General features: G+C 53.0%; 62 protein-coding genes and 1 tRNA gene (2 of these 63 only partly in view). 28 read left to right on the top strand and 35 right to left on the bottom strand.

Going from position 1 to position 56,516, the window contains the following annotated elements; all coding sequences use genetic code 11:
• Positions 1–148, bottom strand: partial view of a UDP-glucose/GDP-mannose dehydrogenase family protein gene (locus H6868_03670; protein MCB9988416.1) — the 5' portion only. The gene continues 1,202 nt to the left of window position 1, outside the view; 148 of the gene's 1,350 nt are visible here — the first part of the coding sequence; it begins with the start codon at positions 146–148; its stop codon lies beyond the left edge, outside the window.
• A gap of 244 nt (positions 149–392) precedes the next feature.
• Between H6868_03670 and H6868_03665 the strand changes: the two genes are divergently transcribed.
• From H6868_03665 to H6868_03655, 3 genes are all read left to right on the top strand, one after another.
• The gene (locus H6868_03665; protein MCB9988415.1) at positions 393–1,175 is read left to right on the top strand and encodes a SapC family protein; all 783 of its coding nucleotides are present in this window, start codon (positions 393–395) and stop codon (positions 1,173–1,175) included.
• 34 nt (positions 1,176–1,209) lie between these two features.
• A complete protein-coding gene (locus H6868_03660; protein ID MCB9988414.1) occupies positions 1,210–1,800 on the top strand; it encodes an entry exclusion 1 domain-containing protein in 591 nt (196 codons plus the stop codon).
• 98 nt (positions 1,801–1,898) lie between these two features.
• Positions 1,899–2,432, top strand: a complete 534-nt coding sequence (locus tag H6868_03655; GenBank protein ID MCB9988413.1) for a hypothetical protein — start codon at positions 1,899–1,901, stop codon at positions 2,430–2,432.
• Here the strand turns inward: H6868_03655 and H6868_03650 are convergent.
• Positions 2,424–4,136 carry an acyl-CoA dehydrogenase gene (locus H6868_03650; protein MCB9988412.1) on the bottom strand — a complete coding sequence of 571 codons (1,713 nt, stop codon included), beginning with the start codon at positions 4,134–4,136 and terminating at the stop codon, positions 2,424–2,426. The genes H6868_03655 and H6868_03650 overlap by 9 nt on opposite strands.
• Positions 4,137–4,229: 93 nt before the next feature.
• On the opposite strand from H6868_03650, the gene H6868_03645 reads away from it, so the two are divergent.
• Both H6868_03645 and H6868_03640 read left to right on the top strand, forming a co-directional pair.
• On the top strand, positions 4,230–5,180 hold the full coding sequence (locus tag H6868_03645; protein MCB9988411.1) for a flagellar biosynthesis protein FlgJ: 951 nt from the start codon (positions 4,230–4,232) through the stop codon (positions 5,178–5,180).
• Positions 5,181–5,256: 76 nt separating this feature from the next.
• The gene (locus tag H6868_03640; protein MCB9988410.1) at positions 5,257–5,463 is read left to right on the top strand and encodes a hypothetical protein; all 207 of its coding nucleotides are present in this window, start codon (positions 5,257–5,259) and stop codon (positions 5,461–5,463) included.
• Here the strand turns inward: H6868_03640 and H6868_03635 are convergent, their stop codons facing one another.
• Together H6868_03635 and H6868_03630 are read right to left on the bottom strand one after the other, a co-directional pair.
• Positions 5,464–6,453 carry a threonylcarbamoyl-AMP synthase gene (locus H6868_03635; protein ID MCB9988409.1) on the bottom strand — a complete coding sequence of 330 codons (990 nt, stop codon included), beginning with the start codon at positions 6,451–6,453 and terminating at the stop codon, positions 5,464–5,466. It lies immediately after the preceding gene.
• A 74-nt stretch (positions 6,454–6,527) separates the two neighbouring features.
• Positions 6,528–7,622, bottom strand: a complete 1,095-nt coding sequence (locus H6868_03630) for an anhydro-N-acetylmuramic acid kinase (GenBank protein MCB9988408.1) — start codon at positions 7,620–7,622, stop codon at positions 6,528–6,530.
• 18 nt (positions 7,623–7,640) lie between these two features.
• On the opposite strand from H6868_03630, the gene H6868_03625 reads away from it, so the two are divergent.
• Entirely contained in the window at positions 7,641–8,921 is a 1,281-nt protein-coding gene (locus tag H6868_03625; protein ID MCB9988407.1) for a tyrosine--tRNA ligase, read from the top strand.
• Positions 8,922–8,994: 73 nt separating this feature from the next.
• On the opposite strand, the gene H6868_03620 is transcribed toward H6868_03625, so the two are convergent.
• Positions 8,995–12,159, bottom strand: coding sequence for a hypothetical protein (locus H6868_03620; protein MCB9988406.1), 3,165 nt, complete (start codon positions 12,157–12,159; stop codon positions 8,995–8,997).
• A gap of 87 nt (positions 12,160–12,246) precedes the next feature.
• On the opposite strand from H6868_03620, the gene bcp reads away from it, so the two are divergent.
• Entirely contained in the window at positions 12,247–12,705 is a 459-nt protein-coding gene (gene bcp / locus H6868_03615) for a thioredoxin-dependent thiol peroxidase (protein ID MCB9988405.1), read from the top strand.
• Between the two features lie 52 nt (positions 12,706–12,757).
• Here the strand turns inward: bcp and H6868_03610 are convergent, their stop codons facing one another.
• The gene (locus H6868_03610) at positions 12,758–13,447 is read right to left on the bottom strand and encodes an alpha/beta hydrolase (protein ID MCB9988404.1); all 690 of its coding nucleotides are present in this window, start codon (positions 13,445–13,447) and stop codon (positions 12,758–12,760) included.
• 153 nt (positions 13,448–13,600) lie between these two features.
• Between H6868_03610 and H6868_03605 the strand changes: the two genes are divergently transcribed.
• From H6868_03605 to H6868_03540, 14 genes are all read left to right on the top strand, one after another.
• Positions 13,601–14,737, top strand: a complete 1,137-nt coding sequence (locus H6868_03605; protein MCB9988403.1) for a cysteine desulfurase — start codon at positions 13,601–13,603, stop codon at positions 14,735–14,737.
• A complete protein-coding gene (locus H6868_03600; GenBank protein MCB9988402.1) occupies positions 14,730–15,071 on the top strand; it encodes a 2Fe-2S iron-sulfur cluster binding domain-containing protein in 342 nt (113 codons plus the stop codon). Before H6868_03605 ends, H6868_03600 begins: the two co-directional genes overlap by 8 nt.
• A 96-nt stretch (positions 15,072–15,167) precedes the next feature.
• Entirely contained in the window at positions 15,168–15,674 is a 507-nt protein-coding gene (locus tag H6868_03595; GenBank protein MCB9988401.1) for a DNA-deoxyinosine glycosylase, read from the top strand.
• Positions 15,650–16,819, top strand: coding sequence for a tRNA 2-thiouridine(34) synthase MnmA (gene mnmA, locus H6868_03590; GenBank protein MCB9988400.1), 1,170 nt, complete (start codon positions 15,650–15,652; stop codon positions 16,817–16,819). Before H6868_03595 ends, mnmA begins: the two co-directional genes overlap by 25 nt.
• Positions 16,820–16,910: 91 nt before the next feature.
• Positions 16,911–17,123, top strand: coding sequence for a hypothetical protein (locus tag H6868_03585; protein MCB9988399.1), 213 nt, complete (start codon positions 16,911–16,913; stop codon positions 17,121–17,123).
• Between the two features lie 39 nt (positions 17,124–17,162).
• The gene (locus H6868_03580; GenBank protein MCB9988398.1) at positions 17,163–17,372 is read left to right on the top strand and encodes a hypothetical protein; all 210 of its coding nucleotides are present in this window, start codon (positions 17,163–17,165) and stop codon (positions 17,370–17,372) included.
• Positions 17,373–17,426: 54 nt separating this feature from the next.
• Positions 17,427–17,502 (top strand) — tRNA-Met (locus tag H6868_03575).
• 368 nt (positions 17,503–17,870) lie between these two features.
• On the top strand, positions 17,871–19,181 hold the full coding sequence (locus H6868_03570) for a peptidoglycan-binding protein (protein ID MCB9988397.1): 1,311 nt from the start codon (positions 17,871–17,873) through the stop codon (positions 19,179–19,181).
• 1,260 nt (positions 19,182–20,441) lie between these two features.
• The gene (locus H6868_03565; protein ID MCB9988396.1) at positions 20,442–21,335 is read left to right on the top strand and encodes a mechanosensitive ion channel family protein; all 894 of its coding nucleotides are present in this window, start codon (positions 20,442–20,444) and stop codon (positions 21,333–21,335) included.
• A gap of 57 nt (positions 21,336–21,392) precedes the next feature.
• On the top strand, positions 21,393–22,322 hold the full coding sequence (locus tag H6868_03560) for a bifunctional riboflavin kinase/FAD synthetase (GenBank protein ID MCB9988395.1): 930 nt from the start codon (positions 21,393–21,395) through the stop codon (positions 22,320–22,322).
• On the top strand, positions 22,319–23,251 hold the full coding sequence (locus tag H6868_03555; GenBank protein ID MCB9988394.1) for an AEC family transporter: 933 nt from the start codon (positions 22,319–22,321) through the stop codon (positions 23,249–23,251). The genes H6868_03560 and H6868_03555 overlap by 4 nt, the downstream gene beginning before the upstream one ends.
• Before the next feature lie 171 nt (positions 23,252–23,422).
• Positions 23,423–26,269, top strand: coding sequence for an isoleucine--tRNA ligase (locus H6868_03550; GenBank protein ID MCB9988393.1), 2,847 nt, complete (start codon positions 23,423–23,425; stop codon positions 26,267–26,269).
• Positions 26,266–26,766: a signal peptidase II gene (gene lspA, locus H6868_03545; GenBank protein MCB9988392.1), complete on the top strand. Its 501-nt coding sequence runs from the start codon at positions 26,266–26,268 to the stop codon at positions 26,764–26,766. The genes H6868_03550 and lspA overlap by 4 nt, the downstream gene beginning before the upstream one ends.
• On the top strand, positions 26,750–27,283 hold the full coding sequence (locus H6868_03540; protein MCB9988391.1) for a DUF3035 domain-containing protein: 534 nt from the start codon (positions 26,750–26,752) through the stop codon (positions 27,281–27,283). The genes lspA and H6868_03540 overlap by 17 nt, the downstream gene beginning before the upstream one ends.
• A gap of 4 nt (positions 27,284–27,287) precedes the next feature.
• Here the strand turns inward: H6868_03540 and H6868_03535 are convergent, their stop codons facing one another.
• The gene (locus tag H6868_03535; GenBank protein ID MCB9988390.1) at positions 27,288–27,749 is read right to left on the bottom strand and encodes a hypothetical protein; all 462 of its coding nucleotides are present in this window, start codon (positions 27,747–27,749) and stop codon (positions 27,288–27,290) included.
• 104 nt (positions 27,750–27,853) lie between these two features.
• On the opposite strand from H6868_03535, the gene H6868_03530 reads away from it, so the two are divergent.
• The 6 genes from H6868_03530 (at position 27,854) to H6868_03505 (ending at position 35,952) form a co-directional block, all read left to right on the top strand.
• Complete coding sequence (locus H6868_03530) at positions 27,854–29,203, top strand: insulinase family protein (GenBank protein MCB9988389.1); 1,350 nt, start codon at positions 27,854–27,856, stop codon at positions 29,201–29,203.
• On the top strand, positions 29,203–30,561 hold the full coding sequence (locus H6868_03525; protein MCB9988388.1) for an insulinase family protein: 1,359 nt from the start codon (positions 29,203–29,205) through the stop codon (positions 30,559–30,561). The genes H6868_03530 and H6868_03525 overlap by 1 nt, the downstream gene beginning before the upstream one ends.
• Entirely contained in the window at positions 30,551–32,140 is a 1,590-nt protein-coding gene (gene pgi, locus H6868_03520; protein MCB9988387.1) for a glucose-6-phosphate isomerase, read from the top strand. The genes H6868_03525 and pgi overlap by 11 nt, the downstream gene beginning before the upstream one ends.
• Before the next feature lie 113 nt (positions 32,141–32,253).
• A complete protein-coding gene (locus tag H6868_03515) occupies positions 32,254–33,570 on the top strand; it encodes a pentapeptide repeat-containing protein (protein ID MCB9988386.1) in 1,317 nt (438 codons plus the stop codon).
• Between the two features lie 32 nt (positions 33,571–33,602).
• Complete coding sequence (mutL, locus tag H6868_03510) at positions 33,603–35,408, top strand: DNA mismatch repair endonuclease MutL (GenBank protein ID MCB9988385.1); 1,806 nt, start codon at positions 33,603–33,605, stop codon at positions 35,406–35,408.
• Between the two features lies 1 nt (position 35,409).
• The gene (locus H6868_03505) at positions 35,410–35,952 is read left to right on the top strand and encodes a hypothetical protein (protein MCB9988384.1); all 543 of its coding nucleotides are present in this window, start codon (positions 35,410–35,412) and stop codon (positions 35,950–35,952) included.
• Here H6868_03505 and H6868_03500 read toward each other — a convergent pair.
• From H6868_03500 to H6868_03475, 6 genes are read right to left on the bottom strand one after another with little or no spacing between them, the layout of a single operon-like run.
• Positions 35,949–36,653 (bottom strand): ATP12 chaperone family protein, encoded by a 705-nt coding sequence (locus H6868_03500; protein ID MCB9988383.1) that lies wholly within the window; start codon positions 36,651–36,653, stop codon positions 35,949–35,951. The genes H6868_03505 and H6868_03500 overlap by 4 nt on opposite strands.
• Complete coding sequence (locus H6868_03495) at positions 36,650–38,512, bottom strand: AsmA family protein (protein ID MCB9988382.1); 1,863 nt, start codon at positions 38,510–38,512, stop codon at positions 36,650–36,652. Before H6868_03495 ends, H6868_03500 begins: the two co-directional genes overlap by 4 nt.
• A gap of 18 nt (positions 38,513–38,530) precedes the next feature.
• A complete protein-coding gene (locus tag H6868_03490; protein MCB9988381.1) occupies positions 38,531–39,499 on the bottom strand; it encodes an RluA family pseudouridine synthase in 969 nt (322 codons plus the stop codon).
• The gene (gene crcB, locus H6868_03485; GenBank protein ID MCB9988380.1) at positions 39,496–39,876 is read right to left on the bottom strand and encodes a fluoride efflux transporter CrcB; all 381 of its coding nucleotides are present in this window, start codon (positions 39,874–39,876) and stop codon (positions 39,496–39,498) included. Before crcB ends, H6868_03490 begins: the two co-directional genes overlap by 4 nt.
• Positions 39,877–39,880: 4 nt before the next feature.
• Positions 39,881–40,435 carry an NUDIX hydrolase gene (locus H6868_03480; protein ID MCB9988379.1) on the bottom strand — a complete coding sequence of 185 codons (555 nt, stop codon included), beginning with the start codon at positions 40,433–40,435 and terminating at the stop codon, positions 39,881–39,883.
• Positions 40,428–41,732 (bottom strand): replication-associated recombination protein A, encoded by a 1,305-nt coding sequence (locus H6868_03475; protein ID MCB9988378.1) that lies wholly within the window; start codon positions 41,730–41,732, stop codon positions 40,428–40,430. The genes H6868_03480 and H6868_03475 overlap by 8 nt, the downstream gene beginning before the upstream one ends.
• Positions 41,733–41,840: 108 nt before the next feature.
• Between H6868_03475 and H6868_03470 the strand changes: the two genes are divergently transcribed.
• Positions 41,841–42,257 carry a hypothetical protein gene (locus H6868_03470; protein ID MCB9988377.1) on the top strand — a complete coding sequence of 139 codons (417 nt, stop codon included), beginning with the start codon at positions 41,841–41,843 and terminating at the stop codon, positions 42,255–42,257.
• Positions 42,258–42,265: 8 nt separating this feature from the next.
• Here H6868_03470 and H6868_03465 read toward each other — a convergent pair whose 3' ends face one another.
• The 22 genes from H6868_03465 to rpsC all read right to left on the bottom strand — a co-directional run.
• The gene (locus H6868_03465; GenBank protein MCB9988376.1) at positions 42,266–43,732 is read right to left on the bottom strand and encodes a DUF853 family protein; all 1,467 of its coding nucleotides are present in this window, start codon (positions 43,730–43,732) and stop codon (positions 42,266–42,268) included.
• A gap of 27 nt (positions 43,733–43,759) precedes the next feature.
• Positions 43,760–45,163: a Do family serine endopeptidase gene (locus H6868_03460; protein ID MCB9988375.1), complete on the bottom strand. Its 1,404-nt coding sequence runs from the start codon at positions 45,161–45,163 to the stop codon at positions 43,760–43,762.
• A gap of 118 nt (positions 45,164–45,281) precedes the next feature.
• The gene (gene rplQ / locus H6868_03455) at positions 45,282–45,743 is read right to left on the bottom strand and encodes a 50S ribosomal protein L17 (protein MCB9988374.1); all 462 of its coding nucleotides are present in this window, start codon (positions 45,741–45,743) and stop codon (positions 45,282–45,284) included.
• Between the two features lie 146 nt (positions 45,744–45,889).
• On the bottom strand, positions 45,890–46,909 hold the full coding sequence (locus H6868_03450; GenBank protein ID MCB9988373.1) for a DNA-directed RNA polymerase subunit alpha: 1,020 nt from the start codon (positions 46,907–46,909) through the stop codon (positions 45,890–45,892).
• 107 nt (positions 46,910–47,016) lie between these two features.
• Complete coding sequence (gene rpsK, locus H6868_03445) at positions 47,017–47,406, bottom strand: 30S ribosomal protein S11 (GenBank protein ID MCB9988372.1); 390 nt, start codon at positions 47,404–47,406, stop codon at positions 47,017–47,019.
• Between the two features lie 21 nt (positions 47,407–47,427).
• Entirely contained in the window at positions 47,428–47,802 is a 375-nt protein-coding gene (gene rpsM, locus H6868_03440) for a 30S ribosomal protein S13 (protein ID MCB9988371.1), read from the bottom strand.
• A 225-nt stretch (positions 47,803–48,027) separates the two neighbouring features.
• A complete protein-coding gene (locus H6868_03435; protein ID MCB9988370.1) occupies positions 48,028–48,621 on the bottom strand; it encodes an adenylate kinase in 594 nt (197 codons plus the stop codon).
• Positions 48,618–49,979, bottom strand: coding sequence for a preprotein translocase subunit SecY (gene secY, locus H6868_03430; protein MCB9988369.1), 1,362 nt, complete (start codon positions 49,977–49,979; stop codon positions 48,618–48,620). The genes H6868_03435 and secY overlap by 4 nt, the downstream gene beginning before the upstream one ends.
• Positions 49,980–50,080: 101 nt before the next feature.
• Positions 50,081–50,584 carry a 50S ribosomal protein L15 gene (locus tag H6868_03425; GenBank protein ID MCB9988368.1) on the bottom strand — a complete coding sequence of 168 codons (504 nt, stop codon included), beginning with the start codon at positions 50,582–50,584 and terminating at the stop codon, positions 50,081–50,083.
• 33 nt (positions 50,585–50,617) lie between these two features.
• A complete protein-coding gene (rpmD, locus tag H6868_03420; GenBank protein MCB9988367.1) occupies positions 50,618–51,004 on the bottom strand; it encodes a 50S ribosomal protein L30 in 387 nt (128 codons plus the stop codon).
• Positions 51,005–51,043: 39 nt separating this feature from the next.
• On the bottom strand, positions 51,044–51,610 hold the full coding sequence (gene rpsE / locus H6868_03415) for a 30S ribosomal protein S5 (protein ID MCB9988366.1): 567 nt from the start codon (positions 51,608–51,610) through the stop codon (positions 51,044–51,046).
• A gap of 17 nt (positions 51,611–51,627) precedes the next feature.
• Positions 51,628–52,005, bottom strand: coding sequence for a 50S ribosomal protein L18 (gene rplR / locus H6868_03410; GenBank protein ID MCB9988365.1), 378 nt, complete (start codon positions 52,003–52,005; stop codon positions 51,628–51,630).
• 11 nt (positions 52,006–52,016) lie between these two features.
• Positions 52,017–52,565: a 50S ribosomal protein L6 gene (gene rplF / locus H6868_03405; protein ID MCB9988364.1), complete on the bottom strand. Its 549-nt coding sequence runs from the start codon at positions 52,563–52,565 to the stop codon at positions 52,017–52,019.
• Between the two features lie 47 nt (positions 52,566–52,612).
• On the bottom strand, positions 52,613–53,008 hold the full coding sequence (gene rpsH, locus H6868_03400; protein MCB9988363.1) for a 30S ribosomal protein S8: 396 nt from the start codon (positions 53,006–53,008) through the stop codon (positions 52,613–52,615).
• A 40-nt stretch (positions 53,009–53,048) separates the two neighbouring features.
• On the bottom strand, positions 53,049–53,354 hold the full coding sequence (gene rpsN, locus H6868_03395) for a 30S ribosomal protein S14 (protein MCB9988362.1): 306 nt from the start codon (positions 53,352–53,354) through the stop codon (positions 53,049–53,051).
• A gap of 28 nt (positions 53,355–53,382) precedes the next feature.
• Positions 53,383–53,925, bottom strand: a complete 543-nt coding sequence (gene rplE, locus H6868_03390) for a 50S ribosomal protein L5 (GenBank protein ID MCB9988361.1) — start codon at positions 53,923–53,925, stop codon at positions 53,383–53,385.
• Positions 53,926–53,942: 17 nt separating this feature from the next.
• Positions 53,943–54,251: a 50S ribosomal protein L24 gene (gene rplX / locus H6868_03385; protein ID MCB9988360.1), complete on the bottom strand. Its 309-nt coding sequence runs from the start codon at positions 54,249–54,251 to the stop codon at positions 53,943–53,945.
• Between the two features lie 17 nt (positions 54,252–54,268).
• Positions 54,269–54,637, bottom strand: coding sequence for a 50S ribosomal protein L14 (rplN, locus tag H6868_03380; GenBank protein MCB9988359.1), 369 nt, complete (start codon positions 54,635–54,637; stop codon positions 54,269–54,271).
• A 3-nt stretch (positions 54,638–54,640) separates the two neighbouring features.
• Positions 54,641–55,036, bottom strand: a complete 396-nt coding sequence (gene rpsQ, locus H6868_03375; protein MCB9988358.1) for a 30S ribosomal protein S17 — start codon at positions 55,034–55,036, stop codon at positions 54,641–54,643.
• Positions 55,037–55,069: 33 nt separating this feature from the next.
• Positions 55,070–55,279, bottom strand: coding sequence for a 50S ribosomal protein L29 (gene rpmC, locus H6868_03370; GenBank protein MCB9988357.1), 210 nt, complete (start codon positions 55,277–55,279; stop codon positions 55,070–55,072).
• Between the two features lie 26 nt (positions 55,280–55,305).
• Entirely contained in the window at positions 55,306–55,719 is a 414-nt protein-coding gene (gene rplP / locus H6868_03365; GenBank protein ID MCB9988356.1) for a 50S ribosomal protein L16, read from the bottom strand.
• Between the two features lie 176 nt (positions 55,720–55,895).
• Positions 55,896–56,516, bottom strand: the 3' portion of a protein-coding gene (gene rpsC, locus H6868_03360) for a 30S ribosomal protein S3 (protein MCB9988355.1). 66 nt of this gene lie beyond the right edge of the window; 621 of the gene's 687 nt are visible here — the last part of the coding sequence; its start codon lies off the right edge, out of view — the gene reads right to left on this strand; it ends in the stop codon at positions 55,896–55,898.

Raw genomic sequence — 56,516 nt, 5'->3', positions numbered from 1 at the left:
CGGGCTCGTAAATTGGTATTTCTCCGTTCTTCAGACGCTCAATCTTGCCCGCGTCTTTATCGACACAAATAACCGTATGACCGAACTCGGCAAAACATGTCCCGGAAACGAGACCAACATAGCCGGTTCCTACCATGACAATACGCATTTTCAACCTCCACAGCCTGTATTTTCTGCTTTTCCCGCGGACCCTACCTTATTTTTTATCCGCAAGAAAGACCGGATTATGCTTTCTTTTATTTTTTCTTGAAAAGCAATATGTCAACATGATAGATGTCTGTACAACAAAATACACAAATGGATCCGCAAGTTTTCTTGAGTTTAGCTGTAAAATTGTATAAACACTTAGGCTCGGGATTTTTACTGGAACTATTTTTTGCGAGGAAGAGACAATGGCAAAGAAACAAGAAACAACACAAGAAAACCAAGGCGGAGCCGCGGCGACCCTGCCATTGTTTTACACTTCTCCGACACCGCTGGATGCTAAAAAACATGCCGATATGGGGCTGAAAAAGGATTTCGGCTTCGGGTTCACACGCGGCGTTAATGCCGTCCCGGTCAACATGATCGAAATGCCGCAGATTTGCCATTTCTATCCCATCGCTTTTTCTCCGGACCAAAATGCTACGCCGGTGGCTTTGCTCGGCCTGAGAGACAACGAAAACCTGTTTTTGAACGATAAAGACCAATGGCTGGAACATTCCTATATTCCGGCTTACATCCGTCGTTATCCCTTTATTTTTTCCGAAATGCCGGACAGCGAACAGCTCACGCTCTGCATTGATATGAACGACAGCGTTGTCGACAGCGCCAGCGACCAAAAGTTTTTTGATGCTGAAGGCAAGGCCAGCGCACTGTCACAAAATGCGCTGGAGTTTTGTAAATCCTATCACGCGGCCGCCCAGCAAACGCAAGAGTTCTCAAAAGCTCTGGCCAATAGCGGCCTGCTGGTAGAACGCAGCGCAGAGATCAATGTCGGTGGCGACAAGAAAATCAGCTTTTCAGGATTCCGGATCATCGACGAGCAAAAACTGGCTGAGCTGTCTGATGAAGACTTTATGGAATGGCGCCGCAAAGGGTGGCTGCCCTTTATTTACGCGCACCTGTTTTCCGGTTCACAGTGGCAACGCCTGACGGTTCTTCTGCGGGAGCGTATGGCGAACGAAAGCAAATAGCTTACAATTTCATCCTTAAAGGAGGATTACAATCATGGCTAAAGTCGGCGCGCAGCGTGCTGCAGAATTAACAGGCAAATCAAAGTCCACTATTCAGCGGGCAATGAAAAGCGGTAAGATTTCCTACGAAGTCGATAATAATGGTCGCCGCCTGATTGATGTGTCGGAACTGGATCGCGCTTTTGGTCTAACCTCCCAGGCAAGCAGCCCGGCCGAAGACAAAACGGTCGAAAATGAAATTGAAAAAGCCTCCCAGATCCTCGAGATGGAACGCATGAAAATGCGCATCCGGATGCTGGAAGACCAGATCGAAGCCAGCAAGGATACGATTGAAGACCTGAAAGAACAGCGCGATCAGTGGCAAAAACAGGCCCAGCAAGTTCTGCTGACCAGCCAGTACAGCCAAAAACAGGCTGAAGAGCTAAAAGAAGAGCTGAAGGAACGGGAGCGCCGTTCGCAAATCCGTCGCCAGCAAAAAATGGAACAAAGCCGGGTGGGCAACGAAAACCGGAAAACCGGTCCCATCGAAAAACAACGGCAGGCTGATAAGAAATCCTCTTTCAGCGGATTGTGGCAAAAAATCCGGGGTCCGGAAACAAACAGCAAACAAAAAGCCGCCAGCTAGTTTGCCTTTCATATATTTTTCTCAAAAGCCGCATTCGAACAAATGTGGCTTTTTTGTTTTTTATTCTCAGGGGTTCCTTATGCTATGATAAAAGGGATATGAGCACACAATCCAGATGGAGTATCTGTCTTTTATTCGTTCTGGCCGGTTACATTATGCTGGCGGGGGGCGTTGTTATGGCGCAGACAGAACAACAATCCGAACAAGTCATGGCCCTGTTTAATCAACTGCCTGAGGACGTCCAGAATAATATTCTGGATGAAAGCCGGGAGTTTGAGACTTATTGTCTGGGGATCGATACATATTCCGAATACCACGATTGCGAATGTCTGGCTCACCGTTTTTTTGAAGAACGCGTTAAAAGAGGTCCGCGCCAGCATATGTACTCCCTGTTTGGCGACCTGAAAAGGGAATGCCCGGATATTGCCGGAATGGCGGGTAAATCTTATGATTCCTGCATGCGTATTATGGTTTCGCAGCCGGAAAACATCGAAAAAGTCTGTACATGCTATGCCAACAATCTGGCCCGTGCCTATGCCGAACATCCCAACCCGGATTACCGCTATGTCATGGATTTAGGGTCCAATGTTATGGTGAAGTGCCGCATGAAAGTCCGGCAGGGATTAGAGTAAATCCCCGGACAAAAAATCGTCTGCCGCCAGAACCACCGCAGACAAGGCCTTATGACGCGGTAAAATATGATCCCTGTAAAATCCCGCCCGTTCCCGGTCAGCTTTATCCCCCACCGCTGCGCGCCGGGCCATCATAACAGCGCCGCAAACAACGCCAAACGCATTCAGATAGGATGTTGCCCGGCTGGCAATGGCGTCCATCTGGCCACTCCCGGCCAGATGGAGCATGTGGGCCGTCGCCTCTTTCACCGCCTCCAACGCCTCCAGAACCGGCTTGCAAAGAGCCGATAGCTCCCGGTCCTGTGCGGCTATCTCGGCAAGCACAGATGTTAATTCCGCCTGATAGGCTTTCACCGCTTCGCCTTTGTCCATCAGCAGCTTACGAAAGGCCAGATCAAGCGCCTGAATCCCGTTAGTGCCTTCGTAGATCGGTAAAATACGGGCATCCCGGTAGAATTGCGCCGCGCCGGTTTCCTCTATGAAGCCCATACCGCCATGGACTTGCACCCCCAGAGACGCAACCTCGACAGCGTTATCGGTACACCATGATTTGACGATCGGAGTCAGGATATCCACGCGGGATTGCGCCGTCGCATCCCCGCCGCGCGCCTTGTCCAGATTAAGCGCTGCTTCATAGGCCAGCGCCCGTCCGGCTTGTGTTAGAACTTTCATGGTCAAGAGCATGCGGCGCACATCCGGGTGTTCGATAATTGCGGCTTTCGCCCCGCTCTTGTCACCAATTTTGGCACTTTGCACACGCTCGCCCGCGTAGGCCAGCGCTGCCTGATACGCTGCCTCACCAATCGCCACGCCCTGCAGCCCCACCGACAGCCGGGCATTGTTCATCATGGTGAACATGTACTTCAAACCTTGGTTCTCTTCTCCCACCAGATAGCCGGTCGCACCGCCGTTATCGCCGAAGCTCATCGTACAGGTCGGGGACGCATGGATACCGAGTTTATGTTCCAGACCTGCGCAAATCAGGTCGTTGCGGGTGCCGTCTTCAAGGAATTTGGGAACGATAAACAGGGAAATACCTTTTACCCCTTCCGGCGCCCCGGTCACACGGGCCAGAACAAGGTGAATGATATTGTCCGTCAGGTCGTGCTCCCCATAGGTAATGAAGATTTTCTGGCCGGTAATTTTATAGGTGCCATCGGCCTGTTTTTCCGCCTTTGACCGGATTGCGCCCAGATCGGAACCGGCCTGCGGCTCCGTCAAATTCATCGTTCCGGCCCATTCACCGGAAACAAGTTTGGGAAGGTAAAAGGATTTTTGCTCATCGGAGCCATGGGATTCAATGGCTTCGACCGCGCCCTGATTGAGGAGTGGACACAGGCCAAAGGACATATTCGCACCTTGCCACATTTCCTGTACCGGGAACGCCAATACCCACGGCAATCCCTGGCCGCCATATTCCGGGTCGAACGGCACGCCGTTCCAGCCCATTTCGCAATACTGGCGATAAGCGTCCTTCCAGCCCGCCGCCGTGGTGACGCTTCCCTCTTTCAGGATACAGCCCCCGGCCTTATCTGCCTGATGGTTCAGGGGTGCCAACACGCCGGAGGCCAGTTTCCCGGCTTCCTCCAAAATGGCCGTCACCGTTTCGGTATCCAGTTCAGCGGCCTGCGGCAAAGCGCTGATGTCCAGCACATCACGCAGCAAAAACACCATATCGTGGGTGGGGGCTTTATAATCGGGCATGAAACACCTTTTTCGTTCAATTCGGTTTTCATTTTACACGATATTTTGAAACTGGCACGCCCCTTGCGATGTTATTTCATGGAAAAGAAACCGATGGAATTTGAATACGCCATGTCTTTGAGTGAAAACATAATAAATAACAATGCGTTAGCGGCTCTAACCCGGCAAGCCGCCCCGCAAGTGATTAGCGCTATCAAAACCGCCAGCGCCAAAACAGGGGTCGATTTTGCCTATCTGGTGGAACAGGCTGCCGCCGAAAGCGGTTTCAAGGCGGGGATTAAATCCACAACCAGCAGTGCAACGGGATTGTACCAGTTCATCGAAAGTACATGGCTGAACATGGTTGAAAAATACGGCGACAAATACGGGCTGGGTGATCTGGCCTCCCGAATCAAAGGCGGGGAACACAAACAAAATGCCGCCCTGAAGCAGGAAATTCTGGATTTACGCAAAGACCCGAAAACCGCTTCGGTCATGGCCGCCGAATTTGCCGCTGAAAACCAGCGCTACATGGAATCGCAAGGGGTCAAGGATATCGGATCGGTCGAGCTGTATCTGGCGCATTTCATGGGAGCCGGCAGTGCCACGGCCTTTTTGAAAGCCAATGAAGACGCGCCGCTACAAACCGCCGCTGACCTGTTCCCCAAGGCGGCGCGCGCCAATCGCAACGTGTTTTACGATTCAAAAACCGGACAGGCCCGGACACTGGCGGGCGTTTATGATTTCTTTGCCAAAAAATTCGAGGCCAGCACCGGAAACGGCACCATGATGGCCGATAATGCCCCCTCAGCCGTGCCGCCGCACGCCGGCGCTATTAAAGCCACAAACCGGCCGACAAGCACCGCTTTTCCAAAATTTGCCGGTTTTTCATCCAAGGATGCCGTTTTGTCGTTTATCTCCCATCCGGCCCTGAAATATTTATCCGCTGACGGCAGCGATAGCTGGGTCCGCCGGCCCTTGATGCCGCAAGCATCCCTGATCGCCAGCCCGGTTGAGCTTATGATGCTGGCACGTCTGGAAACGCCGGAACGCACCCGTCCCTAGCGGATTTCCCCTGCATTTTCTTGCTTTTTCAACTGTTTTCATATAGGATAAGGGCATAGTTGAAAGGGAGAAAATTATGGCTAACGCCTCAGATGAAAAAGAAAACAGCAAACCACAAGATGCTTTTGGTTATGCCGCTTTTTACAAAATCCATACGCAGGATCTGATTAAAAACTCCGCGCGGTTTGTCGTTGACGCGGCCCGTGCCTTTAACGAGCAGGCCAAAAAGCTGAAAGAAAAACTTTTCTTTATAGACCAGCCGCCAACGCCCGACCCGTCGTAATTAACGCCGGGAACCCGCCGCGGCGCGGCGCAGGCGATCATTAATCGCCAGACCTAATCCGTTATCAGGGATCGCCATCACAGCGATCCCTTTGTTATTGGGGCTATCAAGTTCATTGAGCATCCGAAACAGGTTGGCGGCAGCCTCGTGCAGATCGCCCGCTTCGCTTAAATTTCGAAACTGATGTTCCGGCAGATCTTTCGCAGCGCCACCGCCTTTGATACCCATAAATTTAATTGAACCAAAGGCCAGAAGCGCTTCGCCCGGTTCCAGATCAACCGCATTCAGGCGCACAGGGATCGACGGCGCATAGTGGCGTAGAAGCTGGCCAGGTGATTTTGGCTTATCGTGATCGCCGAGATCCACCGTTACTTCACAATCCAGCACTTCGGCGATCTGTTCTGCCGTAATCGCGCCGGGACGCAAGACAACGGGCTGCTCACCGCTTAAATCCAGAACCGTCGACTCAAGGCCCACATCACAGGGGCCGGCGGCGAGGATCATATCAACGGAATCGCCGAGGCTTTCCGCCACCAGAAGCGGCGTGGTCGGTGATACGCTGCCAGATTTATTGGCGCTCGGCGCCGCCAGCGGTACACCTGCCGCTTTGATAAGTGCCAGTGCGGTTTTATGGGCCGGCACCCGCACAGCCTGCGTCGGCAGACCTGCGCCGCAGAGTTCAGAGACTTTGCAATCGGCCCGGCGCGGCAGGACCAAGGTCAACGGCCCCGGCCAGAATGCCTGTGCCGCCGCATAAGCCCGGTCATCCATTTCGACGATCTGCGCGGCGGCTTCGGCGCTTTCGATATGGGCGATCAGGGGATTAAAGGCCGGACGGCCTTTGGCCTCGAAAATTCCCGCTACCGCTTCGCCATTGGTCGCATCGGCGGCAAGGCCATATACCGTTTCCGTCGGCATGGCCACTAACCCGCCGTCTCGCAGTATGGCGGCGGCTTCCTGTATCGTTTTTGCATTTGCGGTTTTTATCATGGACAAGATATTGTCATCGCGAGCACAGCGAAGCAATCCAGAATCTTTAACAAAACCGGATTGCCGCGTCGGGCTTACCGCCCTCCTCGCAATGGCGTTTTGCAGGAATGAAGCTCTCCCCCGGTTTGCGGCTGCGGCACGCCAGTTGTTTCCGGCAGGGACAACGGCAGGCCCAGCAGCGACCGTACGGCCAGATAGGCGAAGCATTCGGCTTCGATGGCGTCGCCGTTATACCCCGCGCCCTCAATTGGTTTTACCGGAACGTCCAAACATTTTTGCAGACTTTCGATCAGATGGGCGTTTTTTCGTCCCCCACCGCAGGTAAACCAAGCCATGGGCGACGACGGGAAATGATCGCAAGCCTTGGCAATAGCCTCGACCGTGAAGGCGCTTAATGTGGCCAGCGCATCTTCCGGTTTTTCCGGCAAAGGCGGCAGGGATGTTTCAAAAGTATTTCGATCAAGGGATTTGGGTGGGGACGCTAAAAAATACGGGTGTTGTAAAAAAGATATGATGGCCTCTGCGTCTACCTTCCCGGATGCGGCTAATTCTCCGTTTACATCAAATTCACGGCCCAGATGACGCGATACATAATCATCCATCAGGGCGTTGGCCGGACCGGTATCAAACGCGATAAGCTTCCCATCCTTACTCACATAGGTCACATTCGCCACGCCACCAAGATTGAGAACCGCGACCGGTTTATCCTGCGCCTCCATAATCGCCCTGTGGTAGAGTGGTGCCAGCGGCGCGCCCTGCCCGCCGGCCTTTACATCGGCGGTGCGGAAGTCGTTAATAACATCCATGCCGGTTTCGGCCGCCATACGCGCGCCATCACCGAGTTGCCATGTGAAATTATTTTCCGGGTAGTGGCTAATCGTCTGGCCGTGGAAACCAATGATATCGGCTTTGAAGCCCGATGCTTTCACCGCCGCGATATGAATGTCCGTCACCAGTTTTTCGGCAATTTCTGTTTCGTTATCCTTTTCGGTTTTACCAAAACAGGCCCGAACCTGATCCCGGATATTGATATCATAAGGGTGCGCATAGAAGGCCAGCGGCTTCACAAAGTCGTGACCGTCGGTTTCGATCAGGGCCACGTCGATTTCGCCGTCCAGTGACGTACCCGACATTAGCCCCATTGCGGTATAGACTTTTTTCTCGCTCATGCGTATAGAGATAACATCATGAGCAAAACATATAAATCAGAATTTCTGAACACAATGGAAGAGCGCGGGTTTATCAACCAGTGCTCGAATTTTGATGAGCTGGATAAAAAACTGTGCGAAGGGGTGCAGAGCGCCTATATCGGATTTGATGCGACGGCGCAGTCCCTGCATATCGGGAACCTGACCGGGATTATGATGCTGCACTGGTTCCAGAAGTGCGGACACAAGCCGATTACGCTGATGGGCGGCGGCACATCGAAAATCGGCGACCCGTCGTTCAAGGACGAACAGCGCAAATTGCTGGACGATGCAGCGATCGAAGAGAACATGGAAGCGATCCGTCGGACCTGTTTTACCCAGTTCCTGACCTATGGCGACGGCGAAACCGACGCGCTGATGGTCAATAACAATGACTGGCTGGATGGCCTGAAATACCTTGAGTTCCTGCGCGATTACGGGAAGCATTTCACCGTTAACCGGATGCTGAGCTTTGAGAGTGTCAAGCAACGCCTTGAGCGCGAAAGCCCGCTGTCGCTGCTGGAATTCAACTATATGGTGATGCAAGGCTACGATTTTGTCGAGCTGCACAGACGCTATGGCACGGTCTTGCAAATGGGCGGATCGGACCAGTGGGGCAATATTATTAACGGGGTGGAGCTGGGCCATAAAGCCCACCGCTACGACCTGTTTGCCCTGACGGCGCCGCTGCTGACGACGCCGGACGGCAAGAAAATGGGGAAAACCGAAAGCGGCGCGGTATGGCTGAATGCCGAAATTCTGCCGCCTTACGATTATTACCAGTACTGGCGCAATGTCGATGACGTGATGGTCGGGACGCTGCTGCGGCGCTTTACGCTGCTGCCGATTGACGAGATTGAAAAACTGGAAGCCCTGGAAGGGCAAGAGATTAACGAAGCCAAGAAAGTGCTGGCGTTTGAAGCGACCAAGCTTTGTCATGGTGCCAATGCAGCACAAGAGGCAGCAAAAACGGCAAAAAATGTTTTTGAACGTGGTAGCGTCGGTAGTGAACTACCTAGCTTTTTTGTAACACACGCTCGCCTTGAAGAAGGCGTTTCTATTTTGGATCTCATCTGCGAAACCGAGTTGGCCAAATCAAAGGGGGAAGCACGGAAGCTTATCCAGCAAGGGGGAATTCGCATTGACGATCAACAAGTTACTAACGAAAAACATATTGTAACCGCCAATGACATGGCTTTGGATTATGATCGTGAACAAGACGGCAACTGGATCAAGCTGTCAGCCGGGAAGAAAAAGCACGTTCTGGTGCGGGTGAAGTAATTTCGTCATTGCGAGCGTAGCGAAGCAATCCCCAGAGATTGCCGCGTCGCTGCGCTCCTCGCAATGACGTTTTTTAGCTGCCGTTATCGCCTTCGAACAGGATTTTACGCAGGATCCCCGGTGCCAAGGCAGCCAGCGGGTTGACACTGACGGTTGGGTTGTCGGACGGCCCCTTGATCGTATAGGTCGCGGCAAAAATCGCGCCATCCTTGCCCCCCGCCAGAATATCACCGATCAGCGGAATATTGCCAACCAGAGAATTGGCCGCAGCCATGGGCACGATCGTTCCCGAAATCGCCGTTTTGCCAGCCGCTTTGTCGACTTCGCCTTCGAAGGTCAGCCCCAACGCGGAGCCCGACGTCCGCCCATCCTTAATCAGGTATAAATCGCCCGCCGGCCGGATGTACCACTCAAAGCCGGATTCCAGCCGTCCGAAATAGATACCTTCATCGCTGAGGAGTTGCGGTATACCCGTCGGCCCGATACCGCTGAGCAACCGCGCCAGAACCGGCGCTTTTGTCACATGGAAATCACTGATCTGGACATTTCCGACCAGAACCTTGCGGCGCTGGATGTCCGGGGCTTCGCCGTACAAGACCAGCTTGCCGCCTTCGACATTTTCATACAAATCAAAAGCCCGCAGCATGGAACCGGCATCATCGGCTTCCAGCCTTACCATCATTTTGCCGGTTTCATTGGGTTTCAGACGGAAGTAAACATCGCCTTTCCCGGCCACGGCATCCATTTCCAGCTGGTCGATATCGCCCTGTGCGTTCATGTTCAGATAGATTTTAGCCTGCTCTACCAACCGGGCCGTACGGGTACGCATCCGTCCGACATTCACGGATGCGATCAAAGGCGGCCCGGCATAGGGTTCGTCTTTTTTCCGGCCCTCCAGAAACGGGCGGGCGTCCATAAATGCCCCGTCGATTGCCACTTTCAAGGCGCCCGTCGTCATATATTCGAATTCCAGCCCCATATCATTTTCACCAAACGTAATCCGGGGGATTTTTCCCTGTGACAGTTCGCCGCGCCGATCAAAAACAAACTGCCCTTCCGTCAAACGCATATCCGGGGAAGTAATCGAGAGGTGTTCGATTTTCTGGACCGTGGCGTTTTGCAAGGCCACCTTGCAGGTCAGGGTTCCCGCCGTACCGACCGGCTTTTCGTAGGAAAATGGTTTAATCATCAAAATCGCCGGGGAAATATCCGCGGTCACATCAACCGCTGCGCGCCCCCCGGCCAGCTCCGTATAGGTTACGTTGACCGGCACCGTCCCCGCCAGCCAGTCGTCCAGCCCAATGCCCAGCTTTTCCCGCAGCCCCTTGTCCGCGCGGATGGCCGCGGTAATCTGGCTTTCATAAGGGGCGCCGGCGCTTTCCAGATATTGCTGCCATGTCAGGGCAACATCGCGACCCTCCAGTTGGGCATTTCCGGCCAGCTTTGCCGATTCTCCGTCAACCGTCAGGGTCAACGGTCCGCCGGTCAAATCCATATCCTTGACAACATCGGGAAGGAAAACATCGCTGAGAGTGCCTTTGACACCGACCTTTACCTGTTTAACTTTCAGGTCTTTTACGGTCGGGAAGCTGATGTTCACATCCAGCGCCGCACGACCGCCAACCTGTTTGGGGTTAAAACCCAGTTTCTCTTCGCCCATGCCAATCGGCTCCGGCCCGACATAGTCGAACACGCTTTTCAGCGGGCCGGACAACGCCACGTCTATTTTGGCTGTGCCCGTTCCTTCGCCGATAATATGGTCGATCGTGACCTTTGCTTTTGAAATATCAAGATCAGACAGCTGTCCCTTTTCAATATCAATGGTCAGGACGTCGCTGGAAAAGTGCCCGGTCGCGTAGGCATGTTTCACCGGCAACAACGGCGCCCGATAATCAACATCCATGTTTTCGATACCAAAATCGGCCACGATATTATTGGCGGCGATTTGCCAGTTTTCTTCCCCCTGATGCGCCAATATATCAAAACGGCCCGTAACGTTTCTTATGGTGCCGCCGGACAGACGCTCCGTCATCCAGCTTTCAATCGGCAAACCCCGCAAGGCATCCGGCCACAAAGACACGATTTTTGACTGTGGCAGATCACTGACGGTCAGGGTTACCGGCGCCTTCAGTTCTCCCTCTTTCCATGTGGCCTGTGAACTCAGGGTCACCTTCACATCATCCACAATCATCAAAAGTTTCTCTATGTTCACCTGACCGGTTTTCCGATCATACGCCCCGTCGAGCGCCATACCATCAACTGCCAACGGTTTATCGTAAACATCCGGCACCGATAAAATGCTGGGGGCAGCCGACAGGGAAACCCCTGCCTCCTCAAGCTGCAGATCAGAATTTATTATGGCGCGGATGTCTCCATTGAAAGAAATGTCCTGTTTCTGAAGAAACGAAAGTTCATCAACATAATGCGCTAAAATATTAGGATCAAAATCCTGAATCCGGGCTTGTGCGGTAAAATCATCCCGCTCCCGGTTATAAAGAATATCAACCCGGATATTGGCCGCATCGGTTCTTCCGCCCGGCAGCTTCATATCGTAGGTAACAACAAGCCCTTCATCATCACGGGCAAACAGCGTATCGAGATCAGGCAGGAACCATGTCATCCCCAGAACATGATCCTCCATCACCATACGGGCATCACGGATTTCAAACGTTTCCAGATAATCCAGCGGCGAGCGGCTGTCGATCTTCTGTCTGGGCTCGGCCAATCGCCGCACAATGCGCATCACCGGATTATCGCCCACATCATAAGTTTCCGGGACTTCCGCCTCTATTTCCTCGCCCAGCGTTTCAATTCCCAAAATGATTTTGTTGTCCGCTTTCCTCACCAGATGAAGAGCCGGGCCGGTCAAAACAATACGGGCAGGCTGGATCTGGCCGAGCAACAAAGCCCGCCCGGAAAGTCCCAATCCGACATGATCGATATCAAGGACAGGACGTCCTTTTTGCAGCAAACGAACGCCGCCGATTTCAAGCATCAGGGGACCGGCCAGGTCCGGCCACGCCAAAATCACGTCGTCCAGTTCGACGCTGTAGCCCGTCGTCGGATCGTATAGCGCTTCTTCAATATAATCCTTGGCAAAGCCCACATCGAAATTGCCCTTGGTCAGATGCCAGATGGCAATACTGCCCGCCAAAGCCAGCAGCAGCGCCAGAACGGCCACCGTCTCCAAAACAACCAGCAAAGTATGATGGCTGACCTTTTTAATTTTCTTGCGCATGCGGGCGGTTGTTTTTTGTTATCAGATCTCTATTTATATCCATGTACTTATAATGTCTGTCTTTTGGAATTGAAAGGATGTGATGACATGACGGCTTTGAATATTGGTGATAACGCGCCCGGCTTTACTTTGCCGGTTGCCGGCGGCGGCGAGATTTCCCTCTCGCAATTCAAAGGTCGGAAAGTCGTGGTTTATTTTTATCCCAAGGATGACACGCCCGGCTGCACGACAGAGGCCTGCGCTTTCCGTGACAACCTGACGGATTTTAACAAAGCCGGCCTTAGCGTTATAGGCATTTCAAAAGATAGCGTCGCCAAGCATGACAAATTCAAAAGCAAATATGACCTGAACTTTCCGCTGGCCTCCGACGAAGACGGGCACGTTTGCGAAGCCTATGGCGTGTGGGTTGAAAAAAGCCTGTATGGCCGCAAACATATGGGGATCGAGCGCTCAACATTCCTGATCGGGCCGAATGGCAAAATCGAACATATCTGGCGCAAAGTTAAAGTCGCCGGCCATGTCGATGACGTTTTAAAAGCCGCCTGAAAACAAAAACCCCGGCGTTAGCCGGGGTTTTCGCAATCCGGAAATAACAAGTTTAAGCAGCTTTGCTTAACAAATTGTTGGTCATGACCTTACGACCGCCATTTTCCAGGGCGTTCATATGGTCATGCATATGCGCGATCAGCGTTTCCAGATGCCCTTCGCCATTATAGAAATGGCTGGCCCCTTCGATCACGCGGTAGTCAACTTCAATTCCTTTTTGCGCATGCAGACGCTCGGCCATCTTGGCGACGTGCTCTTCCGGCACGTGACGGTCATCGCTGCCGTGCAGGATCAGGCCCGATGTCGGACACGGCGCCAGAAAGCTGAAATCTTCGGCATGGGCCGGCGGCGAAACCGCAATCCATCCGGCTATTTCCGGACGGCGCATCAAAAGCTGCATTCCAATCCATGAGCCGAAACCAAACCCGGCCACCCAGACATAAGGTGCGTTTTTGTTGAGTTCCTGCATCCAGTCCAGTGCGGAGGCCGCATCGCTCAGCTCGCCTTCGCCTTTGTCAAATTCACCCTGGGAGCGGCCCACCCCGCGAAAATTAAAGCGCAAGGTCGAAAACCCGCGCTCAACAAACGCCTGGAACATGTGATAATTGATTTTATTGTTCATTGTACCGCCATGCTCCGGGTCCGGGTGCAAAACGATCGCAAGCGGTGCGTTTGGAATGTGCGAGTGTTTATACCGGCCTTCGAGGCGTCCGGCGGGACCGTTAAAAATGATTTCTGGCATCTGTTCCCACTTATTTAATTATGTTATCCCACATCAAAAGATGCTCCGGTATAGCAAAAAGAGTTTGCGCTTGTCCATGAATTTATCATAACATGCTGATATTCCTGTGGATTTTATTGATTTTGTACTTTTATTTTGAATTGAAAGACGGAAATGAACGACCCTGTCTATCTGGACTATAATGCCACGGCGCCCCTTAAGCCCGCCGTTATTGCGCTGATGACTGATCTTCTGGCGCAGCCGGGCAATGCGTCTTCGGCCCATGGATTTGGCCGTGAGGCCCGGAAAAATGTGGAAAACGCGCGTGAGAAAATCGCGGCACTGGCCGGAGTTGAAAACGGGCAGGTTGTTTTTAACAGCGGTGCGACCGAGGGCAACAACACCATTTTGAAAGCGTTTCAGGGACAGCGGGTTCTCGTCGCTGCGACCGAACACCCCTCCGTTCTGGAAGCCGCCCCGGACGCGGATCTTATACCCGTCGCCTCAGACGGTACGATTGATATGGCCGCTTATGAGACTCTACTGAAAACCGGCCCGTCCCCGGCGCTCGTATCCATTATGTTCGTGAACAATGAAACCGGTGTGATCCAGCCCATCGGCAAACTGGCGAAGCTGGCAAAGAAATACGGGGCGCTGTTTCATTGTGATGCGGTACAGGCCGCCGGACGTGTCGCAATTGACATGACACGCCTGCACATTGATTACCTGACGCTCTCGGCGCATAAAATCGGCGGGCCGCAAGGCGCAGGCGCCCTGATTGCCGGGAACTGTGAAAACGGTACATGCCTTGATATCCCCAAGTTCCTGCATGGCGGCGGGCAGGAACGGCGCAACCGGGCGGGAACGGAAAATGTTCCGGCGATTGCCGGGTTCGGAATGGCCGTTGAACTGGCGATGAAGGATATGGATGCCTTTCAAAAGCTGGCGGCCTTGCGTGATAAACTGGAATCCGAAATTGCCACCATCGCCCCCGAAGCTGTCTTTTTCGGGCAGGGAGCCGAGCGGGTTGCCAACACCTCCAGCTTCGCCCTGCCCGGCGTCCCTACCAAAACGCAGCTTATAAATCTGGATCTGGCAGGCATTGCCGTCAGCGGCGGATCGGCCTGCTCCAGCGGCAGCGCCAAGGGGTCGCATGTTCTGGCCGCCATGGGTGCCCCAGAAGAGTACGTTACCAGTGCCTTGCGTGTTTCGCTGGGATGGGGTACAAAGCCCGCCGACATCGACCGCTTTATCGAAGTCTGGTCGGGGATGTATAACCGCGTAAAAGACAAAGTGAAAAAACATGCCTAAGATTACCTTTATCATGCAGGACGGAAGCCCGAAAGACGTCGACGCGCCGGTCGGGTTGTCGGTGATGGAAATTGCCCAGAAAAACGGGATTGATGCGATCGAGGGCGCATGCGGCGGCAGCCTTGCCTGCGCGACGTGCCATGTTTACGTGCATCCAGACTGGTGGAGCAAGGTCTTGCCTGCGGACGAAGACGGCGTAAGCGAAGCGGAAGAAGACATGCTGGACATTGCTTTTGAGCTGCGCAAAACATCCCGTTTATGTTGCCAGATCGCGATGAGCGAGGATCTGGACGGTCTGGTTGTTGCCCTGCCCGGTGCCAAAACCGACTGGTAGCAACATTTAACATGTCATTCTGGGCAAAGCGAAGAATCTCATGACGCAAGAACGGAGCCTTCGCTAGCGCTCAGGATGACAGTGAAAAAGATAACCATGGCCCCCATTACCTCTTTCCCGCCGATTGCCGACAAGGATGCGGAAATCCTGATCCTTGGATCCATGCCGGGAGAAGCGTCGCTGAAAGCGCAGCAATATTATGCCCATCCGCATAATTTGTTCTGGCCTTTCGTTATGACTATCACCGGGGGATCACCGGATTTACCCTATGAACGGCGCACCGCGCACCTGACGCAAAACCGCATCGCTCTCTGGGATGTCCTCGAATACTGCGTACGGGAAGGCAGCCTCGATTCCGCGATCCGTCCCGAAAGCGAGCAACCCAACGATCTGGCCGGGTTTATTGACGATCATCAAAGCCTACGAAAAGTTTGCTTTAACGGGCAGAAAGCTTATATAACCTTCAAAAAATATGTGCTGGCGCGGCAGCCGGAGATCGCCGAGCGATTAGAGTTAATCGTTTTACCCTCCACCAGCCCCGCCAATGCGTCGATCCCCAGGGAAGAGAAGTTAAGACAATGGACAAGAGCGCTGACATCATAGCCCCGCTGGTCCCCGGCAAAGCGCCGGCGGATACGCGCGTGGTCGTGGCCATGTCGGGCGGGGTGGACAGTTCCGTCACCGCGGCGCTTTTGCATGAACAAGGTTATGACGTGATCGGCCTGACGATGCAGCTTTACGATCACGGGCAGGCGCTGGCCAAAAAAGGCGCATGTTGCGCCGGACAGGACATTTACGATGCGCGGCGCGTGGCCGAAAATTGCGGGTTTCCCCACTACGTTCTGGATTACGAGAACAATTTCAAAGACAGCGTGATTGATGAATTCGTCCAAAGTTACCTGCGCGGGGAAACGCCGATCCCGTGCGTGCGCTGTAACCAGACCGTGAAGTTTCAGGATATGCTGGATACCGCGCGTGATCTCGGCGCGGATTGCCTGGCGACCGGGCATTATATCCAGCGTGTTGTAAACCCGGACAACAGGCAAGCCGAGCTCCACCGCGCCATCGACCCGACCAAGGATCAAAGCTATTTCCTGTTTGCCACAACGCAGGAGCAGCTCGATTTCGTGCGCTTTCCTCTCGGCGGCTGGATCAAGGACCGGACACGGATGGAAGCCGAGCGTCTGGGGTTGCTGAATGCTGAAAAACCGGATTCACAGGATATTTGTTTTGTGCCCAACGGCGATTACGCCAGCGTCGTGAAAAAACATGCCCCGGCCGCGCAAAATCCCGGTGACATCGTACATATTGACGGGCGGGTTGTCGGCCAGCACGAAGGAATTGTCGGCTACACAATCGGCCAGCGCAAAGGGCTGGGAATCGGAGGCGGCGTCACAGAAAACAACGATCCGCTTTATGTCGTCCGGCTTGATGCCGCGGCCAACCAGGTGATCGTCGGCCCGAAAGAGGCGCTGGCGCGCGATACGATCCATATCCGCGATTGCAACTGGCTGCCCGGTTCCGGTGAACCTGTCAGCGGTCCGGTGCTTCTCAAATTCCGGTCCGTCATGCAGCCTATCGCGGCGCAGCTGGATATCGGCGGTGACGGCACAGCCATCCTGAGCCTCGACACACCGCAGTATGGGATCGCCCCAGGGCAAGCTGCCGTGTGTTATGACGGTGCCCGCGTACTCGGCGGCGGCTGGATCAGCCACACAGATAATAAAATTTTAAAAAGCGCCGCCTGATTAAACTTAATTTAATCTAAAAAATAACTTGAGAAAATATAAATAATTGTGATATGGTCCCACATTCCAAACGGCGGAATAGAGGGTGATCATGATCGCTGAAGATTATGAATTTGCGGGCCTTGAGCGACTGGGCGGCCAGACTTTGGCTGAATTCCAGCCGCCGGCAAATAACAATGAAGAAGGTGTGTGGCTCGCACCGCAAGCGGTTCGGCGGCTTCTGGCACAGAATCCAGGACATGCCGAACTGCTGCGGGCCTTCTACGCGCTGGAAAAAGAAATCTTGACGCGCCCACAAAATTAACACAATAAAAAATATATTAAGAAGGAACAGGAGAAAATTATGACACTTGAAATTCTTTCTGCGGAAGAATGGCTACAAGAAGGCAAGCAGGCACTGGGTTCTCAAAACCTTTATATGGCGGCGGCTTTTTTCGCACGGGCCTGTGACGATTCAAGCCCCAAAGACCCCACTTATAAAGAAGCATGGAAAAATATGGACGAACTAACCCGCGGTGAACATGCATATCCCAAGCCTCAGGGATATCGATAACCACCTCTTGACAAACCCGGATGAACGCGGCATAAAACGCCCTTGTCATGCGATGGCGGTGTAGCTCAGGGGTTAGAGCAGTGGAATCATAATCCATGTGTCGGGTGTTCAAATCACCCCACCGCTACCAACCTTTCTATTTAAATTTGTCATTTACAGATAAATCACCCATTTTACCTCGTTAAATTATGTTTTGACGTATATTACTGCGCAAGGATTGAAAGTTTTATGAGTGATAAAACCAAAAAAATAATTTACTTGCAGCTAATTGCCATGCAAGGAAAATAAGATAATAGCAGGGATTTTCTCAACATCGTTTATCGAGAGCAAACTACCGTAAACAAACGTGTTCCAACAGGTCTGATTAAGTCTAATAAGAAAAAAAACTTGACTTAAGAAAACAAAATATAGGAATATATTCATTAACAACACCACAGGTGCGCCTATCGTCCTGCGGTGTTTTTTTATGTCTGCATCAATCATTTTAAGGAGAAAATAATGGGTGTTCTGGATTTCTTTTCAGGGCTGTTAAAGGACTCTGTCGGCAATAACATGGATAACGATCCGCAGGATGTGCGGACGGCAAAGAGGAATTTACAGAATGCTGGATACATGGACGATAACACGCTGGAAATAGACAGTCCGTTTATCACTCGGAATATGGACGAGGGAATCAAAGCCTTTCAGCGTGATAAAAATCTAAAAATAGACGGCATCATGAATCCGGGTGGAGAGACCGAGAGGGGATTGTTTGAATCTCTGACAGGGCGCAAAGCCGATGATGTATTTGGCCGCACTGATAATGGTAGGGGCTCTGTCGGTTTTGGTGGAAATGTGTCGGGAACTTTTGCGCCGGAACCCCGAAAGCCAAAACAACCGCGAAACCCGTTTATCTTTTCGACCACGCCTATGGAGAAAAATGAAAAAGGATTAGATGACAAATACATACTTTCTTTGAAGGATGAAGATAAAGAACCAGAGAAACGTCAAGAAACCTTTCCAAATAAACCTGCCGAATATGATGCGACAGGCAGGATGGTAAAAACAGAAAGTAAAAAGAGCGCAATAAACCCTTTAAAACCCCAGAATCCGTCTCTAAACCCCAAAGCTCAAAAAGCATTAGATGACGCACAAAAAAAACTTGAAGCGTATAAGAAACAATATCAATTAACGCCCAAACTTTTAGAGCATTATTTAGGAAAAAGCGGAGAACCTGTAACACTTTCCGAGAAAGATATAGACAGTGCCCGTCTTTATAAAAAAGCAATTCAAACCAACCAGAAACGCTTTGAAGACAGTATGGTAAAAGGCGTTGTAGATAGAACCTATGAATGGCATGGAAATGTAGCATCTGGAAATAAGGGAGTTACAAGTACTTTTAAAGATCAAATTTTAAATCTGAAGGATGGTGAAACTATTATGCTTGATAATCCAAAAATTAAGAATGCCGGAGATTCATGGGATCGTGATATTGGAAGATGGAACTCTACCCTAAACGATCCAGAGCAAGGGTTTGCCCTTGGGGCGGTCAAGATACGCTCTTTAGGAAATTTAAAAGCTAAGCGTACAGGCAATAAAATTGAGATTACAGGAGATGTAGACCACCGTATTAATGACACATATGACTTTAATGATGACACTCTATTTGATAGAAATGTTTTCGAGGGCTATCGTTTACTGGCAAAAGAGGGGTTGGCGAGGCCTTTTGAGGTGCACGGCAGCAAAAAACAAAAAGTCACTGGCACGCTGGAAATAAAAAATGGAAGAATTACAAACCCACAATTCAAATGGGAAGACAAAAAGGAATAAATATATTTATTTCATTTTAACTTTTTTTTCGCCTTTGAAATTCTGGTTTGTGTATGGTTTTTGGATTTCTCTTATATTATTCATAGTTGTTCGTGATCACGGAGTATTTAACACGGTTTTGGGGCTTCCAGATTGGATTTTTAATTTAAGACCCGAATTATACGATGAGATTCCAATAGAGTTTTTTATAATAATTCCTGTTTTTTTTATAATTACTATGCTGTCTTTTTTTTATAATCTTGGAGAAAAAAATTCGGCTATTAAGATACAAATATTCTTGCATGTTATTTTAATATTATTTTTAGCGCCCAAATTTTTTGAATATTTGAGTTTGTACTTGGTATATGTGTTGTAGTGTACACTTAACCTTTTGAAGTACGCGGCAGCAAAAAACAAAAAGTCACTGGCACGCTGGAAATAAAAAATGGAAGAATTACAAACCCACAATTCAAATGGGAAGACACCTCAAGATAATCTGGAAGACAGGATGTTTTCTTATGTTCTTACATTTTTATCTCCTATTAAGTTCTGGATGGTTTATAGCTATTGGCTCTGCTTAATGTTTTATAGCTTTTTTTTCGTTCAGATTTGGTTGGCCCATCCATTCCTTTCCCTGGCAATATTTGCCCATTTCCTCTTGGCTGTTACTCTGACCATGTATATTTATTTTTCTTTACGATCCCATTCTTCTTTTTGCTGTTAGTGGGCAGAGCTTTATGGGCTGCCTATAAACACAATAAAACACTTTTAATCTGCGCCCTTCTCCACATTATATTGATTATTTTTAGAACAGAATATTTCAATTTTATGTTTGATGCGTTTGCATGGGCTCACGCCAGAGGGTAGTTTGTTTCTGCTATATTGAATGAGTATAATTATAGATTATCGGGCACTTAAATATACAAGCTTCGTTAACTTTCGGGTAACATTTGGGGTATCAGTGGCGGTGAATTAATTCCAAGAGGTTTGGACGGATTATCATAAGTCCAGAACTTGAGACCCACATTCACCTTATGATACAGATAATAGAGCCAAATAGGATCAAACAGCTTGCAAAGAACCTTAGCCCAAATCATAATCCATGTGTCGGGTGTTCAAATCACCCCACCGCTACCAAATTTTCCTCCAGAACATTTTAAACTTTTCCGACTGGTAAAAAATACTCCCGTTTTTTTGTCTGCATAGTATTGTAAGGAAGCTGGCCGATTTTTAATCACGCACCAGATTACTCTCGGCCATAAACAAACTGTAAGGGTTACCATGGAGCAGAATATTACAAAAGCCGTCGATAAAGCCGTGTTTGAAGCCGTTAACCAGCAACTCCTCGTTCAAGGGGGCGTTACGACTATTGTCATCATTGTTGCTTTTTTGATTTTGCGGTCCTTGCTCGTACATTTCCTCAAAGGCAAGACCGAAATTCTGGACAAGGAACAAAGGCGTTGGATTAACCGCGTCAATAACGGTACAACCATCGCTATCGCCCTAGGGCTTATTTTGATCTGGGCACCGCAGCTTCACACATTCGCACTCTCTCTGACAGCGGTTGCCGTTGCCATTGTTCTGACCACAAAAGAGCTTTTGATGTGCCTGACGGGCGGCTTCCTGCGGGCATCCAACAAAACTTTCGATATTGGTGACTGGATCACCATTAGCGGGGTCACCGGAGAAGTCATGCGTATCAGCGCCATGACGACCCTACTCGAGGAAATTGACGTTACAGGAAAAAACTATCAATACACCGGCAAGACCATACAGATCCCCAACAGCAAATTCCTGACTGAACACGTTCAAAACGGCAACTTTACAAAGAGCCATATCTACCACGATGTACCTGTTACGGTGCAATATGCTGACCTTTCCCCACAAATTCTTATGAATGAGCTGAAAGCCATTACAGAAAAACACTTTGCCGATTATCATGATGCCGCCATTAAACTTAATAAACGCGTAGAAAGGAAAGCGGGCGTTGACTTTCCAGATCCGGAACCACAATTTTTCCTGAAAACCACGGATATTGGTCACAATACTTTTACCGTTCGTCTGTTCATTCCCACGATAAAGGCTAACCAGATCGGTGCAGACATTACGCTTGATTTTCTTGCTTTCGTTCATGTGCAGAAAGAAAAAAAAGTGAGTTCAGAACCAAAGTCCTAATTTTTTGAAACCTCTGTCCCCTTGCCCCGGCAGAAAAAAAATTTTACAACCAGCGGCATGGATATTTTTACAAGCCTCGATGATTTACCTGATCGCGCGCACGGCGCGGTGATTGCCATTGGTAATTTTGACGGCCTTCACCGGGGGCATCAGGCTTTGTTACAGACAGTTAAGGGCAAGGCCGACGAACTGGGGAAACCATTTGGGGTCCTGACATTCGAGCCCCACCCGCGCGCCCTGTTCCGTCCCGACGACCCGCCGTTCCGCATTACACCGCCGTCCCTGAAAGCCGAACGGCTGGCGGCCTGTGGCGTCGACATGCTTTATTCCCTGCCGTTTGACTGGGACTTTGCCAGTCAGAGCGCGCAAAAATTCATTGAGAATGTTTTGATAAACGGCCTTCGGCCCGTTCATATCGTGATCGGCGAGGATTTTTGTTTCGGTCAACTGCGCAAGGGCAATGCCGATACGCTGCGCGCAGCCGGTTTATCGGTAACAACCATCGGTAAAGTCGTCTGCGACCATGACCAGATTTTATCGTCCAGCCGTATCCGGGCAGCGCTGCGGCGCGGTGACATTGAAGAGGCCAACGCCCTGCTTGGCTGGGAATGGGAAATGCGCGGCACCGTCGTTCACGGCGACAAACGCGGACGCGAACTTGGTTATCCCACCGCCAATGTTCCCCTGAAAGATACACTGCACCCGGCTTACGGCGTTTATGCGACATGGGTGCAAGTCGAAGGCGAAACCGTCTGGCACAAGGCTGCGACCAATATCGGCATCCGGCCCATGTTTAAAATTCCGACAGGGCAGATCGAGGCGCATATTCTGGACTTTGACGGTGACCTGTATGGCAAAATCCTGCGGGTTTTCCCGGTCAAGCGCCTGCGCGGGGAAGCCAAATTCGACAGCCTCGATGCCTTGATCGCGCAGATTGATGCGGATTGTGATGAGGCACGTACTTTATTGAAAGATAGGCCCGGATGAGCGTCTTTCTCGCCTTGCTTCTCAATATCTTCCCGCTTTATATCCTGATCGGGATCGGGTACGCCGCCGGCCGGTTTTTTGCCATCGACCGTCAGACCCTTGCCAATCTGGCGCTCTTCGTCTTTGTTCCTGTCGTTGCGTTTGGCTTTGTGGCGAAAATGGAATTCCAGCCCGCCTATATCCTTTTGCCTTTTCTGATTTTCGCTTTGCAATGCCTGATCGGGTTTTCGTTTCTGGCGATCGGCAAGAAGGCCTTTGGCGATAACCGCGCCAACCTTCTGGCTATTACAACCGCCACCGCCAATAGCGGCTATTTCGGACTGCCGGTGGTCATTTTGCTGTTCAACGATGTCTGGGTCGGGGTCTATTCCTTCATGCTGGTGGGCATGATTTTCTTTGAAGCCACGATCCTTTATTATATTGCGGCGCGCGGGCATTTCAGCGTCCGCGACAGTTTAAAGCGTGTTGCCAAATTCCCGGTGCTCTATGCCGTTTTACTGGGGCTGGCGGTCAATGCCCTATCCATCGAGCTTCCGGAGATTTTCGATACTTACTGGACCCATTTCAAGGGCGCTTACGTCGTGTGCGGGATGATGATTATCGGCGTGGCCCTGTCCAAGGCCGAACGGCTGGTGTTCAGCGCCCGGTTCATGGGGCTGGCCTTTGCCGCCAAATTCCTGCTCTGGCCGCTGATTGCCCTGGGGCTTATCACACTGGACAATAGCGTTACGCACCTGTTCGCGCCAGAGGTTCACGACCTGTTGTTTGTTCTCTCTGTTTTGCCACCGGCAGCCAACGTCGCCGCATTCGCCGCACAGCTTAACTTACAGCCCGAAAAAGCCGCCACCACGGTCTTGCTCGGCACCCTGCTCGGCCTGTTTTATATTCCACTGGTTTTGATGCTGGCCGGATTTACATTGCCGTCTTGATTTTCCGCCCCTAATCACTCTATAGTGCCGCTATGCATAAAACGGCGCCCATAGGTGAGATTATCATTCGAATTATCATCCCGGTTCTTTAGAATAAGAGCCGGGTTTTCCTGCAGCCGGGCACAGCCCCTTTCCCAAACAGAATTTAAGACTATCACCGGATTAATAGAGATGAGCGATAATCAGAATAATAAAGACAAATACAAAGAAACCGTTTTCCTGCCCAAAACCGAATTCCCGATGCGCGGGGGCCTGCCGCAAAAAGAACCTGAAATGGTGAAACAATGGCAGGAAATGGGCCTGTATCAAAAACTGCGCGATCAATCGCAAAGCCTGCCGAAATGGGTTTTGCATGACGGCCCGCCCTATGCCAACGGCCACATTCATATGGGGCATGCACTGAATAAAATCCTGAAAGACGTGGTGGTAAAGTCTTACCAAATGATGGGTTACAACGCACCCTACGTGCCGGGCTGGGATTGCCACGGCCTGCCGATTGAATGGAAGATCGAGGAACAATACCGCGCCAAGGGTCTGGACAAGGATGAAGTCGACACGGTCGCCTTTCGGCAGGAATGCCGTGATTTTGCGCGTGAATGGGTCGGCATCCAGAGCGAAGAATTCCAGCGTCTCGGCGTGTCCGGCGACTGGGACAAGCCGTATCTCACCATGACCTATCCGGCGGAAGCGCAGATCACGCGCGAGATTCACAAGTTCCTGATGAATGGCGGGCTGTATAAAGGCGTCAAACCCGTGATGTGGTCGCCGGTTGAAAAAACCGCGCTGGCCGAAGCGGAAGTGGAATACAAGGAACATAAATCCATCACGATCTGGATCCGTTTCCCGGTTGTGCAAACCAACTGCAAAGCCATTGAGGGCGCGGATATCGTTATCTGGACGACGACGCCGTGGACGATGCCGTCCAACCGGGCCGTTGCTTACGGGCCGCAGATGGAATACGCGGTCTATGAAGTGAAGGCCGTCAACGAAGGCGCAACCGCAAAGCCGGGCGACAAGCTGGTTTTGGCGACATCGCTGGCCGAAAGCACCAAAGAACAGGCGAAGATTGCAGACTGGGACTTGCTGGACAGTTTCCGTGGGGCCGCCCTTGAAGGTACGATCTGTCACCACCCGCTGCGGGCGCATGGCTATGATTTCGACGTTCCGGCGCTGGCCGCCGATTTCGTCACCGAAGAAACCGGGACTGGATTTGTGCATATCGCGCCGGGTCACGGGCAGGACGACTTTTTCCTCGGCGTTGCGAACAACATCGAGGTCACCGATAACGTCGATGATGCCGGGGTCATCCGCGAGTCCGTGCCGCTGTTTGGCGGGGCGGTTATTTATGACGAGAAAGGCCAGATGGGCGATGCCAACGGCCGCGTCATCAAAGCGATGGCCGCCGAAGGGGCGCTGCTGGCCAAAGGAAGCCTGCGCCACGAATATCCGCATAGCTGGCGGTCGAAAGCGCCGGTGATTTTCCGGACCACGCCTCAATGGTTTATTTCGATGAACACCAACGATCTGCGGCAAAAGGCGCTGGCGGCGATCAAGGAAACCCGCTGGGTTCCCGCCGCCGGGGAAAAACGCATCACCGCGATGGTCGAAGGCCGCCCGGACTGGTGTATTTCCCGTCAGCGCGCATGGGGCGTGCCGATTGCGCTGTTTGTGAGCAAGCAAACCGGTGACCTTCTAAAAGACGAAGCCGTCAACGACCGGATTGCCAAGATTTTTGAAGAGGAGGGATCCGATGCCTGGTGGGCACGTCCGCCGGAAGATTTCCTCGGCAACGATTACAGCGCCGCCGATTACGACCAGATTTTCGACATCGTTGATGTCTGGTTTGACTCCGGCTCTACCCATGCCTTTGTCGTCGGCGACACCAAGACATGGCCGGATTTCGAAGGGGTCGATCGCCCCGATCTGTACCTCGAAGGTTCCGACCAGCACCGCGGCTGGTTCCAGTCCTCGTTGCTGGAGAGCTGCGGGACGCGCGGACGTGCGCCTTACAAAACCGTCCTGACCCACGGTTTTATTCTTGATGAAAAAGGCTATAAAATGTCCAAGTCAATGGGGAACGTCGTCGACCCGTTGAAAATGATGGAGCAATACGGCGCGGATATCCTGCGCCTGTGGAGTATGACGTCCGATTACTCGGAAGATTTACGCATCGGGGAAAACAACATCAAGGCCGCGGGCGATTTGTACCGCCGGATCCGCAATACGCTGCGGTTCCTGCTGGGGGCTTTGGACGGGTTTACCGAAGCCGAGAAAATCAGCCGGGATGAGTTCGGCAAGATGCCGGAGCTTGAGCGGTTGATGCTGCACCATCTGGCGACGCTCGACAGTGAAATCCGCGATCATATCGCCAATTTCGAATTCGGACGGCTGGCGAACAAGCTGCATAATTTCTGTAACAACGAGCTGTCGGCGTTTTATTTCGATATCCGCAAAGACCGTTTATATTGCGACCGGCCGGACAGTTTCGAGCGCCGGGCCACACGCACGGTCATGGCCGAAATCTTTGATTGTCTGACCGCATGGCTGGCCCCGATCCTGAGCTTCACCGCTGAGGAAGCGTGGTCCCACCGCCCGGCGGGTGTATTCGAGAATGCCGAGAGCGTGCATTTGCGGACATTCCCGGAACTGCCGGAGGGGTGGAAGGATGAAGGGCTGGCGGAGAAGTGGACAAAAATCATCCATCTACGAAAAACAGCCTTTGAAACCATAGAACCCATGCGCGCTTCGAAAGAAATAGGATCATCACTGGAAGTCTGCTTAAATTTCAAACTTTCAAATAACATGATTGATCTTCTTAAAACCGTTGATATGGCCGAAATATGCATTACGTCCGATATTCATTATGAATCCTCTGACCTTTCCATCATAGCCGTCAAAGCTACAAAAGCATCCGGGCATAAATGCGCGCGGTGCTGGAAAGTGTTGCCGGAGGTCGAAGAAGGCGGAATTTGTAACCGCTGTGCCGATGCCGTCGAAGCCCGGACGAAGGCCGCATGAAGAACGTTAAACTGATCGGTTTGCTGACGGCCCTTGTTATCCTGATCGCCGATCAGGTGAGCAAATGGGTTGTGCTGGCTAGCTCGATCCCTCAAAAACCGATTGAAATTCTCCCCGTGTTCAACCTCGTTCTTGTCTGGAACAAGGGAATCAGTTTCGGGATGTTCACCAATCATGGCGATATGGGGCCTTATATTCTCTCGGCCCTGTCCCTTGTCATTGCCGCCGGGTTTTCTATATGGCTGTTTAGAACGCACAGCCGGTTTCTGGCGTTGGCGATCGGGCTGGTGATCGGCGGGGCGGTCGGAAACGTGATTGATCGCCTGCGTTTCGGGGCTGTTGTCGATTTTCTGGACTTTCATATCGGCACGTGGCACTACCCGGCTTTCAACGTTGCCGACAGCGCGATTGTCATAGGCATTGCTTTTATCGTTTTTGATGGTCTATTCTGTGAACCGAAACGAAGGGATTCGCGGACAAATGAACAAGACAATTAAACTGACTGTTGTTTCACTAGGCTGTGTGCTGGCGCTGAGCGCCTGTAGCAAGGCCAAGGAAGAGCTGGGCCTGACCCGCCAATCGCCCGATGAATTTGCCGTGGTCAAACGCGCGCCGCTGGAAATGCCGCCGGATTATGCCCTGCGCCCGCCGCAACCCGGCGCGCCGCGCCCGCAAGAAACCGCGACCGACGAACAGGCCCGTGAAGTTGTGTTTGGCGGCACCCAAAAAACCGCCCCGCAGGCCACCGCGAAAGGTGAGGATTTATTGCTGCAAAAAGCCGGCGCCGACATTGCCGATCCGAATATCCGTACCATCGTTAACCGGGAAACCGCCGCGCTGGAGCCTAAAGACAAACCGGTGGCCAAGCGCCTGTTTGGCTGGACTTTAGGAAATCAGGATGAAGCCCCCCCGGCGGAAGTCGTTGATGCCCCGGCCGAGGCCGAGCGCCTGAAAACCAATGCAGAAAAAGGAAAACCCGTTACCGAGGGCGCAACGCCGACGGTCGAGGAATAACCCTTTATTTAGGCATATTCTGCAGACGTTCTTGTAACTGTCGCATCAAGGTTGCTTTGCGCACAATTTCTTCGGCTATATTTGTGCCGCTTTCCGTACAATCAACGGCCGTGATGTGATCCTCGATCATATCTTTGACCCCGGATACGTAGCGCTGAAGCCCCCGATCATCGGTTACGCATAAGGCCGCTATTTTCCCATCCAGGTTACCCAAAGCACAAAAACGATCCACCAGATCAAACTGGCTAACGCGCGATACACCCGCACGGTTCAACCCATCGAGAACAACCAATGTGTGCCCTTCGACCATTTTTTGCAGATCAGCCGAACCCCATGCCTTAACGTCAAGAACCTGCAAATCAGACGTCTTGTCTTTCAGAGCGCTTTCGAGTTCACCACGTGCAGCCGCCGTAAACGCGAGAACAATTACTGTTTCTTCTAATTTTTTTTCATCTTTGTCCGTCATGATGCGCAAACCTATCAAATAGCGTTACGTTATGTCAATAAATTTTCGTTTGAACTTTTCCTGATTGTCTTTACTTTACTGGACAATAATCAAAGGAAGCTCTTATGCGATTTTTATCCTTTCTATTTTTTTTACTGGCCTTGGCCCCTCTCCCCGCGATCGCACAGGACAAGGTGTTTGATGCCGATACGTTTTTCCTGGAGAACGGCATGCAGGTCGTGGTGATTGAAAACCACCGGGCACCGGTTGTCACCCACATGGTATGGTACAAGGTCGGCGCCGCCGACGAGCCGCCGGGAAAATCCGGCATGGCGCATTTTTTCGAACACATGATGTTCAAGGGCACCGATACCATTCCGCCGGGCGAGTTTTCCAAGCGGATACGGGCGATGGGCGGTAATGACAACGCCTTTACATCACAGGATTACACGGCGTTTTTTCAATCCCTCGCGGTCGAAAATCTGGAAACGGCCATGGCGATGGAAGCCGACCGGATGCGCAACCTGAACCCGCCGCCCGATGATTTTGCATCCGAGTTGCAAGTCGTGATTGAAGAACGCCGCCAACGCACAGAAAACGAACCACAGAGCTATTTTGTCGAACAGTTACGGGCGGCGCTGTTCGTTAATCACCCGTACGCCAACCCGGTTGTGGGTTGGCTACAGGAAGTCGATGTGCTGAGCTGGGAAAACGCCAAAGCGTTTTACGATCAGTGGTATGCGCCGAATAACGCGATACTCGTGGTTTCCGGCGATATTACCGCGGCAGAGCTCAAGCCGATGGCCGAACGCACCTATGGCAAACTGGCCGCGCGTGACGTACCTGAACGCCACTGGACGGATGTGCCGCCGCTGCCGGGGCTGCCCGTTCTGACATTGAAGGACAAAGCGATCCGGCAACCGGCATGGATCCGGATTTATCGCCTGCCCTCGGCGACGCAGGACCGGGAAACAGCCCGTACTCTGGAAGTTTTGCAAGACATCATGGATGGCGGCGCGGCCACCCGGCTGTACAAAGTGCTGGTCGTCGATCAGAAAGTAGCCACCTCTATCGGCTTGTCTTATGACCCGGACAGCATCAAGGATGCCAGCTTATGGATGCAGGCAACCCCGGCCCCCGGCAAGACACTGCAGGATGTCGCCGCGGCGGTTGATGAACAGTTACGCCTTCTGGTGACGGCGGGCGTTACCGAAACCGAGCTGCGCGAAGCCAAGGACCGGATGAAGGACGCCGCCGTGTATGCCCGTGATTCACTGGCCGGACCGGCGATGGTCGTCGGGCGGGCGCTGGCCGCCGGGCAAACGCTGGATGATGTGGAAACCTGGCCGGACCAGATCGAAGCGGTAACCGCCGAACAAATCCAGCGCGCCGCACAAGCCTTTCTGGACCCTGACGATATTAAAATGCGCCCTTACGTGACAGGATATATGCTGCCCAAAGAGGAACAAGAATAATGAAACATTTCCTTCCGGTTTTTTGCCTCCTGTTTCTTGCCTTTGCGTTGCCGGCGCAGGCCGCCGAGCGTTTTCTCGACATTAAAGAAGTTACCAGCGACAAAGGCCTTTCCGCGTGGCTGGTCGAGGACCACACGTTGCCGGTGATTGCTGTCAAATTCGCCTTTACCGGAGCCGGTTCGATCAATGATCCTGAAGACAAGCAGGGGCTGGCGCAGCTTTTATCCAATACGCTGGATGAGGGTGCCGGCGATTACGATTCACAGGCTTTTCAAAAAGCCCTGACCGACCATTCCATTTCCCTGCGTTTCGGAGCGGGCCGCGATGATTTTACAGGATCGTTAAAAACCCTGACCCGGCATAAGGATCTGGCTTTTGATTTGCTGACGCAGGCGTTAACGGCGCCGCGTTTTGATCCGGACGCCGTCGAGCGCATGCGGCAAAGCAATCTGACCCGTATTCGCTCGTCGCTTTCCGACCCGGACTGGATTACCGCCCGGATCATGAACGATATCGCCTTTGCCGAACATCCCTATGCCATGAACAGCGGCGGGACGCTGACAACGCTGCTGGCTATTACCCCCGATGATTTGCGGGCATTTGCCAAAGACCAGCTTACCCGCGAGCGGCTTAAAATTGCGGTAACCGGCGATATTACGGCGGATGAGCTGAAAGCGGTTCTCGACCATGTGTTCGGTGCGCTTCCCGCCGTCAAACGCGAGACTGTGGACCTGTCCGCAGAGGTTCAAAACGCCGGCGTGATTGCCCTGTACAAAAAAGATATCCCGCAAACCATCATCCAGATCAGCCAGCCGGGTATCGGGCATGACGATCCGGATTATTTCCCGGCCAAGATTATGGACTTTATTTTGGGCGGCAGCGGATTTGGCTCTCGCCTGACCGAAGAAATCCGTGAGAAACGCGGGCTGACTTACGGGATTCATACCGGTTTTTATGAGCTGGATTACTTAAAAGCCTATACCGCCCAGACCTCGACCAAAAATGAAACCGCCGGGGAAATGCTGACCCTTATCAAGGCTGAGTGGCAAAAAATGAAAGACCAGCCGGTCAGCGCCGAAGAGCTGGCCGCCGCGCAATCTTATCTTGTCGGCTCGATGCCTTTATCCTTGTCCTCTACCGACCGGATTGCCGGAATGATGCTGAGCCTGCAGACCGACCATCTGCCGATTGACTATCTGGATCATTACGCCGAACGGGTTGAAGGCGTCACCATCGAGGATATCGCCCGCGTGTCCAAACGCCTGTTGACCCCCGATGCCCTGACCATTGTGATGGTCGGCCAGCCCGAAGGAATTACCCCCACAAAAACCATTGAGACCTTGCCCAATGTTGAATGACAAACCTGAATGGGTGGCCCTGAGCGCCCACCGCCGTACTCTGGACAATGTGCATATGCGGGATCTTTTTGCCGCCGACCCGGCACGGTTCCGGCGCTTTTCCTTTAAGCATGGCGGTTTGCTGTTCGATTATTCCCGCCACCGGATCACGGAAGACACCATGGCGCACCTGACGAAACTGGCGCGGGCCTGCGATGTCGAAGGCTGGCGCGACCGGATGTTTGCCGGTGATAAAATTAACGAAAGCGAAAACCGCGCCGTTCTCCATACCGCCCTGCGCCGTCCGGCAGGCGATCGTCTTGAAGTCGATGGCGAAGATATCATGCCGTTTGTCCATGATATCTTCGGCCGCATGAGAGATTTCAGCGACGCCGTTCGTAACGGCGCATGGAAAGGCTATACCGGGAAACGAATCGAAACGGTCGTGAATATCGGGATCGGGGGCTCAGACCTTGGGCCGCTGATGGTATGCGAGACCTTGAAATCTTATACATCAAATGAATTAACGGTTCGTTTCGTATCGAATGTTGACGGGGCACAAATCTCTGAAACATTGCGTGACTGCAATCCCGAAACAACATTATTCATTGTCGCTTCCAAAACTTTTACAACGCAGGAAACCATGACCAATGCCGAAACGGCCAAGGCATGGTTGCTGGCGGCGCTGAAAGACGAAAAAGCCATCGCCCGGCATTTTGCCGCCCTGTCAACCAACAGCGAAGCGGTGACAGTCTTTGGTATTACGCCGGATAATATGTTCCCGTTCCGCGACTGGGTCGGCGGGCGTTATTCCCTGTGGAGCGCGATTGGTCTGTCGATTTGCTGTGCTATCGGGTTTGATAAATTCCGCGAACTTCTGGACGGCGCCCACGCAATGGACCAGCATTTCCAGCAAGCACCGCTGGAGCACAACATGCCGGTTATCATGGCGCTTTTGGGAATATGGTACCGGAATTTCTGGGATGCCGAAAGCATGGCCGTTTTGCCTTACAGCCAGCACCTCCACCGTTTCCCGGCGTTTTTACAGCAGCTCGACATGGAATCGAACGGCAAACACGTTACACGCAGCGGGGAAATCGTCCCTTACGCCACCGGCCCGGTCGTGTTCGGCGAACCCGGCACCAACGGCCAGCATGCGTTCTACCAGCTGATCCATCAAGGAACGGCCTTGATCCCGTGTGATTTTATTGCCCCGGCCAAGGCGCCCTCGCCTCATCAAAATCATCATGATATTTTGCTGGCCAATATGCTGGCACAGGCACAGGCCCTGATGCAGGGCCGCGACCGGGAGCACTCCGATAACGACCCCCAGAAGGTTTTTGACGGCAATATTCCCTCGACCACTTTGCTGATGGATGAGCTTACCCCCTTTCATCTCGGCATGTTAATCGCCCTTTATGAGCATAAGGTGTTCGTGCAGGGCGTTATCTGGGATATCAACAGTTTCGATCAATGGGGCGTGGAACTTGGTAAAATCCTGGCAAAAAATACGCTGGCCGCTTTGCAGGGACAACATGCCGCGGGCAACGACCAGACAACTGGCGGTCTAACCGACTATATCCGTACGCATAATTCCTGATTTGCACGTTTTCACGAAATATTAGGCTTATTAAAGGTAAACTGGGCTTGTAATCGCGCCCAGACACGGCCAGAATCGAACAGAATCACAAAAAGGAGTTTTGTGTAATAGCTATGGCGCCGGCCTCTTACAACAAACTGGAAACAATCTCACAAAAAGAGCTTGATGAAGCCGCTAAAAAGCATGAGCGGTTTATGAAAGGCATGCGCGGCGGGGCGCGGGCCGTCATGAAGTTCAAGGATCTGACCGGCCTTAATTTTTCCGGTACCGATTTTTCCCAAGCCGATTTTACCGGCTCTATCTTCGTCAAAGCCAATCTGGCGGGCGGCAATTTTTCCGGTACTTCGTTTTTTGCCTGCGACCTGCGGCAAGCTAATCTGGAAAACGCCAACTTCATGCGCGCCGATTTCCGGGGCGCTTATGTCGCCGGGGCTAACCTGTCGGGGGCTAATCTCGATCAGGCTGACCTGCGCGAGGGACGGGTACTGGAAAAGGACCGCCATGGTTTTTTAAAGGCCCGCAAACGCGAAGGCGTCAGCCCCGAAGACCAGAACCTCCACAAAACCATTTTCACCGGCGCCAATCTTTCCGAGACCAATATGTCGGGATCGCGGGCGGCGGCGGCGGATTTTTCAGATGCCGACCTGACCGGCGTTATCGTCAAGGACGCCGATTTCACCGGAGTCAATTTTGAAGGGGCTAACCTGTCGGACGCCAACTTCACCGGCGCGACGCTGACCAATGCCAATGTTCATGATGCGATTATGACCGGCACGGTTCTGGATGCCGCAGAAATAGGCGGGGCCAACCTGACCGAAGCCCTGACGGATGAAAATATCGGGCACGATTTCGAAGAAATCGCCCGGTCCCTGCCGGAACTTCTGGAGGATCACACAGCCTGGATTGCCAGTACCGGTCGCAAAGGCCAGCGTCTGGACCTGACGGGCTATGATTTACGCAATGTCGAAGATCTGGCGACTTATCCCCTGACCGCTATCAAGGCCATTGAAGCCAAATTTCTGGGTCAGCATCTGGAAGGCATCGAAATGCAAAGTGCCCTGCTTGATCGCGCCGATCTGCGTGATTGCCGCCTGAAAGGGGCTGATTTGAGAGGATCGTCCCTGAAAGACGCGCATCTGGCGCGGGCCGATTTATCAGAGATCAACATGTCGCCGCTTCAATTTACAAACGAAGACGGCAGCACATGGCTGCAACGCGTTAATATCAGCGGCGCAAATATGCGCTATGCCGTGCTGCGCGGCGCTGATTTACGCGATGTCATCATGATGGGCGTTGACCTTTCCTATGCCATTTTGATCGATTGCGACCTGCGCCGCGCCGACCTGACCGGGGCGATTCTCGACGGAGCCGATATGGACGGCGCCCTGTTATCCGGCGCTATTATTGATGAAAGATACAATAAAAGCTGACATCCCCCCGGCTGTTGCGCTAGCCTGTGGCCATGCGAATCCGTCATCTGCCAGAAACACTCGTCAATCAGATTGCCGCCGGGGAAGTCATCGAAAGACCTGCCGCCGCGGTCAAAGAGCTGGTTGAAAATGCGATTGACGCCGGGGCCAGCCGCATCACGGTGGAAATCCGCGATGGCGGCAAGAGCCTGATCCGGGTGAGCGATGACGGGCAAGGCATGAGCCGCGAAGAGCTATCCGCCGCCCTTGACCGGCACGCGACGTCAAAGCTGCCGGGGAATGATCTGTTGAATATTGCGCATCTGGGGTTTCGCGGTGAAGCGCTGCCCTCGATCGGCGCGGTCAGCCGGATGTCCATCCAGAGCCGGGAAACAAACGCGACCGAGTCATGGGAAATCACCATCGAAGGCGGCAAGAAAGGTGAACCGCAGCCCTGCGCCCACCCGCAAGGGACGGTTGTTGAAATTCTCGACCTGTTTTACGCCACGCCGGCGCGGCTGAAATTCATGAAAAGCGAACGGGCCGAATATGGCGCGGTCAAAGATACGCTGTCCCGACTGGCCATGGCGTTTCCGGCGCTGGGCTTTTGCCTGATTCATGACGGTAAAACGGTCATGAACCTGCCGCCGGGGCAAAATCACAAGGAGCGACTGGCCGGGATTTTAGGCCGGGATTTTTACGATAACGCTATCCCGATCGAAGCCGAACGTGAAGGCATTTACCTGAGCGGTTATGCCAGTCTGCCGACCTTCAACCGCGGCACGAACCAGCACCAATACCTCTATGTCAACGGGCGGCCCATCAAGGATAGGCTGGTTTTGGGGGCCATCCGCGGCGCGTATAGCGACGTTCTGGCCCATGACCGTCATCCGCTGGCGGCGCTGTTTATTGAGCTTCCCGCCACGCAGGTCGATGTGAATGTCCACCCGGCCAAGGCAGAAGTGCGGTTCCGGGATGCTGCCCTAGTGCGCGGGCTTCTGGTCAGCGCCCTCAAGCATGCCCTGCATGAGAACGGCCAGCGCGCTAGTACCAGCGCCGCGCAGCAAGCCCTCGACAGCCTGCGGCCCGCGCATGCGCCGTCGGTCACGCCGTTTTTGTACAATAGCTATTCCCCGGCGCCGCGTCCGGCTTCCTCCGGGGCTTTACAGGCTGGGCTGGCGGATTCTGTCAGAAATTTTTACCAGCCTTTCGAACCGGCGGCCCGGCATGAGAACGCGCCTGAAACCCGGCCAGAAAGCGAACCGGAAGCCGTACACTATCCGCTCGGCGCAGCGCGGGCGCAGCTTCATGAAAACTATATCGTCGCCCAGACACCTGACGGGCTGGTGATCGTCGATCAACATGCCGCGCATGAACGCCTGACCTATGAGCGCTTTAAAAATCAGATCGCCGATAACGGCATCGAAAAACAGGGATTGTTGACCCCTGAGATCATTGAAATGGAAGACACCGAGATGCAGCGTCTTATCGAGCAGGCCGACGAGCTGTCGCGGCTGGGACTGGAGATCGAACCGTTCGGCCCCAATGCCATCGCCGTGCAGGCTGTGCCGGCGCTTCTGGGCGGGCGGGCCAATATTCAGGGATTAATCCGTGATCTGGCCGATGAGCTGACCGAGCGCGACAGCGTACAGGGGCTGGAAGAACGTATAAACGAAGTCCTTTCAACCATGGCCTGTCACGGGTCTGTGCGGTCCGGGCGGCGGTTGACGACCGAAGAAATGAATGCTTTGCTTCGCCAGATGGAATCCAACCCCAAAACCGGGCAGTGCAACCATGGCCGCCCGACTTACGTGGAACTTAAACTCAGCGATATTGAAAAACTGTTCGGGAGACGATGAAATGAACGCAGAAAAAACCCGCGACCCTCACCATAAAAAGATTATGAGCCTTTACGGTCTGTTTGTCGTTACCCTGATGGCCTCCATGGTGCCCTCCACCGGGTTTGCCGTTCTGGCCCTGTTCATGATTACGGCCCTGATGATACTGGCCTACGTTTTCAGGGCCGAGGCCGATGAAGACAGCCTGCTCCACAACCATACAAGCTTTGTCATTCGTACGCTCTGGATTGCCGCTTTGTTTTCGGTGTTCACGATCGCCATCGCATCGGCCTATATGATCCCGCAGATTGATTACAGCCAGATGGATAGCTGCGTTCAACAGGTCACCGCGCAACTCGACCCGGAAAATGTCGATTACGGGGCGATGAACGCAAAAATGCAGCCCTGCATGGACAGTTTCATAGCCTCAAACCGGATGACCTTTCTTTTTTCCATGGCCATTGCCGCCGGGCCGTTGCTTCTCTATATGCTTTTCCGCCTGATAAAGGGGGTCGCCCGCGCCCGGCACGGTCACAAAATCGGCAATCTTAAAAACTGGTTCTAGATCAGATCGAGAAACTGCCACGCCGCTTCGGCATCACGCCGGAATGCCGCCTGCTTCTTTTCCTCCAGCGGAGCGGGACCGTGAACATCTTCATTATAAAGGGCGGCTTTATGCTGTTCTTCGACGTGTACGGCGGCGAATAAATCCTCCGGGTTACACGCCCGGTTGATAAAGGCTAAAGCCAGCACGAGCGAGCCGCTCAGACCTGTGACCAGCTGCAAGACGGTAAAGTGAAAATCATCCATAGCCTCAACGGTTTCCCGAACGGCTTCATGCGCGGCCTCCGGGTGGCGCACAGCGGCCAGTCCCGTCGTTGTTTCCAGTCTTGCACCATACGTATCAGCAAACCAGTCCAGCCACGGGGCGCGCCGTTCCGATTCCCGCGCGGCCAGATCAGCCGGCTCACCGGCGGGATAACACAGCAAGTCGGTATCAAGATAATTTAAGACCTGTGCCTGCATCACGGGGCGCGCCTGCGCCACGCGTTCCTGTGCCGTGGTTAGTATCTGGGTCAGAGGCATACTATCCGGGATGATCTCTTCGCCTTGTGCCTGCCATTCCGCAGCCACAGCGGTGGCCAATGATTTTCCGGGGGCCAGAAGACACACTCCGCCCGGTGTTTTGACCGGGCGGCCATCCAGACGGATTTCGTAGCCTGCAGCGGATTCATGCGGCTCTACCTGTTTATAGAACCGTTTCATTCGTTCAGAGTGCTTCCTGTGGGTGTATCCGCATTCTCTTCTGCTGGAGCGCTTTCAGCGGCAGGCGCATTTTCCTCAGGCTGGTCGGCCTGATCTGTGTCACTGGCAGCTTCATCCCCCTCCAGGAACGGGCGGCACGGGTGCTTGTCCGTCAGCCCCAGATCGGTCAACGTATAGGCTAGAAACGCCGGATTGATCGTCCCCAGAAACAATTCGCCAAGCTTCAGTCCCAGAGCCAACGTATCGGGAGCAATATCCGGCTCCGTCAAAGGCCCGCTGATCCGCACTGGCTGGGCTATATCGAGAAGCGCCGCCTGTTTCGGTTTGGGTTTCAGCTTCATATCAATCGTCTGATCGGTCAGGTTCACAGTTCCCGTTCCCATCAGCGTCAGCCGCCCTGTATCCATAAAAAACGGAGAGGCTTCCGCCACGCCGTTCTCAACCTTGAAATCAGCAATTACACAATTCAGCTGCGTCTCCGCTTCCGGATCAAGATCAGGCAATATAGAATTAACCAAACCACGGCCCCATATATTCAGCGCCCGGCTTTTCATCTCGCCTTCCCCGGCGATCATGACAATTTCTCCGGCCAGAGCGCCTATCAACTCCTCGCTACTGTAGCCGCTGGCCTGTAACCGAGCATGGATGTCGGCGTTTCCGGTGACATCACTCACCCCCTTATAAGCGGCCAAGACATCCCCGTAAGCCCATTCCGGCATTTCCACGTCAATATCCAGCTTGGCGGGTGTTTCTTCGCCGGAACTTCCGGTCAGGGTTATACGGCCCGCCGGATGCCCGCCGGACAGTTTTCCTTTTAACGGGCCCGCCGTCATTTTGTTCTTCTTAACAGCAAGGGGAATATCAATATTTCCCAGCGTTTGCCCGTTCCCGGTCAGGTTTTTGATCGCTATATCCATATCAATATTGTTTTCTGCGAATGACAGACCAGACGCATCGCTTCCCGGCAAGAATACAGCTATTTGCTCATACAAGGCTATTAAAGGACTTATGTCCTCGAGCGCCAGCGGATCGGCCGTGACGGTGCCTGATGTTTCGTCATCATCAAAATCCAGATCATAGGCCAGTTTGCTGGCGGCATACTGCAACTGTCCCTCGGCACTGGTTGTGCCGGCAAATTGCCGCAGTGTGACATCCCCGGTCAAAGGCGGGTTTTCACCGGTTCCCGCCCCGGATAATTGATCGATAGATATCTTCAGGCCATCTTGTCCCGACAAATGCCCCTTGATATCAAGATCTCCAAGAGCCAGATCAAACGCGCTGCCGGTTTCCGGCAAGACATAGAACACGCCTTGTTTTTCGACATTGAACCGGCCATTGATTTTTTGTTCGTCATTGCCATAGCGGCCATTAAAATCAAAAACCGGGCGGGCGTTATCGCCTTCGCCCTGCATGCGCAGCCCCATGAAATCAAGGGTGATCCCTTTGGCCGTCATGATCCCGGGGGCCAGCCGGGCGCCTTTGATCTCTATCGTCTCATAGCGCTGGCGGGATACAAACATGTCCCAAAACCGCATCGAAAACAAAAGAGAATCAATCTTGATTTCCGCCGTACCTTTTTCCTTATTGAGAAAATCGACATCTTCAACATCCAGCTCCAGATCAGGAAAAAAGCCCATATAGTTTAGCTTGCCGATGCGGGCCTCCATCCCGGTTGCGCCCGTCAGGTACTTTTCCAGCCCTTCTTTCAAAGCCGGATTATCGCTGCCGATGACAGACAGCACCCATAAACTCAGACCAAACAGGAAGGCCACGGTCAGGACAATCCGGGCCCATAGCCGAAAACGTTTTTGGCGCGGCGTCAGTTCTTTTTTCTTTGGCTTTTCGTCAAGGAGTACCATGGCGTCCAGACCTTTCTTTTATTCAAATGGATCGATTTTGAGATTTGGCGAAAAGCCCAGCGCTTTCCAGCTTTTCCGTAGGTCATCAGGCAAAGGCGCTTTTAAATCGAGAATTTTCTTATTTTGCACGGGATGCGGGACGATAATCCGCAATGCATGGAGATGCATTCTCTTTGCGAGATCAAGTTCTTCCAGTTCCTCCGGTACTTTCCCACCATAGCGGTCATCACCCAAAATTGGGCATTCCATGACACTGGCGGCATGGACGCGAATTTGGTGCGTGCGCCCCGTACGCGGCCAAAAGGCCATAAACGCCGCAGCTTTTCCAGCTTTGTCGAGCACAACGAAATCGGTCGCCGCATATTTACCTTCGTCCGTATCGACAACTGTTTTGTCTTTTACTTTTAACAGGGGGGCTTTAACCGTCCCTTCGTACTCTTCGGGCGCTGGAACCACGATCGCAACATAGATTTTTTTGACATCTTTACTCTTGAAGCTGTCGCCCAGTTTGCGGACGGCCGCTGCCGAACGTGCCAACAAAAGAACGCCGGATGTTTCCTTATCAAGGCGGTGAACGAGACGCGGCGCTATCCCGTCCTTGTTTTTCAGGCCATCAAGCAAACCGTCTATGTGGTGGCCGCCCTGCCCGGTACCGCCTTGCGTGGCGATCCCCTCTGGCTTATTCAGGGCCACGACATCACCGTCATCATAGATCACGAGCGAGCGAATGTAGGCCTTTTCCTCTGGCGACAAGCGACGAATTTTGGATTTAGTTTCCGGATCCTGCACCGGCGGGATGCGAACATCCTGGCCCGTGGTCAAGCGCGTATCAGTTTTAGCGCGCTTGCCATCGACGCGGATTTGCCCTTTGCGGATCAGCTTTTGCAGCAAGCCAAACGGCACGCCCGGTACATGTTTTTTAAACCAGCGGTCTAAGCGCTGGCCATCGTCTTCGGGACCGACGGTTATATGCTGAACGCCGCTCATGCCGCCACCATCCGCACCAGCATCATCCCAGCGAACAGGCCACCAATTGCCAGTGTTACCGAGCCAAGAACATAAGCGCTGGCCAAAACATATTGTCCGCGTTCTATCATAAGGACTGTATCCATCGAAAAAGTTGAAAAGGTTGTAAATGCCCCCAGCATCCCGACCGTCAGGAACGCGCGCATGGCTTGGGATGGTTCATAAGCATGAGCAAACGCCGAAATCAGAACCCCCATCAAGAATGACCCCAGCACGTTAGCCACAAAAATGCCCCACGGAAATCCGTGCCCCAGAACATGCAGGACAGCATTATTGGTGAAGTGCCGTAGCACTGCCCCGATCGCGCCGCCCGCGGCTATAGCGAATAAAATTTGCATGGGCCTAGTTTTCACACATGCGTCGCCACTTGTCCAGCATCCGATGCACCGACGGGTCGGTTGTCAGGGATTTGGCTTCCTCATATGTACACCAGCGCAGATCATGCGATTCATCGCTGAGGACAAAATCGCTGTCGTCCGTGACCCGGAACAAGTAGCGGATATCATAGTGTTTGTGTTCGGGTTCGCCTTTTGTTGTGTTTTCCGGGATCACATGAACGTCGAGATCGAAAACATCAGGCATGACCAATTCAACATTTTCGATGCCGCTTTCCTCGATGCATTCGCGGCGAGCAACGCTCAGAACATCAGATTCCCCGTCGCAATGGCCACCAAACTGCATCCATAAATCAAGTTTGCGGTGATGGTTGAGGAGAACCTTGTCGCCCGTCCTGTTGATGAGAAGCGCCGAACCCGTGATATGGCCGGGAACACAGCTCCGGTGAAAACAATCATCATTATCATTCATGAATGCGACTATAGCTTCGCGGTCCGTTTTTTCTTTTTCATTTTCTGGTTGATAAGAGTCCAAGGCTATCTTTATCGTTTTTCTAACCATTTTTCTCTCGTCTCAGTCTTGCCCAATAATCAAGGCGCTTTTGAATATCACGTTCAAAGCCACGCTGGACCGGGTGATAAAACGCGGTGCGCCCCATTTCCTCGGGGAAGTAATCCTGTCCGGAGAATCCCTCCGGCGTGTCGGGATCATAAATATAGCCCGCGCCGTATTCTTGCTCTTTCATAAGTTTTGTCGGGGCATTCAGGATATGTTTAGGCGGCATCAGAGAGCCGGTTTCCTGGGCCGTACGAGACGCTGCTTTATAGGCCATATAGGCCGCATTCGACTTTGGCGCCGTTGCCATGTATATCAAGGCCTGTGCGAGAGCCAGTTCACCTTCGGGAGAGCCTAGACGTTCATAGGCATCCCAAGCGGCGGTACATTGGGTCAAAGCCTGCGGGTCGGCCAGACCGATATCCTCGACCGCCATACGGGTCATGCGCCGCGCCAAAAAACGCGGATCTTCACCGCCGGCCAACATCCGGGCAAACCAGTACAGCGCGGCGTCGGGGTCGCTGCCCCGCACGGCTTTATGCAGGGCGGATATCAGGTTGTAGTGTCCCTCATCACCTTTATCGTACAGCGGCGCGCGTTTTTGCACGAGGGTCATCAGTGCTTCGCTATCCAGCGTCTCAGCGGCCTGATTAAACACCTGCTCGGCCAGCGCCAGCGCATAACGCCCGTCACCATCCGCCATGGCTTTGAGCATATTGCGGGCATCAGCCGTTAAAGGCAGCGGGCCGCCCGTTTCTTCCTCGGCTCTTTGCAAGAGCAGATCCAGCGCGGCATCATCGAGCCGTTTGAGGACAAAAACCTGGCAACGCGAAAGTAGCGCCGCGTTCAACTCAAAAGACGGGTTTTCGGTCGTCGCCCCGATTAAAATGATTGTCCCGTCTTCGACCACCGGCAGGAAGGCGTCAAGCTGGGCCTTGTTAAAGCGGTGAATTTCATCAACAAACAGTAACGTCTGCTGGCCGTTTTGCCGCCGAAGACGCGCGGCATCGAACACGGCTTTCAAGTCCTTAACCCCGGCAAAAATCGCAGAAAGCTGGTCGAAGTGCAGGCCCGATTCCGTTGCCACAATCCGCGCCAGCGTTGTTTTACCACAGCCCGGCGGCCCCCAGAGAATCATCGAGGAAATTTTACCGCTATCCATCATGCGGCGCAGCGGCGCGCCCTCGCCCGTCAGATGGTCCTGCCCTGCCACCTCGGCCAGCGCACAGGGCCGCAACCTGTCCGGCAGAGGCCGGGGCGTATCATGCGTTTCCTTGGTATCTACTGCGAATAAATCAGCCATATTTTAGGAATAGAACATTTATGGAACAAAAACAAGCAGGACCACGCCCGAAATTATGTTGACATAATTTATTTTTATTCTTAGAAATTATAAAAAATGAGAGTGCTTATGAGTAACCAAGATCTTAAATCAAAACTTCCCCGTCATTTCGAAAATGCAGTCATCGCCAAGACTGACGGTTATCGTTATGTTATTTTGCCTGAAGATGATGCTCATATGCTTTTGGGTGCCCTTTGGGAAGATAACGGGCTGGAGACTTCATATTTTATACAAAACCTTAGACATTATGATGATAATTCCAAACCAGTCACTGAACGCTATATGGAGCTTTCCATTGATATGAACGGACTCTTAAATGCCAACGGAGATGTTGCCAGAGACCTGCACGAATATCTGCAAAAGCACACACAAGATTTTCCTTCCGTCCTTCCCGGTTTTGAAAGCGACCATACTGACAATCAGTGGTTAAAGCCAGCTACAGGCCAAAGGAATACATTGTACCGGCTCGTCCGGACCCTGCACTGAGATTTTAACTAGCGCTTTAACCCGCCCATAACACCCCGCACCAGTTCGCGGGCGATGGTCCGTCCGATTGAGGAGCTGAGCGAGCGCACCAGCGATTTAACCGCGGCCTCGCCGACCCTCTGACGATTGGAAGAGCGTTTTTTGGTTTTTGATTTTTCAGCCGCTTTTTGTGCCTGTTCAGCTTGCTGAGCCGCTTTCTTTTGTAATATTTCGTATGCCGATTCCCGGTCTTGCACGACATCATATTTCGTGCCGATACCGTCGGCCTGCATAGTCATTTTCCGGGCACCATCGCTGGCCGGGCCAAGACGCGAAGACGGCGGGCGGATTAATGTGCGCTGGACGATAGACGGCGTGCCTTTGCCCTCCAGCGTTGAGACGAGTGCTTCCCCCACGCCGAGTTCAGTAATGACATCTTCGACCTTGAATTCCGGGTTTTCACGGTAAGTTTGCGCCGCGACCTTGATGAATTTTTGCTGCTGTGGCGTGAAAGCGCGCAAAGCATGCTGCACTCTGTTACCGAGCTGCCCCAGAACTGTTTCGGGGATATCCTGCGGGTTTTGCGTAACAAAATAGACCCCGACGCCCTTGGAGCGGATCAGGCGCACGACCTGCTCGACCTTTTCCAGCAACGGTTTAGGCGCATCATTAAACAGCAAATGCGCTTCATCGAAAAAGAAAACCAGTTTCGGGCGGTCGCTATCCCCGGCTTCTGGAAGTTCCTCAAACAATTCGGACAGGAGCCAGAGCAAAAATGTCGCGTACAAGCGTGGACTGTTCATCAATTTATCGGCGGCCAGAATGTTGATATAACCCCGGCCATCCATGTCGGTGCGCATAAAATCGGTTAAGGCCAAGGCCGGTTCACCGAAAAAGCTGTCTGCGCCCTGATCTTCGAGACGTAACAGCGCCCGCTGGATTGCCCCGATTGAGGCCGGAGATACGTTACCATACGTTGCGGATATCTCTGCCCGCCGCTCATTCATCGCCACCAAAAGCGCCCGCAGATCCTTCATATCGAGAAGCAGCATGCCTTCTTCGTCCGCCATACGGAACGCTATATTCAAGACACCTTCCTGCGTATCGTTCAGTTCCAGCATCCGCGCCAGAAGCAACGGACCGATTTCGGAAACCGTCGTGCGCACGGCATGGCCCTGCTGGCCGAACATATCCCAGAACACCGTGGAAAAGGCCTGCGGCCCGTAGCCTTCAAGCTTGATCGTTTCCGCCCGTTTTACCAGAAAATCCTGCATTTCCGAGGGCATGCACATCCCCGACAGGTCGCCTTTCACATCGGCCATAAAAACAGGAACGCCCGCGGCGGCAAAACCTTCGGCTAGAATTTGCAGCGTCACCGTTTTCCCGGTTCCGGTAGCCCCGGCAATCAATCCGTGGCGGTTAGCCCATTTCAAAGGAAGAACAACTTTATCATCGGGACGGCCTGTTACGGCCCCGGCCAGAATATTTTCGGTCATGGTGGCTCCTGTGCCTAGCGATTGCAGTTAACGGATAACAATCTGCCTTGTTTGCCCGCCGCGTTCAAGAATTAGTTGCCAGGCGCCCTTGACCGGTTTGGCTAAAGCTTTTTTCAGATCACTGACGGTTTTGATTTCCGCGCCGTTGACGGCCCGGATCAGATCACCGGGAACCGTCACACGAATAGCCGGACGGCGGCGGTCAACATCCATTACAACGACGCCTTCTTCGTTGCCTATACCCAGTTCTACCGCCACGGCCGGATTTATATTGGCCACAGTCGCGCCGTTAAGCGGGTGGGTTCCCTCCAGCATCGTTTCATCGCGCGGCGGATCATCCGGCGGCGCCATGGCCTTAACCTTGTGCATCGTCCGCTTGCCCTTGCGCAAAATTTCGACTTGCGCGTCGCTGCCCAGCGGCACCATCGCCATACGGAATTTCATTTCCGCCGGATCACGAACATCTTTGCCATTGACGGCCAGAACGACATCCCCGACCTTTACTTCCGCTTTACGTAGCGGGCTGTCTGCGTGCAGGGCTGCCACCAAAACGCCGTGCGGCACATCGAAATCAAGGCTGTCTGCGATATCGGCGGTAACTTTCTGGGCCGTGATCCCCAGCCAGGGACGGGTAACGCCTTTATCACCGCTTTGCCCCGCTTTTTCGGCCGCGATTACCGTCGCCACCATTTCGGACGGGATGGCAAACCCGATACCGAGCGACCCACCGGTTTTGGAGAAAATCGCACTGTTGATGCCAACAACACCGCCGTCCATCGCCACCAGTGCGCCGCCGGAGTTCCCCGGATTGATTGCGGCGTCGGTCTGGATAAAGAAGTTGAAATCATTGATATCGAGGGAAGAACGCGCCAGCGCCGATACGATGCCGCTGGTCACGGTCTGGCCGACGCCAAACGGATTACCGATCGCCAGAACCAAATCGCCCACTTCAAGGCTTTCACTGGGCTTCAAAGATGCATGGGGCAGTTCTGTTCCTGCCGGATCAATGCGCAGCAGCGCCAGATCGGACGGTTCGTCCACAATCACTTTTTGCGCTTCGAACTCCCGGCCATCGGGCAGGACCACCGTAATCTCGTCAGCATCCTTGGCCACGTGGGCATTGGTAACCACCAAACCATCGGGGGCAATAATTACGCCGGACCCCAGAGAATTTTCCACCCGCTGGCGCGGAATGCCGCCGCCCAGGGAACCGCCGAAGAAATGCTCCAGAAACGGGTCGTTGAAAAACGGCGATACGCGCTGGGTTACGACACGCTTTGTATAAATATTCACAACGGCGGGCGCTACCTGTTTGACCAAAGGGGAAAAAGAAAGTTCGACCTGAGCCTTATCATCCGGCACCGTGCGTTCCTGCGCCATGGCAGGAAAAGTCACGATTATCAGGATTATCAATAATGAGAAAATACGCATGGTGAAATATCTAGTATCTCTTCCCGGTCTTAGCAAGGCTCAAATTACCGGAAAAAATCGGGCAATAAAAAACGGCCCCTTAAAAAGGCGCCGTTTTGGTATTCGTTTTATCCGTGAATTAAGCCGCCGCTTTTTTCTTGGCTTTCGGCTTTTCTTCAGCAGCCGGCGCTTCGGCTTCGTTGTCGAACATGGTCGGGCCGCTGTCTTTGCCTTTGGCTTCGACATCGCGGTCAACCAGTTCAATTACGGCCATCGGCGCGGCATCGCCATAACGGAAACCGGCTTTCATGATCCGGCAGTAACCACCTTGGCGGTCTTTGTAGCGTTCAGCCAGCGTATCGAACATTTTTGCGACCTGCGTTTCATCACGCATGATCGAGATTGCGCGGCGGCGGTTGGAAAGGTCGCCTTTTTTCGCCAGTGTAATCAATTTTTCAACAACCGGGCGCAGTTCTTTGGCTTTCGGCAAAGTCGTCGTGATTTGCTCGTGCTTGATAAGCGCGGCAGCCATATTGGCAAACATCGCCTTACGGTGAGAGCTCGTACGACCCAATTTACGTTGTTTAATACCGTGTTTCATTTTGCGGTTCCTTTCTTTTTTCCGCGGCCTCACAGGGTGAGAACCATTTTACAATTTCGCCAGCATGACAATCATCGGAGGCGAAAGCGGGCACCGTGCCCTTATTAGATACCGGCCCCTGACCAACAGGAGCCGGTATTCAATTCCTAGAACGGCTCTTCAACCTTGCGAGCCATTTCTTCGATGTTTTCCGGCGGCCACCCTTCGACCTGCATACCCAGATGCAAGCCCATAACCGTCAGAACTTCCTTGATCTCGTTCAGCGACTTGCGACCGAAGTTCGGGGTGCGCAGCATGTCGTTTTCCGATTTTTGAACCAGATCGCCGATATAGGTGATGTTGTCGTTCTTCAAGCAGTTTGCCGAGCGGACGGAGAGCTCCAGCTCCTCGACCTTGCGCAGCAGGTTGCGGTTGAACGGCAGTTCCGGCGCCGCGTCCTGACGGGCGGCGGCGGCCTTCGGTTCGTCGAAGTTGATGAAGACCTGAAGCTGGTCTTGCAGGATGCGCGCGGCATAGGCCACCGAATCCTCAGGCGTTACGGCGCCGTTGGTTTCGATGCTCAGGGTCAGCTTGTCGTAGTCGGTGATTTGGCCAACGCGGGTGTCCTCGACCTCGTACGACACCTTGCGCACGGGCGAGAAGATGGAGTCGACGGGGATCAGACCAACCGGCGCTTCTTCCGGACGGTTCGCCGAAGCGGGGCGGTAGCCCTTGCCGGTGTTGACCGTCAGTTCCATGTTCAGCTGCGCGCCCTTGTCGAGGGTGCAGATGACGAGATCGGGATTCATGATCTCGATATCCGCGCCGGCCTCGATCATGCCAGCGGTCACTTCGCACGGGCCTTCGGCGGCGAGGCGCATTTTCTTGGGGCCTTCGACGTGCATCGCGATCGCGATGTTCTTCACGTTGAGGATGATGTTGACCACGTCCTCGCGCACGCCGGGGATCGACGAGAATTCATGCAGCACGCCGTCAATCTGGATCGCGGTCACGGCCGCGCCCTGAAGCGAGGAAAGCAGGATGCGGCGCAGGGCGTTGCCCAGCGTCAGGCCGAAGCCCCGCTCCAGCGGTTCGGCGACGATTTTACCGATGCATGTAGCATCAGAACCATGGTCAATCTCAACTTTGGACGGTTTAATCAGCTCTTGCCAGTTTTTTTGAATCATTTGGTTTCTTTCCTTCTCACTTCATCCGGTTCTTAGCCGGCCTCTGGTAAATGTTAAAACACGGTATTCAGCGGCTCCCCGCTTTCGCGGGGACACCTAAAATAATATTAAACGCGGCGGCGTTTTGACGGACGGCACCCGTTGTGCGGGATTGGCGTAATGTCCTTGATCGACTTGATGTTGAAGCCGATGGAAGACAGCGCCCGCAGAGCCGATTCACGGCCTGACCCCGGACCTTTCACCAGAACATCCAGTTCCTTCATGCCATGTTCCTGTGCCTTGCGGCCCGCGTCTTCGGCAGCCATCTGCGCCGCAAACGGCGTGGATTTCCGAGACCCTTTAAAGCCCATAGCCCCGGATGTCGACCAGGAAACAGTATTCCCCTGTGCATCCGTGATGGTGATGATCGTGTTGTTAAAGTTAGAATTTACGTGGGCAATCCCGGACGTAATATTCTTTTTGACGCGTTTTTTCGCTTTTACTGCTGGTTTAGCCATTATCTATTGCTCCTTCCGCCCTTAGACTTTTTTCTTGCCGGCAATCGGCTTGGCCGGACCCTTACGGGTGCGGGCGTTGGTCCGGGTATTCTGACCGCGTACGGGCAGTTTCGAACGATGACGCATGCCCCGGTAGGATTTCATATCCATCAGGCGCTTGATGTTCATCGCCACCGTACGGCGGAGATCCCCTTCAATCGGATATTTACCGGTTTCAATTTCCTTACGGATGGCATTCAGCTCATCTTCGGTCAGGTCATTCATGCGGCGGGTACGATCGATTTTGCAATCGTCAAGAATTTGGCGGGCAGTTGTCCGGCCAATACCATGAACATAGGTCAGTGCAATCACTGCGCGTTTGGCATCGGGAACGTTAACCCCAGCAATACGTGCCATTGTTTTTTTCCTTTTATTTTAAGATCAACCGAACCGTATACAGGTCTGCGCGTTAAGCTTCCCCTGCGCCAGTTCGTACACTAAAAGCCTCTAATCACAAAGAAAACGCCGCGTGGAGCGGCTTCCCAAGCGTCAGAGACACTTCTCCTGTTACAGAGATGGGCGCAATATAGGGACTTCAAGCCCCTGCGTCAATAAAAAAACCTGTGAAAAAGCAGATAAATTCTACGCCGCCCGGGCCTGATCGAGGATGGCGGCAATGGCGGCTTCGACCTCATCAATCACCTGCATACCGTCGACGGGCTTCAACAGGCCTTTGCCTTCGTAATACGGGATAATCGGCGCCGTTTGCGCGCGGTATACCGACAGGCGGTTACGCAGGGTTTCCTCGTTATCGTCGGCGCGGACTTCCTGTCCCGCAGCCTTTGTTTCGGCGATGCGGGTATTCAGGCGGTCCACGAGGGCTTCCTCGTCCACTTGCAGGGAAATCACGGCGGCCAGCGGTTTGCCTTTTTCGGCCAGCATTTCATCCAGCGCCTCGGCCTGTGCCACGGTGCGCGGGAAACCATCGAAAATCACACCTCCGGTGCAGTCGGATTGTTCAATACGGCCGGCAATCATTTCAATCACGACCACATCAGGCACAAGTTCCCCGGCATCCATCAGGGTTTTAGCTTTCAGGCCCAGTTCCGACCCGGAGGCAATTTCCGCGCGGAGCATATCGCCGGTTGAAAGCTGTTTCAGGCCGTATTTGCTTTCCAGCTTTTTGGCCTGCGTGCCTTTACCCGCGCCGGGCGGGCCCAAAAGAATAATGTTCATCGACGGCGTCCTCCCCTGGACGTAGTACCTTTGAGTTTTTGTTTTTTAATCAGCCCCTCATACTGGTGCGCCACCAGATGCGAGTGAACCTGAGCCACGGTATCCATTGTCACGCTGACCACGATCAGCAGCGACGTTCCACCAAAATAGAACGGCAGGCTGAATTTGGAAATCATGAATTCCGGCAGCAAACAGATAAAGACCAGATACAGACCGCCCACCGACGTAATGCGGGTCAGGACGTAATCCAGATATTCAGCCGTCGGCGCGCCGGGGCGAATGCCGGGCACAAAGCCACCGTGTTTGCGCAGCATGTCGGCATTTTCCTGCGGATTGAACACAATCGCCGTATAGAAGAATGCAAAGAACATAATCAGAGCGCCATACAAGAACATATAAATCGGCTGGCCATGCTGGAGGTACCGTGCCAACGCCGCGGTCCAGTCGCCGCCATCCGCGCCGCTAAAGCCGACAATCGTCAACGGCAAAAGCAGCAGAGACGATGCAAAAATCGGCGGAATCACGCCCGACGTGTTCAGTTTCAACGGAATGTGATTCTGGTTCCCCATCGTCATTTTATTGCCAACCTGACGTTTGGGATATTGCACCACAACCCGCCGCTGGGCGCGCTCCATAAAGACGATGAAGACAATCACACCGACGATCATGGCAAAAACAGCCAGCAGCGTCAGGAAGTTAAATTGACCCTGACGGCCCAATTCCAGCGTTCCCCCAATCGCGCGCGGCAATTCAGCAACAATCCCGGCAAAGATAATCAGAGAAATACCGTTACCGATTCCGCGCTGGGTGATCTGTTCGCCCAGCCACATCAGGAACACCGTTCCGCCCACGATGGTAATCACCGTGGAAATACGGAAGAACATACCCGGATCGATCACAGCCGTTCCGGCGCTGCCCTGCATGCTTTCAAGACCGACAGCCAGACCGTAAGCCTGGACGGAAGCCAGAAGCACCGTCAGGTAACGGGTGTACTGGTTGATTTTCATCCGACCCACTTCACCTTCTTTTTTCATCGCCTCCAGAGACGGCGACAAAGACGTTGCGAGCTGCATGATAATAGAGGCGGAAATGTAGGGCATGATGTTCAGCGCGAAAATCGTCATACGCTGCAACGCCCCACCGGAAAACATGTTGAACATGTCGAGAATGCCGCCGCCCTTCTGGTTATAAATATCGTTCCAGATCGACGGGTCGATACCCGGTACAGGAACATACGTCCCCAACCGGTATACCAGCAAAGCCCCCAGCACGAACAAAATGCGCTGTTTCAGTTCGGTGGCCTTGGAGAAAGCACCCCAGTTGGCGTTTTTCGCCAGTTGTTCAACGGCAGATGCCATAGTCTTCTACACTCCTTATTTTTGGAATAACCCACAAAGTCATAAAGAAAACAAAAGGGGCCTGCAAGCCCCTTCCGTCGTTCTATCCCAAAAGAATGCGATTATCGTTGAACCGCGGTCTTTCCTGTGGACGGCCCCTGAATCGGCGCCGGGATAATTTCAATCTTGCCGCCGGCCTTTTCAACCGCGGCCAGAGCCGTTTTGCTGGCGCCGGAAATTTTCAGGTTTACCTTGGCTTTCAATTCGCCATTGCCCAGCAACCGCACGCCATCTTTTTTGCGGCGGATCACTTTGGCCTGAACCAGCGTGTCTTCGTTGATCTCGTTTTTGGCATCAATCATTTTGTTGTCGATTGCATATTGCAAACGCGCCAGATTGATCGCCACCAGATTACGGCCGAAATTGTTGTTGAACCCACGTTTCGGCAGGCGACGATACAAAGGCATTTGTCCGCCTTCGAAGCCGTTAATAGCAACGCCGGTCCGGGATTTCTGACCTTTTTGACCTTTACCGGAGGTTTTACCTTTACCGGAGCCGATCCCGCGGCCTACGCGGATTTTGCTCTTGATGGAGCCTTCCTTCGGTTGCAATTCGTTCAGTTTCATTGTCCTAAACCCTTTCAAAAATTCCTGTCAGCCCTAAGCCGCGTCTTCAACACGCAACAGGTGCTTTACTTTTTCAATCATGCCGCGCACGGACGGTGTGTCTTCCAGCGTCCGGGTACGGTGCATTTTATTCAGGCCCAGACCAATCAGGGTCTTGCGCTGATCCGGCTTACGGCCAATCGGCGATCCCGTTTGCGTTACCGTAACGGTTTTCCCGGCAGGCTTTTTCGCCTTGGGGGCCGCTTTTTTCTCAGCCGGCTTCGCAGCAACAGCTGCTTCAGATTTTTTCTCAGCCGCTTTCGGGGCCGCTTTGGCTGCGGTTTCCTTTTTCGGCGCAGCCGGTTTCTTCGCTGCTGCGGTTTTCGGGCTGGCGGCTTTTTTCGCCGGCGCTTTTTTCTTTGTGTCTTTTTCGTCTGCCATCGGACCAGTTCCTTCTTGCAATTCTATATGTCGACAGGATTACTCGCTGTCACTCACTTCTTCGGACCCGGACTTGCCGAGTTCACGGTTAGAAACGATATCACTGACTTTCTTGCCACGGCGAGCGGCAACCTGACGCGGGCTCTGCATGTTTTTCAGAGCGTCAAACGTTGCATTCACCATGGAGTGCGGGTTGTTCGAACCAATCGCCTTGGCGACCACATCCTGGATACCCAGAGCTTCGAACACGGCCCGCAGCGGACCACCGGCGATAATCCCGGTCCCTTGCGGTGCAGAGCGCAGGAAAACCCGGCCGGCACCCGCATGGCCATGTGTATCGTGGTGCAGTGTCCGTGCTTCACGCAACGGCACGCGGATCATACGACGTTTGGCATCAGCCGTTGCTTTTTGGACAGCTTCCGGCACTTCCCGGGCTTTACCTGTTCCAAAGCCAACACGGCCGCGACCATCACCAACAACCATCAAAGCGGCAAAACCAAAACGGCGGCCCCCTTTGACAACTTTGGCCACACGATTGACAGCTACCAGCCGTTCAATCAGTTCCGATTCTTCACGTTCGCGTGTATTTTCCGCTGCACGAGCCATTTTAAAATCCTTTTCCCTTAAAATTCCAGACCAGCTTCGCGGGCGCCATCTGCCAAGGCCTTCACCCGGCCATGGTAGGAGAATGCCCCCCGGTCAAATTGCACTTTTTCGACGCCCGCTTTTTTCGCACGGGTCGCAATCAACTTGCCCACCTGCGCAGCGGCCGATACGTCACAGCCCTTTTTCAATTTCAGATCCGTGTCCAGAGACGAAGCCGCCACCAGTGTTACGCCCTTGATATCATCAATGATCTGCGCATAGATCTGCTTGCCGGTGCGGTGCACGGACAGGCGCGGACGCACAGGACGAGACGCGTTGCGTTCGATATTGACGCTACGGAGCTTGTTACGGGTCCGGAATGTCCGGCGTTGTTGCGATGTAAGTCTTTTTGTCATAGCCTTAACCCTTATTTCTTCTTACCTTCCTTGCGGAAAATATATTCACCTTCGTAACGAATACCCTTGCCTTTATAAGGCTCCGGCGCACGGAAAGACCGTACTTCAGCGGCCACCTGGCCTACCTTTTGTTTGTCGATCCCGGTAATGGAAATTGCCGTTTGTTTGTCAACTTCCATCGTGATGCCTTCCGGCACCGGGTAGTGTACGTCATGGCTGAAACCCAGTTGCAGTACAAGGTTTTTGCCCTGCAGGTTCGCCCGGTAACCAACCCCCTGGATTTCCAGTTTGCGGGTATAGCCTTCCTTGACGCCTTGCAAAATATTGCGTGTCTGGCTCCACATCGTGCCCCAGAGCGCACGGGTTTGGCGGTTATCGCTGCGCTTTTTCAAACGCACCACTTTGCCACCGTTTTCACCGTCTTCCAGAGCGACGCTGATTTCATCATGCACCCGCAAAGACAATTCGCCTTTCGGGCCTTTTGCCTTTACATCCTGACCGTTGACTTCGACGGTTACACCGTCGGGAATTTCAACCGGGTTTCTGGCTAGTCGAGACATCTTGTTGTCCTTTCAAATCCTAAACTTTTCTTCTACCGGTGCCTGCCTTAGAATATCTGGCACAGTACTTCGCCACCCACATTTTGTTCACGAGCCGCATGATCGGCCAGAACACCACGCGGTGTCGAAACAATCGTTACACCCAAACCGTTCATGAAACGGGGCATTTCGCCAACGCTGCGGTAAACGCGGCGGCCTGGCTTGGAAACCCGTTTCAGGTCATTGATAACCGGTTCGCCCTGATCGTATTTCAATTCGATCTGCAGTTCTTTTTTATTATCCTGCTCGGCCACTTTATAGCCGCGGATAAACCCTTCCTGTACCAAAACATCCAGCACACTGGCTTTCAGTTTCGATGCGGGGCACGTTATTACACTCTTGCTTGCATGTTGTCCGTTACGAATACGGGTCAACATATCACCAAGGGGATCACTCATAGCCATCTTGCGATATCCTCTTCAAAATCCTTAAAACAAAAAACTCTTACCAGCTCGACTTGGTTACGCCGGGCAATTCGCCCCGGGAAGCCAAATCACGAAGCGACACACGAGACAGCCGGAATTTCCGGTGATGCCCACGCGGACGCCCCGTCAGCGCACAACGGTTGCGGATTCTATTTTCCGCAGAATTACGCGGCAATTCCGCCAAGGTCAAAACAGCCTGAAACCGTTCTTCCGGTGACAGGGACTGATCCCGTACGATTGCCTTCAGTTTCGCGCGTTTACCTGCATATTTCTTATTCAGGTGACGACGCTTCAAATCTCTTTGTACTGCACTGACTTTAGCCATTTAATTATCTCCAATCCAAAGTCGTTATCTATTTTTTGAACGGCATGTCAAAGGCGCGAAGCAATTCCCGTGCTTCGTCGTCATTGCTGGCCGTTGTACAAATGACGATATCCATCCCGCGGATTTTATCGACCTTGTCGTAGTCGATTTCCGGGAAGATAATCTGTTCTTCCAAGCCCATGGCGTAGTTGCCCTGGCCGTCAAAGCTTTTAGCACTGATCCCGCGAAAGTCACGAACCCGCGGCAGAGCAATCGTTACCAGACGATCGAGGAATTCATACATCCGTTCACGGCGCAACGTCACCTTGCAACCGATAGCCATACCTTCACGAATTTTGAAGGATGCGTTCGATTTGCGGGCTTTCGTCACGACCGGCTTCTGACCTGTAATCAGGGTCAGGTCATTCACCGCCCCTTCCATCAGGCCTTTGTTCTGGGACGCTTCACCAACGCCCATATTGATGACGATTTTTTCGATGCGGGGAATCTGGTTTTCGTTTTCGTAACCAAACTTTTCCGACATCTGTTTTTTAATTTGCGTGTCGTAACGCTCTTTAAAACGCGGTTGCATCGCTCTTCATCCTTTTCCTATTCAATCGTTTCGCCGGATTTTTTGGCAAAACGGACTTTTTTACCGTTCTTCAGGACTTTATAACCAACGCGGGTGGCATCGCCGCTTTTCGGATCGGCCAGCGCTACGTTTGACACGTGCAGAGCCTTTTCGATTTTTTCAATGCCGCCGGCGCTCATCTGGGTCGGTTTTTTGTGCTTGGTCACCATGTTGATGCCCTGCACAACCACGCGGGATTCAGACGGGATAACACGCAGGACTTCGCCTTTTGCACCCTTGTCTTTGCCGGTGATCACGACGACCTGATCGCCCTTTTTAATTTTCATTTTTGCCTGTGTCATAATTACAGCACCTCCGGAGCCAAAGAGATAATCCGCATAAAGCCCAGACCACGCAGTTCACGGGTTACAGGGCCAAAGATACGCGTACCGATCGGCTCTTTGTTCTTGTTAACCAGAACGGCGGCATTGCCATCGAACCGGATCACTTCACCATTTTGACGGTTCATGCCCTTTTTGGTCCGTACAACAACGGCATCCAGAACCTGACCTTTTTTCACGCGGCCGCGGGGAATAGCTTCCTTCACGGACACCTTGATAATATCGCCAACATTCGCGGTCCGGCGGTGAGAACCACCCAGAACCTTGATGCACTGTACCTTTTTGGCACCGCTGTTATCAGCAACATCGAGAACTGTTTGCATCTGTATCATGGTTTATGCATCCTTCTTTTTGGATGTGGTTTTCTTAGCTGCCGTTTTAGCAGCCGGCTTCTTGGCCGGAGCTTTTTTCTCTGCTTTCGGCGCTTCGGCTTTTTTAGCCGGGGCAGCCTTGGCTTTCACCGGCTTTTCTTCCTTGGCAACCGCAGCAACCGCCGCTCCATCAGCCGTGATGACGCGCCATGTCTTGCGCTTGGAAATCGGGCGGCACTCTTCGATCTGTACGCGGGTACCAACGGCAATCGCGTTGCTTTCGTCATGCGCGGCATATTTATCGGTACGTTTCACGTACTTTTTGTAAACCGGGTGCATGAAGCGACGTTCGACCAGAACCGTAACGGTCTTGTCTTGTTTATCGCTGACAACATTACCTTCCAAAATACGACGGGGCATTGTTTTTTAACTCCTGTTTCCTTCCGAACACTCTTAAGCGGCTTTTGCCTGCTCAGCGCGTTGTTTCTCATTCATAAAGGTTTTGATCCGGGCTACATTACGGCGAATCTTGCGGACTTCCGCGGTATTCTCCGTCTGCCCCTGACTTTTCTGGAAACGCAGGTTGAATTGCTGCTTTTTCAGGTCCATCAAAAGCTTTTTCAGCTCGTCAATCGTTTTCGTTTTCAGATCTTCCGCTTTCATTTTCATGATCCTTCCCGGCCTAATCCTTATTCACCGATACGGGTGATAAATTTGGTTTTAATCGGCAGTTTGGCCGCAGCCAGCGCCATAGCTTCACGTGCGATTGCTTCCGGCACGCCTTCCATTTCAAACATGATCCGGCCCGGCTTAACGCGCGCAGCCCAGAATTCCGGCGAGCCTTTCCCTTTACCCTGACGAACTTCCAGCGGCTTTTTCGACACCGGCACATCCGGGAAAATACGGATCCACAGTTTGCCCTGACGTTTAACGTGACGCTGGATCGCCCGACGAGCCGCTTCAATCTGGCGGGCGGTAATCCGCTCCGGCTGCAGCGCCTTCAGACCAAACGATCCGAAATTCAGGGCCGTTCCGCCCTTGGCATTCCCATGAATACGGCCTTTGTGGGCCTTTCTGAATTTTGTTTTCTTCGGTTGCAGCATTTTATCTCGCTCGCCTCTTTAAATTTCTTTTCTAAACCCGTTTACAAAAAAAGACCGGACACATGGGCTTTCGGCTTTTGCCGGAGTTCCCATATGGGGTTTAAATCTTTTTTCCAAATTACGGCGCGCACCTTATCTCATTTTTCAGGGGAACGCCAGAACTTTTTCACGCCCCTTTACTGGCGCGGCATACCGCCATGTGTGTCGGCCTGGCGCTTGTCACGAGCCATCGGATCGTGATCCATAATATCGCCTTTGTAGATCCACACTTTCACACCGATAATCCCGTAGGTCGTCAGAGCTTCGGCAAAACCGTAGTCCAGATCCGCACGCAGTGTGTGCAAAGGCACGCGGCCTTCGCGGTACCATTCCGTCCGGGCAATGTCGGCACCGCCCAAACGGCCCGATACGTTGATCCGGATACCCTGGCTGCCCAGACGCAGAGCTGATTGAACGGCCCGCTTCATCGCGCGACGGAACGATACCCGGCGCTCGAGCTGTTGGCAAACGCCTTCAGCAACCAGTTGTGCATCGATTTCCGGCTTGCGAATTTCGATGATGTTCAGGGCAACGTCGCCACCAGCGCGTTGAGACAGATCACGACGCAGCTTTTCAATGTCCGCGCCTTTTTTCCCGATAATCACACCCGGACGTGCCGTGTAAACCGTGACTTTCGTGTTTTGCGCCGCGCGCTCGATAATCACTTTGGAAATGCCGGCCGCTTTCAGGCGGTCCTTGACGTATTCGCGCAGTTTCAGGTCAGCAACCAGCTTGTCAGCATAGCCGCGGTCCGCAAA

This window comes from Rhodospirillales bacterium, assembly GCA_020638175.1.
Taxonomy (GTDB): domain Bacteria; phylum Pseudomonadota; class Alphaproteobacteria; order Micavibrionales; family Micavibrionaceae; genus JACKJA01.
Note: the sequence above shows the minus strand (reverse complement) of the source record. Positions and strands in the feature narration are given on the sequence as shown.

Coding starts and splice junctions, on each gene's coding strand:
- crcB (MCB9988380.1), bottom strand. CDS start 39,876: ATGCAAATTTTATTCGCTATAGCCGCGGGCGGCGCGATCGGGGCAGTG.
- mutL (MCB9988385.1), top strand. CDS start 33,603: ATGCGAATCCGTCATCTGCCAGAAACACTCGTCAATCAGATTGCCGCC.
- H6868_03500 (MCB9988383.1), bottom strand. CDS start 36,653: ATGAAACGGTTCTATAAACAGGTAGAGCCGCATGAATCCGCTGCAGGC.
- H6868_03465 (MCB9988376.1), bottom strand. CDS start 43,732: ATGACCGAAAATATTCTGGCCGGGGCCGTAACAGGCCGTCCCGATGAT.
- H6868_03650 (MCB9988412.1), bottom strand. CDS start 4,136: ATGCCCGATTATAAAGCCCCCACCCACGATATGGTGTTTTTGCTGCGT.
- H6868_03580 (MCB9988398.1), top strand. CDS start 17,163: ATGACACTTGAAATTCTTTCTGCGGAAGAATGGCTACAAGAAGGCAAG.
- H6868_03560 (MCB9988395.1), top strand. CDS start 21,393: ATGGATATTTTTACAAGCCTCGATGATTTACCTGATCGCGCGCACGGC.
- H6868_03660 (MCB9988414.1), top strand. CDS start 1,210: ATGGCTAAAGTCGGCGCGCAGCGTGCTGCAGAATTAACAGGCAAATCA.
- H6868_03450 (MCB9988373.1), bottom strand. CDS start 46,909: ATGATTCAAAAAAACTGGCAAGAGCTGATTAAACCGTCCAAAGTTGAG.
- rpsK (MCB9988372.1), bottom strand. CDS start 47,406: ATGGCTAAACCAGCAGTAAAAGCGAAAAAACGCGTCAAAAAGAATATT.
- H6868_03550 (MCB9988393.1), top strand. CDS start 23,423: ATGAGCGATAATCAGAATAATAAAGACAAATACAAAGAAACCGTTTTC.
- H6868_03640 (MCB9988410.1), top strand. CDS start 5,257: ATGGCTAACGCCTCAGATGAAAAAGAAAACAGCAAACCACAAGATGCT.
- rpsQ (MCB9988358.1), bottom strand. CDS start 55,036: ATGCCCCGTCGTATTTTGGAAGGTAATGTTGTCAGCGATAAACAAGAC.
- H6868_03540 (MCB9988391.1), top strand. CDS start 26,750: ATGAACAAGACAATTAAACTGACTGTTGTTTCACTAGGCTGTGTGCTG.
- rplF (MCB9988364.1), bottom strand. CDS start 52,565: ATGTCTCGACTAGCCAGAAACCCGGTTGAAATTCCCGACGGTGTAACC.
- H6868_03635 (MCB9988409.1), bottom strand. CDS start 6,453: ATGATAAAAACCGCAAATGCAAAAACGATACAGGAAGCCGCCGCCATA.
- H6868_03600 (MCB9988402.1), top strand. CDS start 14,730: ATGCCTAAGATTACCTTTATCATGCAGGACGGAAGCCCGAAAGACGTC.
- rpsM (MCB9988371.1), bottom strand. CDS start 47,802: ATGGCACGTATTGCTGGGGTTAACGTTCCCGATGCCAAACGCGCAGTG.
- rplE (MCB9988361.1), bottom strand. CDS start 53,925: ATGCAACCGCGTTTTAAAGAGCGTTACGACACGCAAATTAAAAAACAG.
- H6868_03665 (MCB9988415.1), top strand. CDS start 393: ATGGCAAAGAAACAAGAAACAACACAAGAAAACCAAGGCGGAGCCGCG.
- rpsN (MCB9988362.1), bottom strand. CDS start 53,354: ATGGCTAAAGTCAGTGCAGTACAAAGAGATTTGAAGCGTCGTCACCTG.
- lspA (MCB9988392.1), top strand. CDS start 26,266: ATGAAGAACGTTAAACTGATCGGTTTGCTGACGGCCCTTGTTATCCTG.
- H6868_03595 (MCB9988401.1), top strand. CDS start 15,168: ATGGCCCCCATTACCTCTTTCCCGCCGATTGCCGACAAGGATGCGGAA.
- rplX (MCB9988360.1), bottom strand. CDS start 54,251: ATGAAAATTAAAAAGGGCGATCAGGTCGTCGTGATCACCGGCAAAGAC.
- H6868_03515 (MCB9988386.1), top strand. CDS start 32,254: ATGGCGCCGGCCTCTTACAACAAACTGGAAACAATCTCACAAAAAGAG.
- rplQ (MCB9988374.1), bottom strand. CDS start 45,743: ATGAAACACGGTATTAAACAACGTAAATTGGGTCGTACGAGCTCTCAC.
- rplR (MCB9988365.1), bottom strand. CDS start 52,005: ATGACAAAAAGACTTACATCGCAACAACGCCGGACATTCCGGACCCGT.
- H6868_03480 (MCB9988379.1), bottom strand. CDS start 40,435: ATGGTTAGAAAAACGATAAAGATAGCCTTGGACTCTTATCAACCAGAA.
- H6868_03435 (MCB9988370.1), bottom strand. CDS start 48,621: ATGAACATTATTCTTTTGGGCCCGCCCGGCGCGGGTAAAGGCACGCAG.
- H6868_03525 (MCB9988388.1), top strand. CDS start 29,203: ATGAAACATTTCCTTCCGGTTTTTTGCCTCCTGTTTCTTGCCTTTGCG.
- pgi (MCB9988387.1), top strand. CDS start 30,551: ATGTTGAATGACAAACCTGAATGGGTGGCCCTGAGCGCCCACCGCCGT.
- H6868_03470 (MCB9988377.1), top strand. CDS start 41,841: ATGAGTAACCAAGATCTTAAATCAAAACTTCCCCGTCATTTCGAAAAT.
- H6868_03630 (MCB9988408.1), bottom strand. CDS start 7,622: ATGAGCGAGAAAAAAGTCTATACCGCAATGGGGCTAATGTCGGGTACG.
- H6868_03495 (MCB9988382.1), bottom strand. CDS start 38,512: ATGGTACTCCTTGACGAAAAGCCAAAGAAAAAAGAACTGACGCCGCGC.
- H6868_03620 (MCB9988406.1), bottom strand. CDS start 12,159: ATGCGCAAGAAAATTAAAAAGGTCAGCCATCATACTTTGCTGGTTGTT.
- H6868_03425 (MCB9988368.1), bottom strand. CDS start 50,584: ATGAAACTGAACGAATTGCAACCGAAGGAAGGCTCCATCAAGAGCAAA.
- bcp (MCB9988405.1), top strand. CDS start 12,247: ATGACGGCTTTGAATATTGGTGATAACGCGCCCGGCTTTACTTTGCCG.
- H6868_03655 (MCB9988413.1), top strand. CDS start 1,899: ATGAGCACACAATCCAGATGGAGTATCTGTCTTTTATTCGTTCTGGCC.
- H6868_03605 (MCB9988403.1), top strand. CDS start 13,601: ATGAACGACCCTGTCTATCTGGACTATAATGCCACGGCGCCCCTTAAG.
- rplP (MCB9988356.1), bottom strand. CDS start 55,719: ATGCTGCAACCGAAGAAAACAAAATTCAGAAAGGCCCACAAAGGCCGT.
- H6868_03645 (MCB9988411.1), top strand. CDS start 4,230: ATGGAATTTGAATACGCCATGTCTTTGAGTGAAAACATAATAAATAAC.
- H6868_03535 (MCB9988390.1), bottom strand. CDS start 27,749: ATGACGGACAAAGATGAAAAAAAATTAGAAGAAACAGTAATTGTTCTC.
- H6868_03570 (MCB9988397.1), top strand. CDS start 17,871: ATGGGTGTTCTGGATTTCTTTTCAGGGCTGTTAAAGGACTCTGTCGGC.
- rpsH (MCB9988363.1), bottom strand. CDS start 53,008: ATGGCTATGAGTGATCCCCTTGGTGATATGTTGACCCGTATTCGTAAC.
- H6868_03530 (MCB9988389.1), top strand. CDS start 27,854: ATGCGATTTTTATCCTTTCTATTTTTTTTACTGGCCTTGGCCCCTCTC.
- H6868_03475 (MCB9988378.1), bottom strand. CDS start 41,732: ATGGCTGATTTATTCGCAGTAGATACCAAGGAAACGCATGATACGCCC.
- H6868_03625 (MCB9988407.1), top strand. CDS start 7,641: ATGAGCAAAACATATAAATCAGAATTTCTGAACACAATGGAAGAGCGC.
- rplN (MCB9988359.1), bottom strand. CDS start 54,637: ATGATACAGATGCAAACAGTTCTCGATGTTGCTGATAACAGCGGTGCC.
- H6868_03565 (MCB9988396.1), top strand. CDS start 20,442: ATGGAGCAGAATATTACAAAAGCCGTCGATAAAGCCGTGTTTGAAGCC.
- H6868_03585 (MCB9988399.1), top strand. CDS start 16,911: ATGATCGCTGAAGATTATGAATTTGCGGGCCTTGAGCGACTGGGCGGC.
- H6868_03460 (MCB9988375.1), bottom strand. CDS start 45,163: ATGCGTATTTTCTCATTATTGATAATCCTGATAATCGTGACTTTTCCT.
- rpmC (MCB9988357.1), bottom strand. CDS start 55,279: ATGAAAGCGGAAGATCTGAAAACGAAAACGATTGACGAGCTGAAAAAG.
- secY (MCB9988369.1), bottom strand. CDS start 49,979: ATGGCATCTGCCGTTGAACAACTGGCGAAAAACGCCAACTGGGGTGCT.
- H6868_03610 (MCB9988404.1), bottom strand. CDS start 13,447: ATGCCAGAAATCATTTTTAACGGTCCCGCCGGACGCCTCGAAGGCCGG.
- rpmD (MCB9988367.1), bottom strand. CDS start 51,004: ATGGCAGACGAAAAAGACACAAAGAAAAAAGCGCCGGCGAAAAAAGCC.
- H6868_03555 (MCB9988394.1), top strand. CDS start 22,319: ATGAGCGTCTTTCTCGCCTTGCTTCTCAATATCTTCCCGCTTTATATC.
- H6868_03490 (MCB9988381.1), bottom strand. CDS start 39,499: ATGAGCGGCGTTCAGCATATAACCGTCGGTCCCGAAGACGATGGCCAG.
- mnmA (MCB9988400.1), top strand. CDS start 15,650: ATGGACAAGAGCGCTGACATCATAGCCCCGCTGGTCCCCGGCAAAGCG.
- H6868_03505 (MCB9988384.1), top strand. CDS start 35,410: ATGAACGCAGAAAAAACCCGCGACCCTCACCATAAAAAGATTATGAGC.
- rpsE (MCB9988366.1), bottom strand. CDS start 51,610: ATGGCTCGTGCAGCGGAAAATACACGCGAACGTGAAGAATCGGAACTG.